Here is a 55,924-nt window from a genome sequence, read left to right as displayed (position 1 = left end):
GGACAGTTGCGTCGACATCGTTCCGGCCGACTGGGTCGCCGAGACGCTCGTTGGCCTCCTGACGAAGCCGGACCTCAAGCACGACCTCTATCACCTCTCGGCCGGAGCGGCCGGCCGTACGCGCTGGGCCGACGTGATCACCACCTTCGAGAAAGCGGACCCGAGCGACGGTGTCCGCTCGTTCCGGCAGTTCGATCTCGATCGCGATCACACCCTTCTGCGCAAGCGTTTCTCGGAGGTGTTCGGCCTGGACGATGCGTCGAAGCGCGCGATGCTGCGCGCCACGCGCGCCTATTACGCATTCTGTGCCCTCGATCTCACCTTCGCCAACGATCGGCTCGTCGAGGAGGGGTTCGAGCGCGCCCCGTCGCTCGCGTCCTACCTGCCGGTATGCCTCGCGAACTCCGCCGAGATCGTGGAGCAGTTCGTCGACGATATCGAGATGTTCGCGCCGGTACCCGCTGCACCCGTATCCTCTCCGGACCTGCCGCTGGCGGCGACCGCGTGAACCCGTTTGCGGCCCCGGCATCGCAAGGGCGGCCGAAATCTCCGCCCTTCCGGCCTTGAAGGCTGCGGACGAGCTAACTCCGGATGTCGCCCTATGGGCGGTGCCCGTGCGGCCGATGGACCGCCGGCAGCCGCTGAGGATCGGCTCCTTCCGCGAGCGCCCTATACCTTCGGCATGAACCGCTTCGCACTCATCGGCATCTTCGCAGCCCTGTTCGCCGGGATCTTGGTGATCGGAGGCACCTGGTCCTACATGACGAGCATCAGCCCGGCCGTCGGGCCGGATACGAGTTCGACGCCCAACCCCACCGCCCAGCGGAAACAACCGTAGCGGCTCCCTCGGGCGCCGTAGCAAAAGCCCGCTCCGGCGGACCGGGCGGGCGATGGCGCCGGCAGCCTCGCGGCCAACCTCCGCAAGCTTCGGTGACCAACGCCCGATTCGCGCGTTGTCGGCAGGATCCAGCCTCGACCGGAGCGACCGATGCTCATCCGATCCGTACTGCTGCTCGTCGTGTTCACGTCCGGCGCTCAAGCCGCGGCGTTCGACGATGTCAAAGGCTATCTGGCTTCCTGCCTGCGGTTCGAGATGAAGGGTGCCGGTCCGCAGCGAGGGGCGACGATGGCATCCCAAGTCCGATTCGCGTTGGAGCGGTGTGGTCCGGAGTTCGATCGCGTCGAACGGGCGGACGGGCGGCGCCTGCGCAGCGATGGCGGGATCAGCCCGTCCACCAAGGCGGTGATCCAGAGCGTCGTGGCCCGGGGCGGAAACGGCTTCTCCAACGTCCGGTACTGACGATCCGATCGGGTTTCACGGCGGCCGGCGCCCGCGATCCGGTCAGCGAACCGCGCGCCTCTCGGCCCGTCGCGTTCGCGGTCGGGTTTCCGCCCGGACCCTGTCGAAAGCCGCGTAACCCCCGTAGCGCATCGTCCTGGATATCGGGGCCAAGACGATGCGCCAAGTCTTTGAGTTTGATTTATCTTTTTCCCGGAACCTGGAAGCCGTCGTTCGGGATTGCCGCGCTCGGATGAGCTGCGCGAACGCGGCCCCCGCGATGTCCCGGGGACGGGCCGGTCTCGATAGCCGCACTCCCCAGGCGCGGGCGGGCCAAGGTCGGATCGAACCCCGCCGCCCTCTGTTGCTCCGGCGCCGTCACTTCAGGCGCGCGGCGGCCCAGGCGATGTGGTCGGCCATGAAGGTCGAGATGAAGAAGTAGGAGTGGTCGTAGCCCTCGCGCATGTTGAGGGTCAGCGCGATGCCGGCCTTCGTGCAGGCCTCCTCCAGCAGCCAGGGACGCAGGCCGTCCTGAAGGAAGCTGTCGGCGGTGCCCTGATCGACCAGGAATTCGGGGAAGCGCTTGCCGTCCTCGATCAGCGCGGTGGCGTCGTGGGCGCGCCAGGCGGCGGGGTCGGATCCGAGATACTTCTCGAAGGCGGGCTTCGACCAGCCGGCCGTCGAGGGCTGGGCGATCGGCGCGAAGGCGGAGCAGGACTTGAAGCGCTCCGGGTAGGTCAGCGCGATGGTGAGCGCCCCGTGGCCGCCCATGGAATGGCCGAAGATGCCCTGGCGGGTCATGTCGGCGGGGAATTCCTGCGCGATGAGCGCCGGCAGCTCCTCCGTGATGTAGCTCCACATCCGGTAATTCTTGTCATAGGGCGCCTGGGTGGCGTCCAGATAGAAACCGGCGCCGGAGCCGAACTGCCAGTTGCCGTCCTCGTCGGGGATGCCGGGGCCGCGCGGGCTGGTATCGGGGGCCACGATGATCACGCCGTGCGTGGCGGCGGCCGCGCGATACTCGCCCTTGTCCATGACGTTGGCGTGCGTGCAGGTCAGCCCGGACAGGTACCACAGCACCGGGACCGGGCCGTTCTCGGCCTGGGGCGGCACGAACACCGCGAACGTCATCGGGCATCCCGTGGTCTGCGCGTCGTGCTTGTAGACGCCCTGCGTGCCGCCATGGGCGCGGGCCTTCGAGATGGTTTCCATCGGCTGTGATCTCCTGCGAGGGGGCTGAGACGATCGTCTTCGGGACTGCGCGGCGCTCCGCCCCGGTGCGGCTACGGGCTACACAGGTTTGGGGCCGGGATATGCTCGCCCCGGCGGCCCGGAAGGCGCGGGTCCCCTCTCCCGTTCGGGAGAGGGACAGGGTGAGGGATGCGACCTCTCCGGAAAGATCGGGTCCCTCACCCCAACGCTCTCCCGAACGGGAGAGGGGGCTCGTTCCGCTCTGTCCTCGGCGTCGCGCCCCAAAACCTATGTAGACCGTAGCCGGTGCGGGGGGAGTTGGAGGCGGAGGCGGTCGCCTGCCCCTCCCCGCACGGGGAAGGGGTGTCGATGGTCAGTAGACGACGACGGAGCGGATCGACTTGCCCTCGTGCATGAGGTCGAAGCCGTGATTGATGTCCTCCAGCGGCATGGTGTGGGTGATCAGATCGTCGATGTTGATCTTGCCCTCCATGTACCAGTCGACGATCTTCGGCACGTCGGTGCGGCCGCGGGCGCCGCCGAAGGCCGAACCCTTCCAGACGCGGCCGGTGACGAGCTGGAACGGACGGGTGGAGATTTCCTTGCCGGCCTCGGCCACGCCGATGACGATCGACTCGCCCCAGCCGCGATGGCAGCACTCGAGGGCCTGGCGCATCACGTGGACGTTGCCGGTGCAGTCGAACGAGAAGTCGGCGCCGCCGCCAGTGAGATCGAGGATCGCCGAGACGACGTGATCGTTGCCGACTTCCTTCGGGTTGATGAAGTGGGTCATGCCGAACTTGCGGGCCATCTCCTGCTTGTCCGGGTTGATGTCGACGCCGATGATCTTGTCGGCCCCCACCATCCGGGCGGCCTGGAGCACGTTGAGGCCGATGCCGCCGAGACCGAACACCACCACATTGGCGCCGGGCCAAACCTTCGCCGTGTAGATCACCGCGCCGACGCCCGTGGTGACGCCGCAGCCGATGTAGCAGATCTTGTCGAAGGGGGCGTCTTCGCGGATCTTGGCCAGGGCAATTGCCGGCAGGACCGTGAAGTTCGAGAAGGTCGAGCAGCCCATGTAGTGGAAGACAGTGTTCGACCCACTCGGGCTGCCGCCGGTGGAGACGCAGGAGAAGCGGCTGGTGCCGTCCGGCATCACGCCCTGGCCCTGGGTCGCCCGGATCGCGGTGCACAGGTTGGTGCGCTGCGACAGGCAGGACTTACAGTTGCGGCATTCCGGCGTGTAGAGCGGGATCACGTGGTCGCCGGGCTTCAGCGTGGTGACGCCGGCGCCGACCTCGCGGACGATGCCCGCGCCCTCATGGCCGAGGATCGCCGGGAACTTGCCCTCGGAATCCAGGCCCGAGAGGGTGTAGGCGTCGGTGTGGCAGATGCCGGTGGCCATCAATTCGACGAGAACCTCGCCGGCCTTGGGCCCCTCGATGTCGATGGTCTCGATCGTGAGAGGCTTCTTGGCCTCCCACGCGACCGCGGCGCGCGTCTTCATCACCTGTTCCTATTGTCTGAACGATCACGGACGGCGTCGAACGGCCGACTCTTCGGCGCGCCTCGCTCAAGGGCTGCGCACCGAACGGTCCGAAAATCTGCCGCGTGTGTGATGCTTCTGGCGCCGGGATGCAACGTCTGCGTCCGGGTTTCGGGCAGGCCCGGGCTTTTCGCTTCCGAGGACCGGCCGCCAGTACTACCTTGAGCCGCGTATGTGCCGGCGGCCGGCCCGGATCGAACGGGCTGTCTGCCGGCAGGTCGACCCGCTCGGCTTCGCCGGGGCGACCGGGGAGCGCCGATTCGGGATCGACGCGCCCGTCCAGGAAAGGCGCATCACGCCGCCAATCCCATGCGCGCGAGCCGGTCTCGCCGCGCAGGGAGTGGATCGGCGTCCAACGCCCCGTGTCAGTCTCGTCCGATGTCTCAACGACGGCACGGCATCCGTGACGCTTCGCGTCATCATGATTGCAAACTATCGATCAGGACGAAATCGGTTGGCATGCATGCGACACGCACATGCCGGACGGGCTTGGCAAATGCCGGCTGCACGGGCTAATTGATAGAACACTATCTATTAGGCTGGCGCGGTCTCCGACGGTTCGGTGCCCGAATCCGCAAGAGGTCACAGCCGGTGTCCGAACCATTCGACCGTCAGCGCCAGACCTACACCCACACCCTGCTGTTGGCCGGGCGCCAGTGGCGGCGGGCGGCCAATGCCGTCGCCGAGGCGCACGGCCTCTCGGACGCGACCGCGCTGCCCCTGATCCTGATCGAACGCCTCGACGGGCATCCCCGCCAGAACGCGCTGGCCGAGGCCGTGGGCATCGAGGGGCCCTCTCTGGTGCGGCTCCTCGACCAGCTCGGCGCGGCGGGCCTGATCGTGCGCACGGAGGATCCCACGGACCGCCGCGCGAAGGTTCTCAGCCTCACGCCGGCCGGAAAGACGGTGGTCGCCCGGATGGAGGCCGAGCTCACCAGGCTGCGGGACGTGGTGTTCGCCGACGTCGACAGCGCCGATATCGAGGCCAGCCTGCGGGTGTTCCGGGCGATCCAGCGCTACAGCCGGGACGTGCCAGTGGGCGCGACCGCCGAGGAGGCCGCGGAATGAGGCTCCCCGGTTGGTCGGACTGGGCCTTCGCGATCAAGACCTGCGCGGCGGCGATACTGGCCCTGTACCTCGCGATGTGGATCGACCTGCCGCGGCCGTACTGGGCCCTGGGCACGGTCTACATCACCAGCCAGGTCCTGGCCGGCGCGACACGCTCGAAGGCGCTCTACCGGGTGCTCGGCACCGTGCTGGGCGCGGCGGTGACCGTGATCCTGGTCCCGAACCTCGCGAACGCGCCGGAGCTGCTGACGCTCGCCATCGCGTTCTGGGTCGCCCTCTGCCTGTACGTCTCCCTACTCGACCGGACCCCGAGCAGCTACCTGATGATGCTCGGCGGCTACACCGCCGCGCTGATCGGTTTCCCCGCCGTGGGCGAGCCCGGGGCGATGTTCGATACGGCGGTCGCCCGCGCCGAGGAAATCCTGCTGGGCATCCTGTGCGCCAGCCTCGTCTCCACCCTCGTCCTGCCCCGGTCCGTCGCTCCCCTGATCGCGGGGCGGCTCGACCTCTGGCTGCACGACGCGCGGGGCTGGGTCGCCGACGTGCTCGGCCGGACCGGCTCGGGCCGCGACACGCAGGCCCGACGTCTCAGGCTCGCTTCCGACGCCCTGGCGTTCGATGCCCTGGCGACGCCGCTGCGCTACGACATGACCGGCGGCGAGCGCTCGGCCGCCGCCATGGCGACCCTGCGCCAGCACATGCTGATGGTCCTGCCGATCGTCTCGGCCGTCGCGGACCGCATCGCGGCGCTCGACCGGGCCGGAGCGCTGACCGCGCGCGTCCGCGGCGTTCTCGACGACATGGCCGCCTGGATCGCGTCCGGGACGACGGATCCGGACGCCGCGGCGCGGATGCGCGCGGCCGTGGACGGCGTCGATCCGCGGCTGGGTCAGGGCTCGAACTGGTCCGACGTGGTCCTCGCAAGCCTCGTCGCGCGCCTGCGCGACGTCATCGACCTGCGCCAGGATGCGCGGCTGCTGCAGCGGCACGTCGTCGACGGTACCCCCGTCACCGCGGATCTCGCCTTCCCGTACACGGCCAAGGCCCGTTCGATCCGGCATCGCGATCACGGCATGGCGGTGCTGTCGGCGATCGGGGTGTTCCTCACCGTCCTGCTCGCCTGTGCGATCTGGATCGCGACCGGCTGGCCGGACGGGTCCGGCGCGCCGATGATGGCGGCCGTCGCCTGCTGCTTCTTCGCCACCCAGGACGACCCGGCCCCGTCCATCGTCGGCTTCGCCAACTCGGCCATCGTCGGCAGTGCCTGGGCCGGCCTCTACCTGTTCGCCGTGCTTCCGCGGGCGACCAGCTTCGAGATGCTGGCACTGGCCCTGGCGCCGGGCCTGATCCTCTGCGGCCTCTTCATGACCCAGCCGCGGACGGCGCCGATGGCGCTGGGCGCCGCCGTCAACGGCTCGGCCATGATCGCGCTCCAGGGCAGCTACACCGGCGACTTCGCGTCCTTCGCCAATGCCTCGGTCGCCGTGATCACCGGGATGTGGATCGCGGCGGTGGTGACCCGGCTGGTCCGGTCGGTCGGGGCCGATTGGACGGCGCGACGCCTGCGGTTCGTGAACCGCCGGAGCCTGGCGGACGCCGCCGAGCGCCGCGGCGCCGAGAACGGCCTCGAACTCGCGGCGATCATGCTCGATCGGATCGGCCTGATCGCGCCGCGGCTCGCCGCACTCCCGCCCGAAGATGCCGAATGGACCGCCGACCTCGTCGCGGAGGTCCGGGTCGGGATCAACGTCGTCGAGTTGCGCCGGGACCGCCGCCGGCTTTCGCGGGAGGCGCGGTCCGGCGTCGAGCGCCTCCTGGTTGCGCTGGCGGCGTATTTTCGCACGCGGGCATCGCAGCCGCCTGCCGCGCTCCTGGACACGATCGATGCCGCGATGGACGCCACCGCGACGCAGCTGCAGCAGGCCGCCCACCGGGCGGCGCTGCTCGCTCTGGTGGGGATCCGCCGGGGCCTGTTTCCCGACGCTTCGCCCTGGCGGCCGAGGCTGTCGATCATCACGCAACCGGGGCTCGCGGCATGACCGGTGAACTCGATCTCTACGGGGTCTTCGTCCTGTGCCTCGCGGCCTGGATGCTGCTCGCCTTCCTGATCAGCCTGGTGGTGCGCGCCATCCTGGACAGGACCGGGTTCTACCGCCTGGTTTGGCACCGCCCGCTGTTCGATCTCGCCCTCTACGTCGTGCTGCTCGGGTGCGTCGTCTCGGTGGCGCTGCCGCTGATGTCATGACCGCCCGCCTCCCGCCCCCCTGCCTCACTCCGCTCCTGTCCCCGACCGTTCGGCTTCTCCCATGACCCGGCTGCTCGCCCTCTCGCTCCGCCTGATCGTCACCCTCGCCATGGTGGCGGCCGCGATCGTCGTCGGGCTCGCCCTGTGGGACTACTACATGGAGGCCCCTTGGACCCGCGACGGGCGCGTGCGCGCCGACGTGGTGGCGGTGGCACCCGACGTCTCGGGCCTGGTCACCGAGGTCCTGGTCGAGGACAACCAGATGGTGACGCGCGGCGACGTGCTGTTCCGGATCGACCCCGAGCGCTTCACCCTGGCCCTGCGCCAGGCCGAGGCCATGGTCGAGGGCAAGAAGGCCAGCGCCGAGCAGGCCGCCGCCGATTACATCCGCTATACGAAGCTCAGCGACGCCGCCGTCTCGCAGCAGAAGGTCGAGCTCGCCCGGGCGACGGACCTGTCGGCGAAGGCCGCCTACGACCAGGCCGTGGCCGACCGGGACGTGGCCAGGCTCAACCTCGACCGCTCCGCGGTGAAGGCCTCGGTCAACGGCCGTATCACCAACATGGAGCTGCGTCCGGGCCACTACGTCAACACCGGCCAGGGCGTGATGGCGCTGGTCGACAGCGACACGCTCCGGGTCGAGGGCTATTTCGAGGAGACCAAGCTGCCGCGCATCCACGTCGGCGACCGGGCCAGCATCCACCTGATGGGCGATGACGGGGTCCTCACCGGCCGGGTCGAGAGCTTCGCGGGCGGCATCGAGGATCGGGAGCGCACCGCCGGCGCGAACCTCCTCGCCAACGTCAACCCAACTTTCGCCTGGGTGCGGCTGGCCCAGCGCATCCCGGTGCGGATCAAGCTCGACGGCATGCCCGACCAGGCCCGGCTGGTCTCCGGTCGCACCGCGACGGTCTCGGTCACCGCGGACGGTCAGGCTCCGCGGGTCGATGTCCTGGGCGTCTGGCACAAGGTCCTGGTCGTCGCCGACCGCACGCTGAAATGACGCCCGCCCATAAGGTGTGCGCTAAGCGGGCGGGCCGTCGCGCCGAACGGGCAGGCTCGGTCCGGGCCGCCCCGTCGAGCCGCGGCAATAGTCATACAAGCTTCATCGCCGCGCCGTAACCGACGCTGCCCTCAGCGGCGACGGAGGAGCAGATGGCGGGTTCCTCGATCACGCGCCGACAGGCGCTCGCGGCAGGCGTCGCTGCCCCGTTCGTCATCCGGCACGCCGCCCTCGCCCAGGTCGACCCGAGACCGTCGATCACGGTGGCCGTGCAGAAGGTGTCCAACACCAACGCGCTGGACGTGCTGCGCGAGCAGTCCAATGTCGGCGAGCGCGTCTTCTCGTCCCTCTGGGAAGGCCTGATCGGGCGCAACGGGCGCGGCCAGCTCGCGGCCGTGCCCGCCCTCGCCACCGGCTGGCGGCGGATCGATGATCGCGTCGTCGAACTCACGCTGCGGCGGGGCGTCAGGTTCCACAACGGCGACGCGATGACGGCGGAGGACGTCGCCTTCTCGTTCGGCCGGGAACGGATGTTCGGCGACACCCAGCCGAGCACGGGCAAGACCATCGCGGCCGATTTCTCGATCGGCGGCGGCCGGGGTTCGAAGGAGCTGCCCCTCGAAGTGCCGGCGGTGGCCCGGCGCAACTGGCCGGCCCTGCTCGGCGTCGAGATCGTCGACAGGGACACCGTCCGCTTCGTGAACGGCGCGCCGGACGTGACGCTGGAAGGCCGCATCTCGCGCTACGGCAGCGAGATCATGAACCGGCGTGCCTTCGAGGAGGCGAGAACCTATGCCGACTGGGCGGCCAAGCCCGTCACCACGGGGCCGTATCGCGTCGCCGCGTACGATCCCGACGTCGCGCTGCTGCTGGAGGCGCATGACGCCTACTGGGGCGGGCGCCCGCCGCTGAAAGCGATCCGCTTCGTCGAGGTGCCCGAGACCGCCGCGCGCGTCGCGGGCCTGCTCTCCGGCGAGTACCAGCTCGCCTGCGATATCCCGCCGGACCAGATCGCGCAGATCGAGACGAACCCGGCCTTCGAGGTCCAGGGCGGCCCGATCCCGAATCATCGGCTGACGGTGTTCGACCGGAACCACGCCCAACTCGCCGACCCGCGGGTCCGCCGCGCGATGACGCATGCGATCGATCGGCAGGCGATCGTCGACTCGCTCTGGGCCGGCCGCACCGTCGTCCCGAAGGGCCTGCAATGGCCCTTCTACGCCGACATGTTCATCGAGGACTGGTCGGTCCCGGCCTACGATCCCGGCCTGGCGCGGGATCTTGTCAGGCAGGCGGGCTACAGGGGCGATCCGATCCCCTATCGGCTTCTCAACAACTACTACACCAACCAGGTTCAGACCGCACAGGTGCTGGTCGAGATGTGGCGGGAGGCTGGGCTCAACGTCGAGATCCAGGTGAAGGAGAACTGGCAGCAGGTCTTCGAGCACACGCCGTCGCGTGCCGTGCGGGACTGGTCCAACTCCGCCCTGTTCAGCGATCCGGTCTCCTCGCTCGTGAACCAGCACGGCCCCAACGGCCAGCAACAGCAGGTCGGCGAGTGGACCCAGCCGGAATTCAACGCGCTGTCGGTCGAGCTCGAGACGTCGATGGACCGCGCCCGCCGCAAGCAGATCTTTCGCCGGTTGCTCGAGATCGCGGAGCGTGAGGACCCGGCCTACACCGTGCTCCACCAGACCGCGACCTTCACGGCCAAGCCCAGGGCGCTCGCCTGGAAGGCCTCGCCCGCTTTCGCGATGGATTTCCGCGCCGAGAACTGGGGCGGGCGCAGCTGAGGCCGGCGCGCCGGAGCCCCCCCCGGCGCGACGCCTCTCACAGCCGCCGGGCGCCGTGATGAGGGCTGACACGCTCGTGACGACAGGACGACCGACCATGGCTCGCACGATCACCCGCTGTGGCAACGTCCGAACCGTGGCCAAGACCTGGAAGAACGACGCGTTCAGCGCGCTCTGCCCCGTGCCGCAGCGTTCGCGCGATCCGCGGAAGCGCGGGCGAATCGCCCGGCCGATGCTGGCGATCGACGCCGTGATCGACCGGCCGGGCACGGTCCTGCACGGCCGCACAATGGTTTTCGGCACGGCCAAGGACGTTCCGTGGCGGCCCTATCCGGTCGACGGCATGGGTTTCCGCGCCGGCAACAGGGTCTAGGCGCGATGGCTGCTCCGCAATCCGACGACCTGATCACGATCCGCGGCCTGACCGTCAGCTTCGACGGAACCCGCGCGCTCCACGGCATCGACCTGAGCGTCGCGCGGGGCGAGGCTCTCGGCCTCGTCGGCGAATCCGGCTGCGGCAAGTCGGTCACGTGGCTGGCCGCCCTCGGCCTGCTCCCCGGGCGGGCGAAGGTCGGTGGCAGCGTCCGGCTCGCGGGACAGGAGCTCGTCGGCGCGCCGCCGGCGATCCTGGACCGGGTGCGGGGCGGACGCATCGCCATGATCTTCCAGGATCCGGCGAGCGCGCTCAATCCGGTCCTCCGGCTGGGCCGGCAGGTCGGCGAGGCGCTGGCGCTGCATCGCGGCCTGTCCGGGGCGGCGATCCGGGCCGAGGCGAAGCGCCTGTTCGATCTGGTGGGCATCCCCGATGCGGCCCGGCGCCTCGATGCCTTCCCGCACGAGCTCTCCGGCGGCCAGAACCAGCGCGTGATGATCGCGATGGCGCTCGCCGGCAATCCCGACCTGCTCGTCGCCGACGAGCCCACCACCGCGCTGGACGCCACCATCCAGGCCCAGATCCTCGACCTGCTCGCCCGCATCCGGCGGGAGACCGGCATGGCGCTGGTGCTGATCAGCCACGACCTCGGGGTGATCGCGCAGACCTGCGAGCGCGTCTGCGTGATGTATGCCGGGCGCATCATCGAGACCGCGCCGGCCGACCTCCTGTTCGCGCAGCCGCTCCATCCCTACGCGCAGGGGCTCGTGGCGGCACTGCCGCCCCTCGACGGCGCCCGGCGTCGTCTGTCCCCGATCGAAGGCACCGTCCCCGATCCCCGGGCCATGCCGCCGGGCTGCGCCTTCGCGCCGCGCTGCCCCGGCGCCGTTGCGGCCTGCGACCGGGCGGTGCCCCTCCTCGTCGAGGCGCGGCCGCAGCGTCGCGCCGCCTGCATCGCGATCCCCGCCGAGGAGCGGCCTGCCCGCCCGCAGCGCGCCCGGGCATGAGCGAAGTCCTGCTCGCGCTGCGCGACGTCAGTCGCCGCTACGTCATGCGCCGCGGCCTGCTCGGGCGCCCCACCGCGGTGCACGCCGTCGACGGCGTCTCGCTGACGGTGGCGCGCGGCCGCACCCTCGGGCTCGTCGGCGAATCCGGCTCCGGCAAGTCGACCACCGGCCGGCTCGCCCTCGGGCTGGAGCCGCCCGATTCCGGCACGGTCCTGTTCGCGGGCGCGCCGCTGCCGCGGGCGGGCACGCCGGACTGGCGGCGCCTGCGGGGGCGCATGCAGATGATCTACCAGGATCCCCTCGGCGCGCTCGATCGGCGCCTGCCGATTTTGGAGCAGGTGCGCGAGCCCCTCGACGTGCACCGGATCGGCGATCCGAGGGAACGCGGCGAGACGGCGCTCGCCTTGCTGCGCTCGGTGGGGCTGCGGCCCGATCAGGGCGGCCGCTATCCGCACGAACTCTCCGGCGGCCAGCGCCAGCGCGCCGTGATCGCCCGGGCGCTGGCCACCGGACCCGGCCTCCTGGTCTGCGACGAGCCGGTCTCGGCCCTCGATGTCTCGATCCAGGCGCAGGTCGTCAACCTGCTGGTCGATCTCCAGCAGGCACTGGGCCTGAGCCTGCTGTTCATCAGCCACGACCTCCGGGTGGTCCGTCAGGTCAGCCACCGGGTCGCGGTGATGTATCTCGGCCGCATCGTCGAGGAGGGCGAGGCGGATCTGCTCCTGCACGATCCGGCCCATCCCTATACCGAGGCGTTGGTCTCGGCCGCGCCGGTGCCGGGCCGGGGCCCCCGGCCGCGCATCGTGCTGCCGGGCGACCCGCCCGATCCCGCCGCGCGGCCGCCCGGCTGCGCCTTCCATCCCCGCTGCCATGTCGCGCAGGCGCGCTGCAAGGTCGAGCGGCCGGCGCTCCTGCCGATGCGCGACGGGCGGCTCGCGGCCTGCCACGTCGCGCAGGCCCGGGCCCCCTTCCTCAGGGCCGCGAGCTGATGCTGCGCTTCCTCCTCGTCCGCCTCGTCCGCGCCCTGCTCACCATCGCGCTCGTGGTGACCTTCGCGTTCGTGGTGCTGAGGCTCTCGGGCGACCCGGCGCTGATCATCATGAGCGTCGATGCCCCGCCGGAGGCGATCGCCGCCTTCCGCAAGGCCTGGGGCCTCGACGACCCGATCTGGCTGCAATACCTGCACTACTTCGCCGCCATCGGTCAGGGCGAGCTCGGCCTGTCGATGCGCAGCGGCCGGCCGGCCCTCGACCTCGTCGTGGAGCGCATTCCCGCGACGCTGGCGCTGACCCTTCCGGCCCTGGCGCTGAAGCTCGGCATCGGCATCCCGGCCGGCATCCAGGCCGCGCTCCACCGCGACAGCCCGATCGACCGCCTCGTCATGGTCGCGGCGGTGGCGGGCTTCACCGTGCCGAGCTTCGTCCTCGGCCTCGTTCTGGTGCTGATCTTCTCGGTGCAGCTCGGCTGGCTGCCCTCGGGCGGGCAGGGGAGCTGGCGCCACGCCGTCCTGCCCGTGCTGACCCTCGGCATCGGCGGCGCGGCGACCCTCGCCCGCTTCACCCGCTCGGCCATGCTGGAGGTGCTGGGCCAGCCCTATATCCGCACCGCCAGCGCCAAGGGCGTGCCCTGGGCGGCGGTCGTGCGCAGCCACGCCCTGCCCAACGCCGCCATCCCCACCGTCACCATCGTCGGCTTCATGGTCGGCAGCCTGATCGCGGGGGCGGTGGTGGTGGAGAGCGTGTTCTCCTGGCCCGGGGTCGGGCGGCTGCTCGTCGTCGCCGTCGCCAACCGCGACCTCGCCGTGGTGCAGTGCATCCTGCTGCTGGTGGCGATCACCATGGTGTCGTCGAACCTGCTGGTCGACCTGCTCTACGGGGTCGTGGACCCGCGCCTGCGCGGCGGCGCGGCGGGAAGGCCCTGAGATGGCCGGCACGTACGCGTCCGGCCGCCGCCGCGGGGCCCGCATGCCGGCCTCCGTCTGGATCGGGCTCGCCTGGCTCGCGCTGATGCTCGCGGTCGCCCTGGCCGCCGACTGGATCACGCCGTACCGCTTCACCACCTTCGACCTGCGCAACCGCCTCGCGGCTCCGTTCCATCCGGCGCACTGGCTCGGCACGGACGAGCTCGGCCGCGACGTGCTCGCGCGCCTGATCGTGTCGATCCGGATCTCGATCCTCGTCGCCTTCGGGGCGACGCTGATCTCGGCGCTGCTCGGCACCGCGTTGGGGTTCCTGGCGGCGCATGCGCGCGGCCTCGTCGAGCAGTGCGTGCTGATGCTGGCGGACTTCCAGGCGGCGATGCCGTTCCTGATCCTGGCCCTCGCCGTGCTGGCCTTCCTGGGCAACACGCTGCCGCTCTTCATCGCGCTGATGGGGCTCTACGGCTGGGAGCGCTACGCCCGCCTCGCCCGCGGGCTCGCCATCTCGGCCGGCGCGCAGGGCTATGCCGGGGCCGTCCGCCAGATCGGGGCCTCGCCGTCCCGGGTCTACCTGCGCCACATCCTGCCCAACATCGCCGCGACCCTGATCGTCTCCATGACGCTGACCTTCCCCGAGGTGATCCTGCTGGAAAGCGGCCTCTCCTTCCACGGCCTCGGCGTGCAGCCGCCGATGACGTCGCTGGGCACCATGGTCAGCTACGGCCGCGAATACCTGACGCGCGCCCCCTGGATCCTGCTCGCCCCGGCCGCCTGCATCGTCACGACCACCCTGGCGGTCAGCCTGGTCGGCGACTGGCTGCGCGACACGCTCGACCCCACCCTGCGCTGATCAAACGGGAGTGACATCATGCTGCCCAACGGCGTCCTCGGCACCGGCCTGTCCGCCCCCTATCCCGCGGGCGACCTCTCGGACCTGCCCGCCATCCTCGACCGCCTCGAGGCGCTGGGCGTCGAGACGATCGAACTGCCGACCTTCGCGATGGACCTGGTGGTCGGCGGCCGCATCCGGCGCCCGCATCTGGAGCGGTTGAAGCAGGCCTGCGCCGGGCGCCGCGTGCGCTTCACGGTGCACGGACCCCTGGCGATCAATTTCTTCGACGATCCCGCCCGGCTGGGGCGGCATTTCGAGGTGCTGGAGGCCTCGCTCGAGATCGCCGCCGAGATCGGCGCGGCCCACTACGTCCTGCATTCCGGCCTCGCGCCGGTCGCGGAGCCCGCGATCCTCGAGGACGCCTACGCCCGCCAGCGCGAGTGGCTGGCCTGCGCCGGCGAGGTCGCGCGCGGTCTCGGCCCGCTGATCTGCGTCGAGACGCTGTTCGGCGGCCACGAAGGCAAGGTCCATTGCGCGTCGCCCGCGCGCCTCGCGGCGGAACTGGCCGCCATCGACCATCCGCATGTGCGCGCCACGCTCGATGTAAGCCATTCCTTCCTGCGCCACGGCTTCCAGGGCGGCGACTTCGTCGCCGAAATCGCGGCGCTCGCCCCGTTCGCGAACCATCTCCACGTCCACGATTCTTTCGGCCGCGCCGACGCGATCTGGATGTACCACGAGAGCGAGCGGCTTGCCTTCGGCCACGGCGACCTGCATCTCCCGGTCGGCTGGGGCGCGATTCCCTGGGAGACGCTGATCGACGCCTGCGCCTTCCCCAAAGGCGTGGTCTTCAACATCGAGCTCAACCCGCGCTACTGGTACGCGGTCGAGGACTGCATCGCCGCCACGAAGGCCCTCGCCGCCCGCGCCCGGACACAGGCGGTCCGGCCCGCGGCATGAGCGGCTCCCGCGCGTCGATCGACCGAATCGTCCTCGGCGTCTTCGATCGCCTCCGGCCCGATTTCGGCACGCCCGCGCACAGGCCGAATCTCACCCTCTGCGCCGGGCCGAGACCCGGCTCCGGAAGGCCCGCAGAGTCTTCCCCGCCCTGACGCGGGTCGCCACCACCGGCGCGACCCGCCGCAATATCTTTGTCGCGCAGGCAACGCGCCGCCGCGCGCTCGACCTCGCCCGCCGGGACCATGTCTCCCGCGCGGTGAGCGCCCCCCGCGTACAGGCCGTGATTCGGCGCCAGCCCGTCGCGAGACCCGGGGCGATCCCGACACTGCCCGATCCGGCACCGCCTGCGACGGCGACCGTGATCCTGTTGGGCCACGCTCGTCCGACGCAGGGCGGCATTGCGCTACCGCACTGCATCAAGCCACGCTCGCCACGGTTTTGCCATCATAGCGACACGTGTCAGCCATAATAGAACGTTCTAACAGATGCGCGGCACAGCCCGCACCACTCGATCCATTCGAAATTGCATACCGGGGGTTGTAAGATGGACCCAGCTAGTCTCTCGCCGTCGGCGATGTTCTTTCAAGCCGGGCTGGTCGGTAAGGGGGTGATCATCACCCTCGCGATCGCCTCCGTGTGGTGCTGGGCCCTGATCGCCGAGGGCATCTACACGACCATGCGGCTCGGACGGTCACTGAAGGCCCTGGAGCGCGGCGACGTTCCGAAATTCCTGCGGCCGGTCGTCGACGCCGGGACGCAAGCGGCTTCCGTCACGCTCCCCAACGAGGGGGCCGGCGAGGTCCGCCAGCGCACCGTGGAGGCGATGAACCGCGCCGCCACGCACACGATGATCGCCACCGAAGGCGGCTTCTCGAACCTCGCCGTGATCGCCTCCGTCTCGCCGTTCGTCGGCCTGCTCGGCACGGTCTGGGGCATCATGACCAGCTTCATCAGCATCGCCGCCTCGAACGACACCAGCCTCGCGGTCGTGGCGCCCGGCATCGCCGAGGCGCTGGCGACCACGGCGATCGGGCTGATCGCCGCGATCCCGGCCGCGGTCGCCTACAGCCGCCTCGGCTCGATCCTGGGCAAGCTGTCCCAGAACCTGTCCCATCTGGTCGAAGCGCTCTCGGTCGACCTGATCGCCAAGAACCGCCTCGCGCACAAGGAGATCTGATCGTGGCCTTCGCCTCCAATTCCAGCGGGCCCTACCGCCCCTCCGCCGATATCAACGTCACGCCGCTGATCGACGTGATGCTGGTCCTGCTGATCGTGTTCATGGTGACCGAGCCGCTGCTCACCACGGGCATGAAGGTGAACCTGCCGCAGGCGCAGGTCGCCAAGCCGGTCGACCCGAAGGAGCCGGCGGTGGTCGCCGTCAGCAAGGACGGGAAGCTGTTCATCGGCAAGGACGAGATCGAGGCCGAGCGCCTCGTGCCGGCGGTGGTGGCCGCGATCGAGAACGATCTGTCCCGGGTCATCCATCTTCGGGGCGACAAGGACGCCGCCTACGGCGACGTGATCAAGGTGATGGACCTCCTGGCCAAGAACGGCATGACCCACATCGCGATCATCACCAGCAAGAACGGCGCCCAGGGCGGCGCCAACGCCGGCCGCACCTCCGCGTCCGCCGCGGCGGGGAGCGGTGAGCCATGAGCACGATGGCGCTGGCCGGAGCCAATCCGCTCGTCCTGTCCCTGCCCAGACAGGACAATGCCAAGGGCTTGGTCCGCGGCTCAGCCCTGGTCGTGGCGCTCGCGATCCACGCGTTGCTGTTCGTCTCGTCGGGACCCGAACCGCAGCCCATCGCGCCGCCCGCGGTCGAGACGCTCGAGGTCAGCGTCGTGGCCCAGGGCGACGCGACCACCGAGAACGCCGCGGAGACGCAGAGCGCGGCCGAGATGGCGCCTCCGCCGGAGCCCGAACCGGTCCCGCAGCAGCCCGAGCCCGAGCCGCCTCCGGCGGTGGAGGAGGCGCCGGTCAAGGAGGATCCCACGGCCATCGCGATCCCGGTCCGGAAGCCGGAACCGCCCAAGGTGGAAAAGCCGCCGGAACCCCGCAAACCGCCGGAGCCCCGTCCGGTGCCGAAGCCGAAGCCCCAGCCCAAGGCTCCCCCGAAGACCGAGCCGCCGAGCGCCGCCAGCGCGGCGCAGCACAGGGGCCATGCCGGTGCCGAGCGCGGCGCGCAGGCCGATGCGAGCAAGGCGCTGGCCGATTACGGGGCGCGGCTGAAAGCCGAGATCAACCGGCACAAGGCCTATCCGGCGGCCGCCCGCAACCGGCACGCCTCCGGCATCGTCCTGGTGACCTTCCTGGTGGGGCCGTCCGGACACGTCGCCTCGGCGTCGATCGCCCGCACGTCCGGGGATTCCGAGCTGGATCAGGCGGCCCTGCAGGCGGTGCGGGGCTCCAGCCTGCCGCCGCCCCCGGGCGGCCATTTCGGCGGACGCATCGCGGTCGATTTCGCGTTGAAGCGTTGACGGACCGAGATCTGCAAGGGCGCCCCGCCGAATGTCCGGCGGGGCGCCTTTCGTTTTTGGCGCTGCCATAGGCTGGGCTTCGATCCTGGGCAGGATGTGACGCGGCGTGAATCGGTGATCCGGCGAAAAGCGCAGCCGACGTCGGGTTTGCCTGCCGGATCAGGTGTGCTTCGAGCGCGCGCCGCCAAAGCGGACCCGTGTCTATCCGCCGCCGGCCCTGGGCGCTCGTCGTAACGCGCATTCTTTCGACGAGCCGGCATTCACGCCGTCGGAATGCGCTCTAGCCTTGCGACTCTGTCTCCGGGGCCGAGCCCGTGGAGTCGCGGAACACCAGGCGCGTGGGAAACAGCTTCTGCGCCAGGTCGTCCGAGGGGCGCGTGCCCTCGACGAGATCCACCAGCGTCGAGAAGGCGAACCGGACCATCTCCAGCGTCGGAACCTCGATCGAGGTCAGGCTGGGGATCGTGTAGGCGCACTGGACGAAGTTGTCGAAGCCGACGACCCGGATGTCCTCGGGCACCCGGACCCCGTGATCGTGCAGCGCCTTCAGCACGCCGAACGCCACGCGGTCGTTGGCGGCCACGATCGCGTCCGGCCGGGACTGGCGCTCCAGGATGCCGAGCGTCACGCGGCGTCCGCTCTCCGAATTCCAATCGCACGGGACCACGAGGTCGTCGCGCAGCGGCAGCCCCGCCTCGGCGAGGGCCTCCTGATAGCCCCTGAGCCGCTCGGTGACGGCGCGCAGCCGCCGTCCGTCCCGCTCGCCCTTGAAGAAGCAGATCGACGTGCTTCCGGTCCGGGCCAGGTAGCGGACCATCTGGTACATCGCGTCGCGCTCGGCCCGCATCGCGTAATGCGTGTCGGCGACGTCGAGACCGAACACGAAGAATGGGAACCGCTTGGCCTGCAGCAGCGCGATGAGCGGATCGTCCCGGCGGTCGGCGAAGACGACGATCCCGTCGACGCGGGCCTCGCTCACCAGGCTGCTGATCTTGCCCAGGCCGTCCGGGTCGTCGCTGCGCCAGCGGCGATGGATGAGCGTGTAGCCGAACTGATCCGCCACATGCGCGAAGGTCTGCAGGACGATGCCTTGATAGGTCTCCTGCATCATCCCGGAGAGGTCGTCGTAGGGCTGGGCGCCCACGGAGAACACGCAGGCGATGCTGCGGCTCGGCTTCTTCCGCAGCGAGCGCGCCGCGAGGCTGGGGACGAAATCCAGCTCCCGCATCGCGGCTTCGATGGTCTCCCGCGTCGTCCGGGCAACCTTCTCGGGATGGTTCAGGACCAGGGAGACCGTCTGGAAGCTCACGCCGGCACGTCGTGCGACGTCCTTGATCGTCATCTGACCCATCGTCACCTCAGCCCCGGTCCATCCGGCAAGGCGGCCCGCCCGCGGCAGGAGCCGGGGCTCGGCCGCGTTCGGGGCCGCGAAACGCCGCCTTGTCGGTGGATCAATCTAAAGCTGGCGTGGCCGAAGATAAAGACGCGGATTGAAGGCGAACATATCATCGAATAGGCATAGTTCCGGTGCACCCAGCTCAAGGATAGGCATTGCCGCGGCAAGGGCATTGATCGAATCGCGGCGAACGGACCGGTAGCGATTCGTCTCGACCTCGCTCAGCGGCTTGATTGCATAGGTCTGGGTGGTGTGGAACTTGTACGTGTCGTGTCCGGGCTGGCGCAGCTTCAGCAGGTCGGACAGCCGGTCCCGCACGCCGCGCAGCTTCGTGGCCTCGGCCTCATCGGCCGGCACCAGATAGATTCCGGCCCCCGGCCGCACGTCGACGTTGCCGTCGCCCTCCAGCACCTTCATCCGGAACCGCGGCTCGCAGCCGAGGTCGAAGGCTTCGAGCTTCTCGATGAAGAGCCGGTTGCACGCCTCCACAGACGCATCGAGAGGGAGATCGGCCGGCCAGAGATTCGGCTTCCGGTTGAAGTCGATCACGCCCTCGAACACCGTCATGTGGTAGCTCGACGGCGGCGTGAAAGTGAACTTGTGCACGTAGGGCTCCGCCTCCAGGGCGGCGCGGAACGCCGCCAGGGGGGCGGTCGCCGGGTTCGACGGCTCGATATGGCAAATGATGGTGTTGCCGGGGCAGCGCAGGACGTGACCGTCGGGCGTGAACTTGGTGCCGATCCAGGGGAACGGCTTCGGTCCGGCGGCTTCGGAGGCGGCCAGGGCGGCGGGATTCCGGAGTCCCATGAGGCCACCGACGCCCGCGACACCCGAGAGGTGAAGGAGATGCCGGCGCGTCATGGTCAGGCTCCGGCCGGTTTGAGAGAGATCGCGTTGGCGCATGGCTAGAAATCCAGGCTGAGGCTGGCGACGACCGAGAATGGCGCGCCGAGATAGAAATTCGGCGTGCCGGCGGAAGAAATCTGGATGCCGGTGCTGTTGCCGGGGTTGATGTACAGGTACTGGCTGTTGAGGATGTTGGTCAGGTTGAGCTTGAACTCGCCGTCCTGCGCCCCCGGGATCGCGTCGAGGAAGGCCGTGCCCTTGAGCTTGTAGCCGAGGCCGAGATCGACCGTGGTGTAGCCCGGCAGGCGGATGTCGTTGGTCAGCGTGGCGAACACGGAACTCGTCCATTTCGCCCGGGCGAAGCCGTAGAGCAGCCCATCCTCGTACATGAGCGTCGCGTTGGTGATGTATTTCGGCGCGTTGAAGTACTGCTTTCCCTTGGTCGGAAGGATTTTGTTGGTGTCTTCGACCTTGAGATTCATGTCGAGGGTGTCGTCATTGACCGCTTGCGAGACCAAGACACTCCAGCCTTCGTAGGGCTTGGTGCCGACCTCGATTTCAGTGCCAATCGCTGTGGTGCTACCAATATTCGTGTACTTGCTGCTCAACAGGTCACCATTCTTGATCGTGACCGCGATCCGGTCGCTGTACTTGATCAGGAACGCGGTCGCATTGAGGTTCAGGAGATCGCCCTTGTAGCGATAGCCCGTGTCGAAGCTGAGCGAGCGCTCGGGCTTGAGTTCGTCGATCGTGACCAAGTTGGTGGTGTTGTTCACACGACCGCCGTCGGCGAGATTCGGTGGCACGCGCGCGCCCATGGACGCGTTGAAGAAGACTTGGTTCGTCTCGTCGAGATCGTAGCGCACGCCGAACGACGGCAGGAAGAAGGCGTAGTTCCGCTTCACCTTGTAATCGAGATAGGAGTCGGGCGTGGCACTGCTCCCGGCCGGGAGGTTGTGAAACAAGCGGGAATAGATCCGCTCCCGACCGGACAGATCGATATGCAATCTGTCGTCGAACAGCGCGATGCTGTCGGATAGCGACAGAGCGGTGTTGTAATAATCCGTCGTCCAATCGCGGTTGGTCACGATGCGACCGTCGTAGTCCTTCAGCAGATGGGACTGGAAGAAGATGTCGGGGATTGTGTTCGTCGCGGGATCGATCTGTTCGAACGGACGCAACTGGTGCTGATGGGTGTATTCCGCCCAGAGGCCGCCGCTGATGGTATGATCGCCGAACCGACCTGTCAGCGTCGCGGTGTTTCCAACCCGGTCGAAATTGCTCTGGCTCATCTGAACCAGCAAAGCATTGGTGTTCCGCGTGCCGTAGGCCGTGAAGGCGCCGATTGGGTTGGTAAGGAACTTGTTTTTATAACCCTCTTCCTTCAGAATCGCCTCGCTCGTGCTTCCAGATTCCTGGTGAAGATAGTAAGGTGTTACCTTCAGGTCGATCGTATCGGTCAACGGGAAGTTGCCGTCGATGGCGGCGTAGGCGTGGCGGCCTGGCTCCCACTGGTAGGGACCATAGCCCATATTGGCCGGCGTGTAGGGCACGGCGGCATTGGCTTGGGCGAACACGGCTTTTGAACCGGCAAGGGTCGCCGGCGGCACCGTCAGCCAGCCGTTCCGATAGCCGAAGGCGGAATATTGCGCCCTCGTCACAGTGCGAATGTTGGTATTCTCGAAATAATTGAAGAATGAATTGAAGCTCAGGCTAGCGCCGCCCTCGAGCTTCAGATCGAACCGGCTGTCGACATGGTGCCGATCGGCTGCGCCGGGACCGGTGAAATAATCGGACTGCGCGTGAGAATACGAGACGTAGCCCTTCAGAACGTCATCGTACATAAGTCCCGTATTTGCCCGTATGAAGCTCTTATAGTTATTGTATGACCCGAACGACTGCGAGACCGTGGTCTTCGGCGTGTCGGTCGGGACGCATTGCGACATCGAGACCTGACCGCCGACGGCCCCGTGCTGCGCGACGGCACCGGCGCTGGTCCCCTGGCTGACGTCGATCGAGCACAGGTTTTCCGAATCCGTGTAGACCTGCGGCGTGACCGCGAAGGTGCCGGGATCGTTGAGCGGCACGCCGTTGAGGGAGAGGCCGATCTGCGTGCTGTCGAAGCCGCGAATCGAGTAGCCGCCGCCGAACAGGCCGGAGGCGTCGCGCGAGTAGGAATTGACGCCGACGACCTTGCCGATCTGCTGCGCGACGTTCTGGGTGCCCGGCTGGCGGGCGATGTCCTCCTGCCGCAGGGTGGTGGCCGCGGACGTGCCGTTCTGCTCGGCCAGCAGCGGCGTGCCGCGATCGGCCCCGCCAGCCTGATTCGCTGCCGCCTCCACGGAGACCGTGCCGAGGTCGTTCATCGGCTGTGCAAGCGCGGGAATTTGGAGGGCTGCTAGGGCAACACTGCTCATGAGCAGGCGATTATGGAACGTTCTAATTTTCGCCATGGGAGATCCGTTGCTTGTCAATTCAGAGGCTCAGTAAATCAGCATCGGTCCACCGCGTTCGCGCGGGGCAAGTCGGCGATGATATCCAAGCGCCTATTAGAACGTTCTAAGATAAGCATGTCAAACGTGTCGGTTTTGCGACATGCTCTGCGAGAAGTACGACACATATACATATACGATGTTTATTATTATGACGGTTTGTCTGCGAGTTCCATCGATTGCATTACCCTACTGATCAAAATTCATTCTCGTTCAACATAATATCGACGACCGGTGCCGTCATGATTTCCGCCATGCACCGGGTGACCGCAGCGTGCTTTACGAAAGCCTGTGGTCACCCGGTCCGTATGCCGGTCGATACATTCTGCCGGCGCCACGGCTGTCGGCGGGAGCGCCCGTCCGGCCGACCGAGCCCGATGCGGCGACCGGCAAACGCGCCGCGTCCATGAGCTGCGCTCATAGCCCCAGGCCGATTTGACCCACTCATCCCCGGGCGTCGGCGCGATACCTTGGAGCGTATCCAAGGTGCTCGTGTCGCCCTGGGCATTCCGCTATCGATGGAGGGGCCCCGGCCCGCCATCTCCCGCAACAGGTTCGGAGACCATGATGGGACGACTTGGATGGGACGACCTGGAGACCGCGATATGAGTCGACGTGACAGGGTCGCCGACGCGCCGGTGATGGCGAAGGTCGGCCTGACCGTGAACGGGCAGCGGCGCGAGCTCGACCTCGACATCCGCACCAGCCTGCTCGATGCCGCGCGCGAGCACCTGCACCTGACCGGCTCCAAGAAGGGCTGCGACCACGGCCAGTGCGGCGCCTGCACGATGATCGTCGATGGCCGGCGCATCAATGCCTGCCTGACCCTCGCCGTGATGCACCAGGGGTCAGAGATCACCACCATCGAGGGACTGGGGCAGCCGGACAACCTGCATCCGATGCAGGCGGCCTTCGTCAAGCATGACGGCTACCAGTGCGGCTACTGCACGCCGGGCCAGATCTGCTCCGGCGTCGCCGTCCTGGCCGAGATCGAGGCCGGCATCCCCAGCCACGTCACAGCCGACCTCAACGCGCCGATTGAGGTGAGCGCGGCCGAGATCCGCGAGCGCATGAGCGGCAACATCTGCCGCTGCGGCGCCTATTCCAACATCGTCGAGGCGATGACCGCGGTCGCCGGGAGGCAGGCATGAGGTCCTTCACCTACGAGCGCCCGGGCACGCCCGCCGAGGCCGCCGCCGCGGTCGCCCGCACGCCGGAGGCGAAGTTCATCGCCGGCGGGACCAATCTCCTCGACCTGATGAAGCTGCAGATCGAGACCCCCGCCCACCTCGTCGACGTGAACGGGCTCGGTCTCGACCGAATCGAGGCGACGCCGGAGGGCGGCCTGCGCATCGGTGCGCTGGTGCGCAACACCGACTTGGCCGCCGATGCCCGCGTCCGGAAGGATTACGGGGTGCTGTCGCGCGCCCTGCTCGCGGGCGCCTCGGGCCAGCTGCGCAACAAGGCGACGACGGCCGGCAACCTGCTTCAGCGGACCCGCTGCCCGTATTTCTACGACACCGCCCAGGCCTGCAACAAGCGCCGTCCCGGCAGCGGCTGCTCGGCCCTCGACGGGGTCAGCCGGCAACTCGCGGTCATCGGCGGCAGCGACGCCTGCATCGCCACGCATCCGGGCGACATGGCCGTGGCGATGCGCGTCCTCGACGCCACCGTCGAGACCGTCGACGCCGAGGGCACCGCGCGCAGGATCCCGATCGCGGAATTCCACCGCCTGCCCGGCGACGAGCCCGAGATCGACACGACGCTCAAGATCGGCGAGCTCATCACCGCGGTGACGCTGCCCAGGCCGGTGGCCGGCACGCATATCTACCGCAAGGTCCGGGACCGGGCCTCCTACGCCTACGCCCTGGTCTCGGTGGCGGCCATCCTCGGCAAGGACGGAACCGGGCACGTGGCCTTCGGCGGGGTGGCGCACAAACCCTGGCGGGTGGAGGCGGCGGAGGCCGATCTGCCGCGCGGCGCCAAGGCGGTGACCGAGACGGTCTTCGCCGGGGCCAAGCCCACCCACGAGAATGCCTACAAGCTGAAGCTCGCCGAGCGGACCCTCGGTGCGGCGCTGAACCAAGCGAGGGCCTGAGCCATGAAGTTCGACACCCCCGCCGGCCAGAACCCCATCGACCAGCTCAAGGTCGTGGGCAAGCCGACCGACCGGATCGACGGCAAGTACAAGACCACCGGCACCGCGCCCTACGCCTACGAGCGCCACGACGTCGTGCCGAACCAGGCCTACGGCTACGTGCTCGGCTCCGGCATCAGCAAGGGCCGCGTCCGTGCGATCCACGTCGAGGACGCGAAGCGCGCCCCCGGCGTGCTGGCCGTCGTGACCACCCTGGAGACCCCGCGGCTCGAGCGCGGCACGATGAACACCGCCTACCTGTTCGGCGGCGACGCGATCCAGCACTACCATCAGGCCATCGCGGTGGTGGTGGCCGAGACCTTCGAGCAGGCCCGGGCGGCCGCCTTCCTGGTCGAGGTCGACTACGCCGCCGAGGCCGGCAAGTTCGACCTCGCGGCCGAGGCGAAGGGCGCGCCGCCGGTCCCGAGCGACAGCGGCGAGGGCAGCGGCGGCGACGGCGAGGAGCGGGTCGGCGACTTCGAGGGCGCCTTCGCGCAGGCGCCGGTCACCCTCGACGAGACCTACACCACCGCCGACGAGAGCCACGCGATGATGGAGCCCCACGCCACGGTGGCGGCCTGGGACGGCGACAAGCTCACGCTCTGGACCTCGAACCAGATGATCGCCTGGGGCCACGGCAGCATCGCCAAGATCCTGGGGATCCCCAAGGCGAACGTCCGGATCGATTCGCCCTACGTGGGTGGCGGTTTCGGCGGCAAGCTGTTCGTGCGCGCCGATGCGGTTCTCGCCGCGCTCGGCGCCAAGGCGGCCGGGCGTCCGGTGAAGGTGGCGCTGACCCGCCCGCTGATCGCCAACAACACCACGCACCGGCCCGCCACCATCCAGCGCGTGCGCATCGGTGCGACCCAGGACGGCACGATCACGGCCATCGCGCACGAGAGCACCTCCGGGAACCTCCCCGACGGCGATCCGGAGACGGCGGTGAGCCAGACCAAGCTCCTGTATGCCGGCGCCAACCGCCTGACCGCGATGAAGCTCGCCCATCTCGACCTGCCCGAGGGCAATGCGATGCGCGCGCCCGGAGAAGCGCCCGGCCTGATGGTACTCGAAGTCGCCATGGACGAGATGGCCGAGAAGCTGGGGCTCGACCCGGTCGCGTTCCGGATCCGCAACGACACCCAGGTCGATCCGCAGGCGCCGGAGCGCCCGTTCTCCCACCGCGACCTCGTCGGATGCCTCCGGCTCGGCGCGGACACGTTCGGCTGGGCCAAGCGCAACCCGCGGCCCGGCCAGGTCCGGGACGGCCAGTGGCTCGTCGGCCTCGGGATGGCCGCCGCCTTCCGCAACAACATGGTCCTGAAATCCGGCGCGCGGGTACGCCTGGACGGGTCCGGCACCGTGACGGTCGAGACCGACATGACCGATGTCGGCACGGGCAGCTACACCATCATCGCCCAGACCGCCGCCGAGATGATGGGCCTGCCCCTCGACAAGATCGTGGTGCGGCTCGGCGACTCGGACTTCCCGGTCTCCTCGGGATCGGGCGGGCAGTTCGGCGCCAACTCGTCGACGGCCGGCGTCTACGCCGCCTGCGTGAAGCTCCGGGAGGCGGTGGCGCAGCGGCTCGGCATCAACTCCGCCGACGCCGTGTTCGCCGACGGGGCGGTGCGTGCCGGGAACCGTGCGGTGCCCCTCGGCGAGGCCGCCGCCCAGGGCGCCCTGTCCGCCGAGGACACGATCGAGTTCGGCGACCTTGCCAAGAAGCAGCAGCAATCGACCTTCGGCGCCCACTTCGTCGAGGTCGGGGTCGATGCGGATACGGCCGAGATCCGGGTGCGGCGCATGCTGGCGGTCTGCGCGGCCGGGCGGATCCTCAACCCGAAATCGGCCCGCAGCCAGGTCATCGGCGGCATGACCATGGGCACCGGCGCGGCCCTGATGGAGGAACTCGCCGTCGACACGAAGCGCGGCTTCTTCGCCAACCACGACCTCGCCGGCTACGAGGTGCCGGTCCATGCCGACATCCCGCACCAGGAGGTGATCTTCCTCGACGAGGTCGATCCGATGTCCTCGCCGATGAAGGCCAAGGGCGTGGGCGAGCTCGGCATCTGCGGCGTCGGCGCGGCGGTGGCGAACGCGGTCTACAACGCCACCGGCATCCGCGTGCGGGACTATCCGCTCACCCTGGACAAGTTCCTCGAACGCATGCCGGACGCGGCTTGAGCGGGACCGGATGACCGGTCGGCTCCGTAGCCGACGCGTCGCCGCTCGGAGGGGAGGGGTCGCCGCCTTGCGGGGCGACCCCTTTTCCTTTCATGGCCTTCCCAGCCCGATCTTCGGCCGCGATCGAGCGAACTATCGCCTGCGCGCCAAAACGCAGGCCTGCCCGGCATTTCGTGTTGCGCTGCAACATAAGCCGGATCGGGCGGTTGAACACGCGCTACCTTCGCATCGCCGCGTGAGGGACTGCATCGGGTCGAACGCTCGCCGAGCGGAACCGCGATGCTGCCACCGCGCCGAAAGTCCTTGCGATGCGCCTCGAAATCACCCTTGCGACCCTGGCCCTCGCGCTGGTGCCGCTTCCGGCGCTGGCCTCCTCCTGCGCCGAGCAGATCGCGACCATCGAGCGCCGTCTCGACAGCCCCGGCGCCGTCCAGGTCGGCGGCCTTCAGGCGGGCCACACGCTCAGCACCGGCTCGCCGCGGGGCGTGACCGCCGCCCGCCTCGACGCCCCGAGCGATCCCGCCACGATCTCGACGGCCGATCACATGGCTGTCGCCAAGACCCTCATCCTGCGTGCGGCCGACGAGGACCGGCACGGCGACAAGCGCGCCTGCGAGAACACCATGAGCCAGGCCAAGGGCATGATCGGCGCCCTGCCGTAGGCGCCGGGCGACGGGCCGGAGCGGGCTTTTGAGCCCGCTTCTCGCGCCTTGACGCGGGGGACGCGGCCGGGCGGCACCGGCCCTCCGCCTCTTCGGATCAGGCCGCCTGCCTGAGCTTCTCACGCAACGCGCTGGGCAGCGCGGCGAGCCACTGCTCCTCCTCGCCCGGCTCGGGCAGGACGTGGCCGAATTCCAGGACGCTTAGCGCCGGGATGTCCGAGATGTAGACCCACACGTCCTGCTCGGAGATGCCGAGGATCCCGCTCGTCTCCGCCATGATGCGCCGGAGCATCCTGGCCTTCTGCTCCCGGGTCCGGCCCGCCCGGATGTCGGCGCGCACCCAGACGTGATCGGGGGAAGCCGGCTCGCCGCCGATGAAGATCGACCCGGGCTCGACCCGGTTGAAGATGATCTGCACGAAGTAGCGCGGCGCGGTCGCCTCCACCGCATGGATGGCGGTGATGCTCGCCACGATCCCGGCGCGCTGTTCGGCCGTGAGGTCCTTCGCGGTCGAGATGGCATAGGTCGGCATCGGCGTTCTCCCTGTCCTCGGGCGCTCGGCGTGACGGCCGCTGCGCCTCATACGTCCAAGCCGGCGATCAGCCTCCGCGAGGCCCACCGACCTGCGGAACCAAGATTGGAGCGGCCCGCACCGTTCCATGCCGGGCTGACACCGGCTCCGGCATCCCCGCATCGACTCGACGCGCTCGCTCGCCGCCGAACTGGTACCCACCTCGGCAGCGAGTGCTCTAAAGGCTCGGATGCAGGTCGCGGACGGGGCTCAGCGTCTCGAGCAGCGCGGCGACCTGCAGGATCGTCGACTCGGCCTGCCAGCCGGCCACGACCTGGACGTTGATCGGCAGTCCGTCGCCGCTCGTCCCGAACCGCATCGACAGGCCGGGCAGGCCGGTGACGTTGAGCGGCACGGTCGCGCCCTGGAGGTAGGTGGCGTCGACGGTTTGGCCGTTGATGACGAAGCTGGTGACGCCGTGCTTGTGCGCCGGGATCGGCAGGACCGGCGTGATCAGCGCGTCGTAGCGCCGGAAATAGTCGGCGTAGCCGTCCCGCAGCCGCTCCGCCGCCTGCTCGGCCGCGATGTAGTCCTCCATCGACGTGTCGGGGAGCGCCAGCATGGTCCTGGCCATCGTGTAGAGCTCGTCCCGGCTCCGCCCGGCGGTCGCCTCCCGGAAGGCCGGCTTCATCTCCATGACGTGGAGCTTGTTGAACACGTCGAGGGCGAAGTCGCGCTCCAGCGCCGGGATGCGCACCGCCTCCACGGTGCAGCCCGCGCCCTTGAGGGCCTCGGCCGCCGCCTGGACGGTCGCGGCGACCTCGGGATCGATCGGGCCGAAGCCGGGCTCGACCAGCCAGCCCACCCGCAGCGGCCGGGCGGCCGCAGAGCCCAGACCGGCATCGCCCATGACGGTGCGGGACGCGTAGCCGTCCTCGCCATCGGGGCCTGACAGGAGCGAGAAGGCCAAGGCCAAGTCCCGGATCGAGCGCGCCATCGGGCCGACATGCCAGAACCGCCGCGGTGCCCGGGGCCAGATCCCCGTCATCGGCACCCGGCCGTGGGTCGCCTTCAGCGCGACGATGCCGGTCTGCGCGGCCGGCCCCCGGACCGAGATGGCGAGATCGGTGCCGAGGCCGAGCGGCGACATCCCCGCCGCGATGGCCGCCGACTCGCCCCCGCTCGACCCGCCGGGCGTGCGTTCCAGGTCCCACGGGTTGTTCGACCGGCCGCTGAGCAGGTTGTCGCTCTCGATCCAGTAGGAGAATTCCGGCAGGTTGGTCTTGGCCAGCAGGATCGCCCCGGCCGCCTTCAGGCGGGCGACGCTCGTGGCGTCCGCCTCGGGGATGCGGCCCTTGAAGATCGGCGATCCGCGCTGGGTCAACACACCTGCCGTGTCGATGGAATCCTTCACGGTGAACGGCACCCCGTGCAGGGGGCCGAGCTCACCGCCGGCCAGGACCGTGGCTTCGGCCGCGCGGGCGGCGTCGAGTGCCCCCTCCGCCACGGTGACGATGGCGTTGACCTTGGGGTCGACCGCCGCGATGCGGTCGAGATGCGCCTGCACGACCTCCACCGGCGAGACCTGGCGGGTGCGGATCAGTTCGGCGAGTCGGGTCGCGTCCGAGAAGATCATGTCGGTGGCCATGGGTCGGTGTCCTTCACGATGAATGCCGGAGGGCAGGAAGCCGCCGGGTCGAACCGGGCGTCCGTCGGGCCGGCGGCCCGGGGGCGGCCCCCGACCGCGCGGCTGCCCGGTCGGAGGTGTTCAGGGACGGATGACGGTGCGGTCAGCCGTTCGCGAGATGCGCGAGGAGACGCTCGGCGGCGGGCCCGGACGAGGCCGGGTTCTGGCCGGTGATCAGCAGGCCGTCGGCCACCACGTGCGGCGCCCAGTCGGCCGCCTTGGAGAACCGGCCGCCGTTCCGCCGAAGCGCGTCCTCGACCAGGAAGGGCACCACCTGGGTGAGGCCCACGGCCTCCTCCTCGGTGTTCGCGAAGCCGGTGACGGACTTGTCCTGGACGAGCGGCGTCCCGTCGGGGGACTTCGCGTGGCGCAGGACGCCGGGGGCATGGCAGACCAGGGCGACCGGCTTGCCGGCCCCGAGCGTCGTCTCGATCAGCGTGATCGAGACAGGGTCCTCGGCGAGGTCCCAGAGCGGACCATGCCCGCCCGGATAGAACACGGCGTCGAACGTCTCGTGGGTGACGGCATCGAGCCTGGTCGTGTTCGCCAGCGCCGATACGGCTTCCCCGTCCGCCTCGAACCGGCGCGTCGCGTCGGTCTGGGAATCCGGCTCGCTGCTCTTCGGGTCCAGCGGCGGCCGGCCGCCCAGGGGCGAGGCGAGCACGATCTCCGCGCCGGCATCCTTGAACACGTAATAGGGCGCGGCGAGCTCCTCCAGCCAGAAGCCGGTCTTCCGGCCCGTGTCGCCGAGCCGGTCGTGGGAGGTCAGCACCATCAGGATCTTCATCGTCGCTCTCCGTGGTTCTTCGGAATGATCGGGTTGGGCGTACCGGCGTCGGATCGGTCGACCGGTCCGCGCGGATATCAGGTGGTGTGCGGAAGGCGTGGCGGCGTCACCGCGCCTTCGCCGGGCGCTCCGCGCTCTGCGCGCGTGCCGGCCTCGTCGTCGCCGGCTGAACCTCCGGGTCCGCGCGTCTGACCGCGTCGAGCCTGGCCATGCGGACGGCGCCGATGGACTCGAGGGTGATCCTCTCCTGCGCCGAGGCGGCGGGGATCCCGAGCGGGGCCGACCCCAACCCGGTGAGAAGGATGCAGGGGAGGGCAAACATTATCCTGCTGTACGGCATGAGCTTTCTCCTTCTGGGTTTCCGGTCGCTTGCCCGTCCGGGCAAGGTGCCGTCGATCGGTCTTGAGTAGACCAGTCGTCTCAGGTTCGGGCACAGGCCCGCATGGTCCGGCTGCCTCGGTCTTCCCTCGGGTCAGCGTGAGGAAAGGCCGAGGATCTGCCGGGTCGTCGCGATCGCGGCTTCGAACGGTGCGTCGGTCCGCACGATCTTCGCCATCAGGCTCGCGCCGAGCCAGACGTGATAGAGCGTCTCGGCGGTCTCATGCGGCTCGCCCGCGACCGTGAGCGAGCCCTCCGCGGCACCCGCTTCGATCGCCCGCGCCAGCCGCTCGATGATCCCGGCGGTCCCGCCCTTGAGGGCGAGGCGCATGGTTTCGGAGAGGTCCGAGACCTCAGCGGCGAGCTTCACCGCCAGGCACTTGCGCTGGTAGTCGACGCTGCCTTGCGTCGCCTGCCATTTCCGCCAATAGTTCATCAGCCGTTCGGCATGGCTCAGGCCCGGTTCGGCCAGGGTCGTATCGAGATCGGCGAGATAGCTCTCGAAGTAATCGTCGAGCAGCGCCTCGCCAAAAGCCTCCTTCGAGCCGAAATAGTGGTAGAACGACCCTTTCGGTACCTTGGCCGAAGCCAGGATCTCGTTGAGCCCCACCCCGGAAAACCCCTTCGCGCCCACCAGGCCGTAGGCGGTGTCGAGGATCTCCTGCCGGGTGTCGGTATGTGCGTTGGGGCGTGGCATGACGCTGAGATAGGCCAGATTAGACCGGTCGTCTAGTGGATGGCCGCATATTTTTGCCCGGTGATCCGAAACGGACCGCCGGCACCCCTGATAACCGGCGCGGTCCGCGTCAGCCGGATCGATCCGCGTCGGCGTGGACGTCCGGCCGCCCGGGCCCATGCCTCTCAGGTCGTCGGGACCCCGGACGCATCGGCTCCCAGCGTGTCCCGCACCCAGCGGAACGCACCGTTGGCGGCCGGTACGCCGGCGTAGATCGCGATCTGCAGGAGCAGCGCCTGCAATTCCTCCGGATCGACGCCGTTGGCGAGCGCGGGGCGGAGATGGAGCTTGAACTCCTCCTCGTGCCCCAGGGCCACCATCAGCGCCAGGGTCACGAGCGAGCGCGTCTTCCACGGCAGACGCGGGTCGCCCCAGACCTCGCCCCACGCGGTCCGGGTGATGAAATCCTGCCACGGCCCGGCGAAGGCGCCCGCGCTGGCGCGCGCGCGCTCGACATGCGCCTCGCCGAGGACGGCCTTGCGGTTGGCGAGGCCGGTCTCGAATGGCATCGCGCCGGTCGGAGCGGCCGCTCCGCGATGGCGGTCGAGGAAGCCCAGGAGATGGGCCGCGGCCGCCTCCGGGTGCTCGACCGCGAGCAGGTGCGCGGCCCGCGGAATCAGCACCAGTTCCGCTTGCGGGATGCCTGCACAGATCTCTTCGGCCATCGCGGGCGGCGTCGCCGGGTCGTCCCGCCCGGCGATCACCAGCGTCGGCGCCGTGATCCGGCCGAGCATCGGCCGCAGGTCCATCCGGCCGATCGCCCCGCAGGCGACCGCGTAGCCGGCCCGGCCGCAGGCCGCGAACGCCTCCCGGATCGGCCCCACCACCGTCGGCGCCCGCTCGGCGAAGCCCGGCGTGAACCAGCGCCCGAGCGTCGCGTCGACGATCGCCGCCGTGCCCTGCGCCCGCACCGTGGCGGCCCGTTCGTTCCAGCTCGCCTCGCTCGGCATGTAGGCCGCGGTCGCCATCAGGGTCAGGCTCGCGACCCGGTCCGGCGCTGCGGCGGCCAGAGCCTGCACCGTCATGCCGCCGAGCGAGAGACCGACGAGGTGGGCCCGGCCGATGCCGAGCCCGTCGAGCAGGCCCAGAAGGTCGCCGGCGAGGTCGGCGATCTCGGCCGGCGCATCGCGGGTGGCCGAGGCGCCGTGGCCGCGTGTGTCGTAGCGCAGCACCCGGTAGCGCCCGCGCAAGCGAGCGGCCACGCCGTCCCACATCGCCCGGGTCGTGCCGAGCGAGTTCGAGAACGCGACCACCGGCGCGCCGCTCGGGCCGGTGAGGTCGTAGGCGATGTCGAGGCCGTTGACGGGGATCAGGGGCATGTCGGCTCCGGGGTCGAAGGGGTGAGGCGGGCGGCGAGCCGGTCGAGCTGCGCCACCGCCCGGTCGGTCGCCGCGGCGGCGGCGGCGACCGGGCGCGCGATGTCGAAGGCGCGGTCGAGGGCGACGCCGTTGGTCTCCGGCATCCCGGCCAGGACGCTGCGCAGGTCCCGGCCGGTGTCGCGGACCTCGCCGGCCGCGCGCTCGACCAGGGCGTGGGCCGCCCCGGCGCCGAGCGTCCGGGCGCAGGCCGCCGCCGCCGCGTCGGCGAAGAGCAGGCCGCGGGTGAGGTCGAGGTTGGCGGCCATGCGGTCCGGCGCGATCACCAGGCCCTCGGCGAGACCGCGCGCTTCGCGCAGCGCGCCCGAGGCGAGGCCGAAGAGCTGCGGCAGGGCGTGCCATTCGGCGTGCCAGGGGCCGGCGGCGCGCTCGTGGGCGCTCGCCATCGCGTCGAGCAGCGTGGCCGCATGGCCCTTTCCGGCGCCGAAGGCGGCGAGGATCACCGTGGCCGAGACCGGGTTGCGCTTGTGCGGCATCGCCGAGGAGCCGCCCCGGCCCGGCACGTAGGGCTCGGCCACCTCTCCGACCTCGGTCGAGGCGAGGTGGACGACGTCGCCTGCGACTTTCGCCAGGCTGCCGAGCAGCCGCGCCAGCCAGGCGCCGGCCTCGGCGATGCGGGCGCGGCGGCTGTGCCAGGCCACGGTTTCCGGCGTGAGGCCGAGATGCCCGGCGTAGGACAGAGCCACGGCCTCCGCCTGCGCGCCGAGGCCCGCCAGCGTGCCGACCGGGCCGCCGAGCGAGGCGGTCAGCAGGCGTCCGCGCAGCTCCGGCAAGAGTGCGGAAACCTCGGCGAGGCCGAGCGCCCAGGTCGCCGCCTTGTAGCCGAAGCTGATCGGCGCCGCGTGCTGGCCGTAGGTGCGGCCGGCACAGGGCGTCGCGCGATGCGCAGCCGCCATCCGCCGCAGGCCGGCGAGCACCGCGGCGCTCTCGGCCGCGATCAGGTCGAGGCCGTCGCGCATCTGCAGGACCAGGGCGGTGTCGGCGATGTCCTGGGTCGTGGCGCCCTTGTGGAAGCCCGATTCCAGATCCGCCGGCAGAAGCTTGCGCACCGCCGACACGAAGGGGATCACCGGCACGCCCGCGAGCGCGGTGCCGGCGCCGAGCGCGTCCAGGTCGAGGGCCGCGGGCGTGATCGCGTCGAGGGCGTCGGCGAGCGCGGCCGGAACGAGGCCCGCCTCCGCTTCGGCGCGCGCCAGGGCCGCCTCGGCCCGCAGCATGGCGGCGAGGCGCGCGGCGTCCGAGAACGCGGCGCGCATCGCCGCGGTGGCGAAGAGGGGTCCGAGCAGGCTGGAATCGAGGGCGGAGAAGGTCATAGCGCGAAGAACACGGTCTCGCCCTCGCCGCTCAGGACGATATCGAACCGGTAGGTCGGCGGATCCGCGCCGATGCGGGGCGCGATCAGGGTGTGCCGGCGCGCCTCGGGGACGCGGGCGAGGATCGGATCCTCTTCATTCCCGTCGGCATCGGCGAAGTAGACGCGCGTGACGAGCCGCTTGATCAGGCCGCGCCCGAACACGCCGACGGCGATGTGCGGCGCCTGCCAGCGGTTGCCGCCGACCTGGATCGGCACCGGGCCGGGCTTGACCGTGAGGAACCGGAAGCTGCCCTCGGCGCTGACCGCCGCCCGGCCGAACCCGATGAATCCGGGGTCGAGCGCGACGTCTTCGCGGTCGTCGGCCGCCCCGTGATAGCGCCCGGCGGCGTTGGCGCCCCAGATCTCGATCATCGCGTCGGGGACCGGCCGGCCTTCGCCGTCGCGCACCGTACCGACGAGCGCGATGGTCTTGCCCCGCACCGGCCCGCGCGGCGGCGCAAGATGGAGGACGTCGTGCTCCTCCGGGAACAGGTCGGTGCGCGCGCCGATGTCGCTGCCGCCGACGAGATCGGCACCGCCCTTCCAGGGCAGGCCGTAATGGAAGAACGGGCCGACCGTCTGCCAGGGCGTCTGGCCGAACAGGGCCGGATCCTGGTTGTCGGGCCGCGGGTCCGGGTTGCGGGGCAGGCCGATGGCATCGTCGGTCATCTCAGGGCTCCCAGGGCGTCGCGTCGCGCCCGCGCAGGACGATGTCGAAGACGTAGCCGAGGGCGTGGTTCGGCGCGGTCGTGTCGATGTCGAACCGCGCCACCAGCCGGTTCCGGTAGGGCCGCGGCACGGCGTTGGCGATCGGATCGATCTCGATGAGCGGGTCGTCGGGGAAGTAGAGCTGGGTCACCAGACGGGTCGCGAAGGCGGGGCCGAGCAGCGACAGGTGGATATGGGCCGGCCGCCAGGCGTTGCGATGATTGCCCCACGGATAGGCGCCGGGCCGGATCGTGGTGAAGCGGTAGCGGCCCTGCGCGTCCGTGACCACGCGGCCCGTGCCGGTGAAGTTCGGATCGAGGGGGGCGTTCCACTGGTCGTTGCGGTGGATGTAGCGCCCGGCGGCGTTGGCCTGCCAGATCTCCACGACGGTGTCGGGCACCGGCCGGGCATCCTCGTCGAGCACCCGGCCGGAGACGATGATCCGCTGCCCGATCGCCTCGCCGGAACCGCGCGCGTGGCGGGTGAGGTCGGCGAGCGCCGGCCCCATCAGCGCCTCCCAGGTGCCGGCCGGCCCGGTGATCTCCGTCAGCGTCTGCGGCACGCGCACCAGCGGCTGGCGCGGGCTGCGCAGGGCCGTCGAGCGATAGGGCGGGAACAGCGAGGGCGGCTGGCCCGGATCCTCGGCTCTGTAGGGTCTGGCATCCGGCATGAGAATCCTCCTGTCCGGCGGGTGGCGACGAGGGGCGGGTCTGTCAGTGGCCGAGCGCTTCGGCCGGCGCGGTGGGCACTTGGCTTGGGCGACCGCCGGCGAGGCGCTTGACGACGATGGCCAGGGTGGCGAGCACGGCCGGGATCGCCACGACCGCGAAGGTCGCGCTCAGGCTCCAGTCGGATAAGCCCCCGACGAGGAAGGAGCCGGCGATGCCGCCGAAGCGGCCGAGCCCCAGCATCCAGGCCACGCCGGTGGCCCGTCCCCGGGTCGGGTAGAACGCCGCCGCGAGGGCGGGGAGCGAGGATTGCGCCATGTTCATCAGGGTGCCGGCGACCAGCACCGCCGGGATCAGCAGGGCGAGATGCCCGACCGCCTGCCCGATCAGCGCCACCGCGATCGCGGTCAGCGCGAAGGTCGTCGCGACCACGAGGTCGGCGTCGAGCCGATCCATCAGCGCCCCCAGCAGGACGGCGCCGACGCCGCCGAGCGGGAACAGGGCCGCGATCAGCGCCGCCGAGCGCGGATCGAGGCCGGTCTCGCGGAACAGGATCGGCATCCAGTTGACCAGGGCGTAGAAGATCGTGAGGCCGCAGAAATAGGTGATCCACAGCATCACCGAGCCGAGGCCGTAGGCCGGCGACAGGACGAGGCGCAGGCCGCCCGGCCCGTCCGGGGCGGCTCCGCCGGGTGTCGCCTCGCCCAGGGTGTAGCGGCCGGCGGGGGCGACGCCGGGCACGACCCGCCGCAGGATCGCCGCGACGCGCTCCGCCGGCGCCCCGCGGGCCACGAGGTGGCGGATCGATTCCGGCAGGAGCGTGCCGAGCAGCAGGGCCAGCACCAGGGGCGCGACGCCGCCCAGGACCAGGACGCTGCGCCAGCCGAAGGCTGGGATCATCCAGGCGGCCAGGAAGCCGCCGAACGCCGCCCCGAGCGGGAAGCCGGAGAACATCAGGTTGATCAGCAGCGCCCGGCGGCGGCCCGGGACGTACTCGCTGGTCAGGGTCACGGCGTTCGGCATCGCCGCCCCGAGGCCGAGGCCGGTCAGGAACCGCAGGATGCACAGCCACGTGATGTCCGCCGCGGCAGCGGAGGCGAGGCAGGCGGCCCCGAGTTCCGCGACGGCGGCGACCAGGACGGCCTTGCGGCCGTAGCGGTCGGCGACGGGGCCGGCCGAGAGTGCCCCCAGCGCGAGGCCGAACAGGGCGGCGCTGAGCACCGGCGCCAGCGCGCCCCGCGGCACGCCCCACTCGGCCATGAGCGAGGGCGCCACGTAGCCGATCGCGGCGGTGTCGAACCCGTCGAGCAGCACGATCAGGAAGCACAGGCCGAAGGTCAGGCGTTGCAGGCCCGAGATCGGGCTCGCATCGATCAGGGCCGGCACGTCGGTGGCCGGTGACGTGTCGCGGATCATGCGCGCGCCTCCGTCGAGGGCCGTCCGGCGGCCGGATCGAGCGGCAGGCCGATATAGTTCTCGGCCAGCGCCGTCTGGGCCGCGCGCGAGGTCCGCAGATAGGCGAATTCGGCCACCTGCATGCGGCGGTCGAAGCCGGTCGCCTCGGGGAAGCGATGGGTCAGCCCGGTGAACCACCAGGAGAAGCGCTCGGCCTTCCAGACTCGGGCCAGCGCCCGCGCCGAGTAGCCGTCGAGGCCGGACTGGTCATTCCGGACGAAGAAATCCTCCAGGGCCTCGGCGAGCATGAGCACGTCCGACACGGCGAGGTTCATGCCCTTCGCGCCGGTGGGCGGCACGCTATGGGCGGCGTCGCCCGCCAGGAACAGGCGGCCGTGCCGCATCGGCTCGCCGACGAAACTGCGCAGCGGCGCGATGCTCTTCTCGAAGGCCGGCCCGCGCACGACGCCCGCGGCGATCTCGGGCCCGAGGCGCAGGCACAGCTCGTCCCAGAAGCGATCGTCCGGCCAGTCCTCGATCCGTTCGTCGATCCCGCACTGGATGTAGTAGCGGCTGCGCGTGGGCGAGCGCATGCTGGACAACGCGAAGCCGTTGGCATGGCTGGCATAGATCAGCTCGGGGGCCGCCGGCGGCACCTCGGCCAGGATGCCGAGCCAGCCGAACGGATAGACCCGCTCGAAGGTTTTTCGGACGGCCTCGGGGACGAAGTGCCGGCAGATCCCATGCGAGCCGTCGCAGCCGGCCACGACATCGCAGGCGAGATGTTGGACGCCGGCGGCGGTCCGGTAGCTGACGGACGGGGACGCGCCGTCGATGTCGTGCAGGCGCACGTCCTCCGCCCCGAAGACGATCGGCATCCCGTGCGTCTCGGCCGCGTCGAACAGATCGCGCATCACCTCCTGCTGGCCGTAGATCGTGACGGCACCGCCGCCGGTGAGGTCGGCCATGTCGATGCGAACGATCCCCCCGTCCATGGCGAGGTTCGTGCCGGTATGCACCAGGCCCTCGGCGCGCAGACGCCGGTCGAGACCGAGCCGGGCGAGCGCCGCGACGGTGCCCTGTTCCAGCACCCCGGCCCGGACGCGGCCCTCGACGTAGTCGCGCGTCCGGCGCTCGATCACCACGCTCTCGATGCCCGCCGCGCGCAAGAGATGCGCGAGCACGAGGCCCGCCGGCCCGGCGCCGACGATCGCCACCTGCGTTCGCATGGTTCCTCCCGATTCGTGCCGATCTCTTGCGGATCGGTCTCCGGCGCCATCTTGCCGGGGCGGGCGGGCCGTGTGGATGGAGACGCGCGCGATTCCCTTGTACTTTCCTGCCGATTCCCGCGTCCGCCGCACCGATGCCGAGACCCCTCGTCCCGCACTATGTCCTCTACGGCGAGCCGCCCCGGGCGATCGACGATCGCTTCCTGCACGTCGAAGACCTGGACGATCGCAGCCGGCCGGCGGCCTGGCGGATCACGCCGCACGCCCATGCCGACCTGCACCAGGTGTTCCTGATCCGGCACGGGCATGGAACCGTGACCGCCGAGGGGGAGGCGACCGCCTTCGCGGCGCCCTGCGCGCTGATCATCCCGGCCCGCGTCGTGCACGGCCTCGTCTACGAGACGGTCAGCGCCGGCCGGGTCGTCTCCGTCTCGGACACGTTCCTGCACGCGCTGACGCGCGAGGAGCCCGCCCTGTCGGACCTGTTCGATTCGGTGCGAAGCCTCGCGCTGCCGCTGCCGAGCCGTCTCGACGCGGCGATCGAGGCGCTCTGGGCCGAGCAATCCAGGGCGGCACCGGCCCGGAGCGCGGCCGTGGCGGCCCGCCTGACGCTGCTCCTGATCGAGATGGCGCTGCTGATGCACGACGCCGGCGCGGGCGCGCCGACGCAGCTCGCCGCCCAGACGCGGATCGTCGCCCGCTTCCGCAGGGAGGTCGAGAACAGCTTCCGGACCGGCATCGACCTCGGGACCTATTGCGATCGGCTCGGCACGACGCCGGGCCGCCTGCGCGCGGCCTGCCGGGCGGTCGCCGAGACCACGCCGGGCCAGCTCATCGCCGACCGGATCGTCCTCGAAGCCAAGCGCGGCCTGCGTTACTCGACCCTGCCGGTCTCGGAGATCGCCTACGCGCTGGGGTTCCGGGACCCGGCCTATTTCTCACGGTTCTTCGCCCGCGCGGTCGGCATGACACCCTCGGCCTTCCGCAGCGCCGCATGAGCTCGCGGCCGGGGAGGCCGCCCCTATCGGAGCCGCGTCCCGGCTTGATCGAACAGCCGCATGTCGGCCGGGTCGGCGGTCACGGCCAGCCGGGTGCCGGCGACCGGGGTCGAGCCGCGCAGGCCCTCGATCACCAGGGGGATGTCGCCCGCGACCTTGCCGTAGAGCCAGGTCGTGCCCCCGAGGAACTCGGTGACCTCGATGGTGAACGGCAAGGACGGCTCGCCGCTGCGCGCCGGGCGGAGATGTTCCGGGCGGATGCCGAGCTGGATCGCGGGCCCGTCCGGCGGCGCGCTCGCCAAAGGCGGGGCGGCCAGGACATGGCCGCCGATCTCGACCCCGCCCGCGACCCGGCGCGCCGGCAGGACGTTCATCTTCGGGCTGCCGATGAAGCCGGCGACGAAGAGGTTGTCCGGGTCGTCGTAGAGCCTGGCCGGCGCGCCGACCTGCTCGATGCGGCCGGCGCGCAGCACCACGATCGTGTCGGCCAGCGTCATCGCCTCCGTCTGGTCGTGGGTGACGTAGATCATGGTGTTGCCGAGCTTCCTGTGAAGCCGGGCGATCTCGATGCGCATCTCGACGCGCAACTCCGCGTCGAGGTTGGACAGCGGCTCGTCGAACAGGAACACGTCCGGGTCGCGCACGATGGCGCGGCCGATGGCGACGCGCTGGCGCTGGCCGCCGGAGAGCTGCCCGGGCCGCCGGTCGAGGAGCGGGGTCAGGTGCAGGATGTCGGCCGCCGCGTGGATCGTGGCCGCGATCTCGGCCGCCGGCCGGCCCGCCATCTTCAGGCCGAAGCCCATGTTCCCGGCGACGCTCATATGCGGGTAGAGCGCGTAGCTCTGGAACACCATGGCGATGCCGCGCCGCGACGGGTCGAGATCGGTGACGTCGCGGCCGCCGATGGTGATCGCCCCCGCGCTCACCTCCTCGAGGCCGGCGATGAGCCGCAGAAGCGTGGACTTGCCGCAGCCGGACGGGCCGACGAACACCACGAATTCCCCGCCGGCGATCGACAGGTCGATGCCGTGCAGCACGTCCACCGAGCCGAAGGATTTTGTCACGCCCCGGAGGTCGAGGCCGGCGGCCCGGGAGGCCGCTTTGACGATCGGCGAGACGGCGTTCATCGCGCATCCTCCTGCCGCACCCAGACCAGCATCTCGCCTTCGGCCCGGTTGTCCCAGGCGTAGTAGGGAACCGCGCGCACCGGCGCGTCCCGCCGGGCGGGTGCTTCCGGGGCGTAGAGGGGCGCGGCGTCCGATGCCGCCTCGCGCGCGGCGTCCGCGACCAGCACGGTGGCGCCGCCGAGATCCTCGGCCGCCTCGCAGCGGAACCGGCTGCCGGCCTTCAGCACCACGGCGTTCAGGAAGGCGCCGTTATCGGCCTCCTCCAGGCAGTAGACCAGCGGCCCGCGCTGCAGGGCGACGCGGCCCTGGTTGGCCCCCACCCGCGGATGGGCGTGGAGCCGCTCCACCGGCATAGCGATGTCGAGCTCCACCCGGTCGCCGGCACGCCACCGGCGGCGCAGGCGCAGATAGCCGTCGCGGTCATGGGCGGCGACATCCACGGGCTCGCCGTTCACCGAGGCGGCGACCTGCGGCGACCAGCCCGGGAGGCGCAGCGACAGCGTCCAGTCCGCCTCCCGGTCCGGCTCGACCGTCAGGACCACGCGGCCCTCGAACGGATAGCGGGTCTCCTGCCGGATGCGGATCTTCGCGCCGGCGGCGTCCAGGTCGGCGACGCTCTCGCAATAGAGATGGACCGCGATCTCGTCCTCGGCCTCGCCGTAGGCGTAGGTGCCGACCGAGGCGACGAGCCGGGCGATGTTGGGCGGGCAGCACGGGCAGCGGTGCCAGGTCCAGCGATGGTGGCCGCCCCGGCTCTCCAGCGGGTTGTCGTAGAAGAAGCGCGTTCCGTCGAGGGACAGGCCGACGAGGGCGCCGTTGTAGAGCGCCCGCTCCATGACGTCGCCGTAGCGGCGGTCCGGGCCGAGCCCGAGCATGCGATTCGCCCAGAACACCAGCGCCACCGCCGCGCAGGTCTCCGCATAGGCGGTCTCGTTCGGCAGGTCGTAGTCGAAGGTCAGGCCCTCGTTATGGGCGGAGGGGCCGAATCCGCCGGTGACGTAGAGGTTCTTCTCGGTCAGGTGGGCCCACAGCGCTTCGAGCGCGGGCCTCAGGCTGTCGTCGCCGAACTCGGTCGAGACGTCCGCCATGCCGGAATAGAGATAGGCGGCGCGCACCGCGTGGCCGACGACTTGGCGCTGCCGGCGCACCGTCTCGTGGCTCTGCGAGTATTCGTGGCTGCCGAAATGGTAGTCCTTCGGGTCGCTGCCGCGTGCCTGCGCCTCCAGGTCGAAGAAATGGGGCGTGGCGCCCCGCTCGTCCACGAAGAAGCGGGCGAGGTCGAGATAGCGCTGCACGCCGGTCGCCCGGCCGAGCTTGATCAGGGCGAGCTCGATCTCGGGATGGCCGCAATAGCCGCGCTTCTGGCCCTCCTTCGGGCCGAACACCGCGGCGATGTGGTCGGCGTAGCGCGCCAGGATGTCGAGGAAGCGCCGCTTGCCGGTGGCCTGGTAATACGCGACCGCGCCCTCGATCAGATGGCCGGCATCGTACAATTCGTGGCAGTCGCGCAGGTTGGTCCAGCGCTTGCCCGGCTCGATCCGCTGATACCAGGAATTGAGGTAGCCGTCCGCGTCCTGAAGCCGCCCGTAGGCCTCGATCACCGCGTCGATCCGGGCTTCGAGGGCGGGATCGGGCTTGCGGAACAGGGCATAGGCCGCCGTCTCGATGCTCTTGCCGAAGTCGGAATCCCAGAACATCTGGGTCGTGACGGTGTCGTTGCCGGCCTGATACGGGATCTTCAGCCCCGGGTTCGGGCGCTCGGGATCGACCTGGTCGAGCATGCCGGCATCGATGCAGCGGTCGAGCAGGGTGTGGGCGGTGGTCGCCGCGATCGTGTCGATGCGCGGGCCGAAGAAGCCCGCGACGCGGACCTTCTGGATGGCCGGGGGCCGGAATTTCGCCTTCGGGCGGGCGGCGACGGGCGGGACGTGCTGGTTCATGGAGTGGCCCTCGGATTCGGCGTCGTTCGTCACTTCACCGCGCCGGCCGTGAGGCCGCGGATGTAGAAGCGCTGCAGGGTGAGGAAGAGGAGCAGGCAGGGGATCATCATCACGGTGACGCCGGCCTGCACGGCGCCCCAGTCGACCGCGCCGTAGCGCCCGGAGCGGACCGCGTTCATCAGCACCGGCAGCGTGTACCGGCTCTGGTCGGTGAGGAGCACGAGGGCGGCCAGGAACTCGTTCCAGGCGTTGAGGAAGGCGAACAGGCCGACCGAGACGATCCCGGGCAGGATCAGCGGCCCCATCACGAAGACCAGCATCCGCAGGCCGGTGACGCCGTCGACGCGGGCCGCCTCCTCGATCTCCTTCGGCACCGCGTCGAAGGCGTTGCGCATCATGAAGACCGAGAACGGAAGCTGCAGCGTCGCGTAGAGGAGAATCAAGCCGGTCAGCGTGTTCTGGAGTCCGAGCTTCGCGAGGATCAGGAACAGCGGCGTCAGGATCGACTGGAACGGGATCATGATCGTCGACAGGATCAGGACGAAGGCGAGCTTCTTCATCGGAAAGCGGAACCGGGAGAAGCCGTAGCCGGCCAGCACGGAGACCAGGATGGTCAGGATCGTCGTGCCCAGCGCGACGAACAGGCTGTTGCCGGCGTAGTGCAGCAGGCCGTCGCCGAAGGCTTCGAGCCGCCCGTAGCTCTCGGTGCTGAGGCCGGTGGTCGGCCAGGGCGGCAGAGGCGGCGCCCCGGCCTCGGATGCCGGCCGCAGCGAGGCCAGGACCACCAGGACGATCGGCGCCAGGAACAGGGCGGCCACGACGGCGGCCGTCAGGTGGAACAGCGCCGCGTGGAGCGGGATCCCGGATCGCCGCGGGCGTGCGCGGTCCGGCAGGGATGGTTCGGCCGCGCGGGTCATCGTGCGTCCTCCCGGTCGCGCAGCAGGCGCAGCTGGATCACGCTGAGGACGACGAGGATCGCCAGGAGCACCATCGACAGGGCCGCGCCGTAGCCGAGGCGGAACGACACGAAGGACTGGTTGAAGATCCAGTAGACCGCGGTGATCGTCCGGTTCTGGGGGCCGCCCGCCAGGATGATGTAGAAGTGGTCGAAGGCCAGCATCGAGCCCGACACGCACAGGATCAGCGCCAGCGCGAACGGCCGCCGGATCAGCGGCAGCGTGATGTGCCGGAAGCGCTGGAGGAAGCCCGCGCCGTCGATCCGCGCCGCCTCCAGGTAGTCCGGCGGGATCGCCTGCAGGCCGCTCATCAGGATGACCATGTAGAAGCCGGCCATCTTCCAGATCACCATGATCGTCACCGACCAGAAGGCCGGCTCGAAGGTGGCCAGGAGGTTGACCCGGCCCTCGGTGAGGCCGAACGCCTGCGCCAGCGCCGAGAACAGGCCGCTGTCGACGTTCGACAGCCACGCCCAGAGCAGGCTCGCCGAGGCGAAGCCGATCACCACGGGCATGAAGAAGGCGGTGCGGTAGAAGCCGGCCATGCGCCGCGGCTTCTCCACGAGAAGCGCCAGGGCGAGGCCGACGAGCATCAGTCCGGCCGTCGCGGCCACAGTATAGCGCAGGGTGAACAGCAGCGCGTTCCAGAAATTGTAGTCGCTCCAGAGCGCCTTGTAGTTGGCCGTGCCGATCCAGCGCGGATTGCCCATCAGCGGCCAGTTGTGCAGCGACATCCAGGCGGTCATGCAGAGCGGCACCAGAAAGAACCCGACCACGAGGACGAGGGCCGGCGCCACGTAGACGAGGCCGGTCCAGTCGTGTCGGCGCCGGCGGCTCTTGCGGACCGGCGCCGGCACCGCGGGGGCGACGGCGGATGTGGCGGTGCTGGGTAGGGTGATCCCCGACATGGCGGAACGGCTTCCGGTGAGGGCTGATCGGGAGGCGCGGGCCGCGCGACGGCCGCCCGCGCTGTGCGCGGAGCAGGCCGTCAGGGGGCGGTGTCGATGATCGACTGCATGGTCTCCTGCGCGGTCCGGATCGCCGGCTCGACCGCGCCCGCGTCGCCGAACACGGCGGCGTTCAGCATGGTGTTCCAGGGGCCGTTGGCCGAATTGATCAGGTCGTTGCAGACGGGGGTGTAGGGCGTCCTGCCCCTGGCCATCGCGTCGGCGGCGATCAGGTACCGGCGGTCGAGACCGTCCAGCGCCTGCTTGGCGAGGTCAGCGCGGACCGGCAGCGAGCCGTTGCGGGCGAGCAGGGTCTGTCCCTCCAGCGAATAGGCGAATTCGAGGAAGGCCCTGATGCCGGCGATCTTCCTGGTGTCGCGCGACACCACCAGATTGTCGCCGCCCGCGAAGGACGACCAGCCGCCGTCCTTGCCCGGCAGGTAGGTCACGCCGTATTCGAGGTTCGGGTGCTGCGTGTTGAGGGCGCCGATGGCGAACGAGCCGGCCGGGGCGATCCCGACCTTGCCGGTGGCGAAGGCGGCGAAGAAGTTGGCGCCGGTATCGGTCTGCGCCCCGGCCGGGACCAGCCCGTCCTTGACCATCCCCCGATAGAGCGCGATCGCATCGCGCAGCTGCGGCGTGTCGAGCGTCGCCCGCTTGCCCCCATCGGCGAAGATGTCGCCGCCGGACGCCCAGATCAGCGGCGTGAACGTGAAGATGGAGCAGCCGCCGCAATTGCCGGAGAAGTAGAAGCCCTTGTTGCCCTGCCCGAGCGCGGTGATCTTCTCGGCGTCGGCCCGGATCTCGGCCCAGTTGGTCGGCCCCCTGTCGGGATCGAGGCCGGCCTGCCGGAACAGCGCCTTGTTCCAGACGAGGACCGACGCGTCGCCCGAGAACGGCAGGCCGTAGATGCGGTTCTCGTAGGTGCCCGTGGCGACGTGGGCCTTCGAGAGCTGGTCGAAATAGGGCAGCGCCTTCGCCAGGTCGGTGATGTCCTTCAACTGCCCGGCCGCCGCGAAGGCGGGCGTGTAGATCAGGTCCAGCGACAGGGCGTCCGGCGCCGTGCCGCCGGCGGCGGCCACCGCGTATTTCTGGACGAGCTCGTTCACCGGCACGATCTGCAACTCGGCCTTGTGCGCGCTCTGGCTCGCGTTGAACGCCTCGACGACCTTCGGCATGAAGGTCGAGCCGTCCGAGCGCACCCAGAGGCTGAAGGTTTCCGCATCGGCCGCGCCCGGCCCGGCGAGAAGGCCGGCCGCGAGGGCACCGAGCCCGAAGAACCACGTCTTCATATCCGTTCCTCCCTGTATCGTTGCCGCTTGTGCGGCGTCTTTTCTTGTCGTTGCCGAAGCCGCCCTTCGTTCGGGCGGGTCCGAGACCGGCTGCCCTACGGGCCGCCGCAGGAGCGGCGCGTCACCAGCCGGCAGGGCTGGCGCCGCACGCCGCGCTCCACCGGCTTGCCGTCGATCATGTCGAGCAGCGTCAGCCCGGCCTCGCGGCCGAGCCCTTTCAGCTCCATGTCGACCGTGGTGAGCGGCGGGCGCGCGGCCTGCGCGAACAGCTCCCAATTGTCGAAGCCGACCACGGCGACATCCTCCGGGACCCGCAGGCCCAGCAGCGTCAGCGCGTCGATCAGGCCGCGGGCGATCTGGTCGTTGCCGCAGAACACCGCGTCGGGCCGCTCGGCTCCGGCCGAGAACAGGCGCTGGCCGGTCTCGTAGCCGAACCGTTCCGACCATTCGCCGAACAGGGCGCCGCCGGGGCACGGGAGGCCGGCCGCGTCGAGCGCCCGCCGCCAGCCGGCCGCGCGCAGATGCACGGCCGCGAAACTCTCCGGGCCGGTGATGTGGACGATGCGCCGGCGGCCGAGCCCCGCGAGATGGGCGGTGGCGAGATGGGCGCCGCCCGCGTCGTCGGGCACGAATCCGACGCCGCCCTCGGGGCATTCGGCATTGACGTGGACCACAGGCATGCTGAGCGGAGGCAGCGTGATCGGAAGCCCGCGGTCGACCCGCTTGCCGGCGATCACCAGGCCGTCGACGCGCTTGTCCTCCATGGCCTCGAGATTGAGCCGCGCCCGCTCCGGATCGTCCTCGATGGCGCACAGGAAGACGGACACGCCGCGATCGGCCATGGCGGCCGACAATCCGGCGGCAACCGGCAGGGTGAAGCGGCCATAGGTGTCGTTCGTCAGCAGGCCGAGGGTGAAGGAGCGCTGGTGGACCAGCGCCCGCGCCATGGCGTTCGGCCGGAAGCTGAGACTCCGCGCCACCTCCTGCACCCGCTGACGCGTTTCCGGCGTCATCCGCCCGCGCGCGTTGAGCGCCTTCGACGCGGTGGCGACCGACACGCCGGCCGCCACCGCGACCTCGCGGATGGTCACGCGCGACGCGGTGTCCGGCACGCTCGCAACAGGGGCGGCATTGTCGGTCAGCGCTTCATCCTCCCTCGCCGGTTTCAGGCGCGCCCGCTTCACGAACGTGATGAGTGGCTGCGCGAGAAAAAACGTTTTCTCAGTGATGAAAAAACGGTTTCTCACGGGATCGGGAGGTTGTCAACGCGCTCGATGGGGCGCGGGGAGCGTCGACATCGAGGCGTGGGGGCCGGGACGATGGCGATTCGCGCGAACGGCCCGGGGCTGCACCGTCACGGGGACCGGATGTGTCGGGAGCGCCCTGGACGGATCGAGCACAGGCCGGAGGTGGAGCCCGCGGCGATGCTCTCGTCGGTGCGGCTCACCAACCGCGCGCCGGAGCGCCCTGCAGGATGTAGCGCCCGCTTACCGGGAGGACGGGCCGCCGGTCCGGGATCCGAGCGGGGCCATCGCCTCGAAGACGCCGTCCCGGCGAATCAGCGCGTGGAACAGGGCCGCCGCGACATGGGCCAGGACCAGGGCGAAGAACGCGAAGGCGAGGTAATAATGCGCGTTCCACAGCAGCGTGTGGAGCGCGGGGTTCTGCGGCAGGATCGCGGGCAGCCGTAGGCCGCCGTACAGCACCACCGGGTAGGCGCCGGCCGAGAGCATCGCCCATCCGAGCAGCGGCAGGGCGAACATGAGCCCGTAGAGCCCGTAATGGGACAGGTGCGCGGCGAGCCGCATCGGGGCCGGCAGGTCGGCCGGCAGGGGCGGCGCCCCGCTCCGCGCCCGCACCCCCAGCCGGACCAGGGCGAGGACGAAGATCGCGACGCCCAGGGTCTTATGGGTTGCGAGCAGCGGCACGTATGTCGGCATGACCGTCGAGACCATGCCGACGCCGATGAAGAACATCGCGATGATGCACGCCGCCATCGACCAGTGCAGCAGCCGCTGGCCGCCCGTGAAGCGCTTGCCGCCGGGTGTCATCGCGCCGCCTCCGAGGTGCGCTTGGGATAGTCCTTCGCCTCCGCGGTGCGCAGATCGTAGGAGCGCGCGTAGGCCGCCGAGCGCGCCGCCGGGAACGGGTCGTCGGAGACCCGGATGCCGTCCGGCAGGATCGTCGGATCGAAGTTGATGTCGCGGCACGGGCCGTCCGCCTCGGGCTCGATGCGCTGGACCACCAGGGTGCCGGCCTCGACGCTGCGCCGCCCCTCCGGCCAGGCCCGGCTCGGATCGGCGGTGGGGTCGCCGGGATCGGCCACGGTGAGGACCAGGGTCCAGCGCTGCGGCGCGGCCGCGACCCGGTCCGTGATCTCCTGCTCCAGAGAGGCGGGGCCGCGCTTGCCGAATGCCTCGGGCGTGATCCGCTCCGGTGGCGCCTCCGGACGGAACGACCAGCGCACGGCCTGCTCGGCCCCGGCCGCGTCGGTGAACAGGAAGGCGTCGAGGCTGTTGTAGGGCTCCTGCGCGTAGCTCGCGGTCCAGTCGGGGCTCTTGGCCCAGGCCCCGAAGGCGGAAAACTCCGGGTGTGCGGCGACGAAGGCCGCCATCGCGTTCGGCGCCTTGCTCGCGGGGACCCGCAGGAGCTCGTAGAAGGCTTCCGGGGTGGAGACCGGGAAGACCGGCGCGTTGATCATGGCGGCGCGCCACACCGCGCCATCGTCCGCCGTGATCTGCAGACCGAGGCCCCGCACCCGGACGGTGGTATCCGGCGCGCCCGGATCGGGGGTGCCGAGATTGAACCGCCCCAGGGCAGGATGGGCGCCGGTCTCGAAGACGCGGGCCCGTGAGAGCGCGGTGCCGTTGCCGTTGGCCGCGAACGATCCGGTGAAGCAGATCCCCTTGGCGTGGTTGCGCCGATACCCGGGAACCGGGCCGGTCGGCGGCGCCAGCGCGTCGACGAGCTTCGTCGGCGTCAGGCGATCGGGCGAGAGCCAGCCCGCCGTATAGGCGAGCGCCCCGGTCGCGCCGATGCAGATAGCCGCGATGACGGCGAGCGAGGCCAGGGTCGAGCGCGGGCCCGACGGCGGAAGCGGCATGCGCAGGTCTCCCTTGGACGTCGCCCGGCACCCGCCCCGGCGCGGCGGACGAGGCCGGCTGCGATTCGCGGCCGCGTTCGAGCGCCATCAGGCTGCCAGACATTTTGTATTCGGGAAAGTGAAGCTTCGCGCCTGGGCCGGATACGGGCCCTGATCGCCGAGCCGCGGGTTTCGCGCGGACGATTACCGGACTGCGCCGGGTCGGATCAGGGGCGGGCCGGCGTCGGGGGCCCGGACAGCCTGGCGCGCTGCTCGAGCACTTCCGTCCGCTGCTGAAGGTCCGAGAGCTCGAAGACCTGCGAATCGAGGAACGCCATCGAGCCGCCGTCCGCGGCACCGGCCAGCCTTCGCGTCTCGGCACGGTGATGTTCGAGCCAGGCCCGCTGCGCGGCGCGCAGGCTGGTCCGGCCGGCGGGCGTGGCGTGGGCCAGCACGGTTCGATAGGCCGCGTTCAGCCGCGCGTCCCACCGGGCGATCTCCTGCGCCCCGCATTCCAGCATGCGGGTGGATACGCCGCCGGATTGCTTGATGCAGGCCTCGAAGTCCTGGGCCCGCGCCGCCGCGGTCGAGAGCGCCAGGATCGCGAGAACGCGGGTTAGTCCGCGACCGGCGCTCACGCGGCCCGCGGAACGAGGTGCCGGGCGCGCACGGTGCCGTCGATGCCGCGGAGGGCCTGGAGAACCGCCTCCGCCTCCGGCCTCTGCACCGAGGCATCCACGACCACGTAGCCGAAATCGCCGTCGGTCTGCAGATATTGCGCGTCGATGTTGAGCGAGCGGCTCGAGAAGATCGTGTTGATCTTGCCCAGGACGCCGGGCACGTTCCGGTGGACGTGGAGGAAGCGCGCGCCGGACAGGCGCGGCGGCAATTGCACCTGCGGAAAGTTGACGGCGCCGAGGGTCGAGCCGGTCTGCGCATACTCGACCAGCTTGCGGGCGACCTCGGCGCCGATGCGGTCCTGCGCCTCCTCGGTCGAACCGCCGACATGCGGGGTGAGGATGACGTTCGGCAGGCCCTGCAGGGGCGACACGAAGCGCTCCGCATTGGATGTCGGCTCGACCGGGAAGACGTCGATCGCCGCGCCGCCGAGATGCCCCTCCCGCAGGGCGCGGGCCAGCGCCTCCAGGTCCACCACCGTGCCGCGGCTGTTGTTGATCAGGTAGGCGCCGGGCTTCATGGACCGGATCCGCTCCGCGTTCATGAGCCCGTGCGTCGCCGGGGTCTCGGGGACGTGCAGGCTGACCACGTCGCTCACGGCGAGCAGGGTCTCCAGGCTGTCCACGGGCTCGGTGTTGCCGTGCCGCAGCTTGTCGGTCAGGTCGTGGAAGACGACCCGCATGCCCATCGCTTCGGCGAGATTGGACAGCTGCGAGCCGATATTGCCGTAGCCCACGATTCCCAGCGTCTTGCCGCGGACCTCGAAGGATCCCGTCGCTGACTTGTCCCACCCGCCGGCGTGGGCGGAGGCCGAGCGCGGCAGGATGCGCCGGAGCAGCATGACGATCTCGCCGATCGTGAGTTCGGCGACGCTGCGGGTGTTCGAGAACGGCGCGTTGAAGACCGGGACGCCGCGCGCCCGGGCGCCCGCGAGATCGACCTGGTTGGTCCCGACGCTGAAGCAGCCGATGACGGTCAGATCCGGCAGCGCGTCGAGCAACTCGGCCGTGACCTTGGTCCGGGAGCGGATCCCCAGCACGTTGGTGTCGGCGAAGCGCGGCGCGTCGGTGACGCCGATGGCGTGGGACAGCTGCCGGACCTCGCCGAATCCCGCCTGCGCGAAGATCGCGTGGGCCGTGGCGGCGATGTTCTCGCTCAGGACGATACGTTCGGTGGGCAAAACCGGCACCTCGGTGGAAGGGATGCCGCAGATATCACGTTCCCCGCGAACGGGGGATGATGGCGAACCGCTTCCTTGAGGCGGCAAACCGCCTGGGTTAGCTTAGAGCCGTTCCCGATCGCGTTGCGATCGGGAACGGCTCTAAGTCTTTGATGTAACGCGCTCGCTTACGCCGAACCGGTATCCACGTCGGCGGCGAGCGCTCTAGCGTCTCGGTCAACCGGCTTGCGTGAGTTGGGTGATGGCGACCTCGAAGAAGCTGCCCTCCTGGATCGAAGGCTACAGCCTGACGACGGCGGAAATCCTTTATCATCTCCCCGATTATCCGCATCTTCTGCAGACCTTCGTCTGGCAGCAGCTGGATCTGTTTCCTCAATTGCCAGAATTGAAGAAATTCCTGGCGTTCTGGCAGCACCAGCTGGATGGCCCGGTGCATTCCGTGACGGTCATGCATTGCCAGCTCGTGAAGCCGGCCGAACTCCGCGCGGTCTCCGGGGAGTTCTTGCTGCACTGACGGCCGGCCGGTCCGTCACGGAACCGCGTGTGCTGCGCGGCCCGGACGCCGCCGCGCCGGGAAGAATTCCGGCGCGCCGCGGACCGAGCGCATGGGCGAAGGTGTCGCCGGGAAAATCGTTCCGTCTCCGCGTTCTCTGGACGCCGGCCCCTTTCGAGAGGCCGCGCTACGCCACCACGAAGCCGTGCGCGAACGGATCGCGGTCGTCGATGAAGATCGTGTTGATGCCGGTCTGGCGCGCCCAGCCGGCCACCGAGGGCACGATCGCCGGCATGTCGCCCACCGTCGTGGCGGCCTCGACCCGGCCGCGGAACAGCGAGCCGATGATCGACTCGTGCACGAAGTCGTCGCCGACCGTCAGCCGCCCCTTGGCGGCGAGCTGAGCCATGCGGGCCGAGGTACCGGTACCGCAGGGGGAGCGGTCGATCGCCTTGTCGCCGTAGAACACGGCGTTGCGGGCCTGGGCCTCGGGGTGGCGCGGGGCGCCGGTCCAGAGGATGTGGGACAGGCCGCGGATCTCCGGGTGCTCGGGATGGACGAAATCGTATTGGGCGTTGAGGGCCGCACGCAGCCGCGGCGACAGGGCGATGAGGTCCCCGGCGGAATGGTCCGCCATGTCCCGGAACCGCGTCTGCGGCTCGACGATCGCGTAGAAATTGCCGCCATAGGCGACGTCCACCACGATCTCGCCGAACCCCTCGACCTCCACGGTCAGTCCCTCGGCGTGGAGAAAGCCCGGCACGTTGCGCAGCCGCACCTCCTCCACGAAGCGGCCCTCCTGCCGGTAGGTGACGTCCACCTTGCCGGCCGGCGCGTCGATGGCGAGCTTGCCCTGCGCGCGCGGGGTGACGAGGCCGTTCTCGATCGCCATGGTGACCGTGCCGATCGTGCCGTGGCCGCACATCGGCAGGCAGCCGCTGGTCTCGATGAACAGGATCGCGACCTCGCAATCGGGTCGCGTCGGCGGATACAGGATCGCGCCCGACATCATGTCGTGGCCGCGCGGCTCGAACATCAGCCCGGTGCGGATCCAGTCGTAGGCGCGCAGGAAATGGGCGCGCTTCTCCAGCATGGTCTGGCCTTCGAGGATCGGGCCGCCGCCCGAGACGAGGCGGACCGGGTTGCCGCAGGTATGGCCGTCGAGGCAGGAGAAGGTGTGGTTGGCCATCGGGGGAGCCCTATCGGAAGCGCTGGGGCGAGAACGGCGTGAGATCGATCGCCGGCGGCGCGCCGGTGACGAGGTCGGCGACGAGGCGGGCCGTGCCCGCCGACTGGGTGAGGCCGAGATGGCCGTGCCCGAAGGCGTAGACGACGCGGTCCGTGGCCGCGGCATGGCCGATCGCCGGCAGGGAATCGGGCAGCGACGGGCGGAAGCCCATCCAGGGCCGGCCGCCCCCGGCGTTCAGCCCCGGCAGGAAGGTTTTGGCCTTGCGCAGCATCGCGTCCGAGCGCCGGAAATCCGGCGGCCGGTCGAGGCCGCCGAGCTCCACCGCGCCGCCGACCCGGATGCCGCACGACAGGCGCGTCACCACGAAGCCGTGGCCGCCGAAGGTGACCTGCGTGCGCAGGTCGAAGGCGCCTTCGGGCAGGGTGGTGTTGTAGCCGCGCTCGGTCTCCAGCGGGATCCGCTCGCCGAGGGTGCGGGCGATCCGGTGCGAGAACGCCCCGGCCGCGACGACGACCTGCGCGGCCATGCGGGTGCCGGCTTGCGTCACGACGGCGACGCCGTCTCCTGAGGGCCGGAGCGCCGTCACCTCGGCGCGCGCGATCGCGCCGCCTTCGTCCCGCAGGCGCTCGGCCAGGGCGAGCACGTAGGCTTTCGGGTCGGCGATCGAGAACCAGCCGGGCGTGAACGTGCCGTGGGTGAACCGGGGCGACAGTCCCGGCTGGATCGCCGCCATGGCGGCGGCGTCGAGGTGCTCGAACGCGATGCCGTGCTCGGCGCGCACCTGCCAGCCCGGCAGCGCCGCCTCGAACTCGGCCCGCCCCTCGTAGGCCTGGAGGTTGCCGTCCTTGCGCAGCATCGCCGATGTGCCCGTCGCCGCGAGGAACGGCTCCAGCGCATCCCGCGAACAATTCATGAGCGCGGTCTGGGCTTCCGTCGCCCGGCGGACGCGCTCCGGCGCGCAGGCCCGCCAGAAGCGCAGCATCCAGGGCAGGATCCGGGGCGCGTAGGCCGGCGGCACCGAGAGCGGCCCGAGCGGATCGAGCAGCCAGCGCGGCGCCTTCCTGAGGATCCCGGGCGAGGCCAGCGGCAGGATGTCGGTGAACGCGAAGGCCCCGGCATTGCCGGCGCTCGCCCCGGCCGCCGGGCCTTCCCGATCGAGCACCGTGACCGACAGGCCCCGGGCGCGCAGGGCCCGCGCGGCGGACAGCCCGATCACGCCCGCGCCGACGACGATGACGTCCCGCGGCTCCGGGGCCTCCATCCTAACGCGCTGCCCCTGGAAGCGGGCGCGTCGCGCGGGAGCGCCCGGCCATCGGAGGTTCACCCGACACCGCGACCCGGGCCCTGAAGCGGCGGTTGAATAAAGGCGTGGCGTCGGACATGCAGATCATCGGCGCTCCGAAGACGAGCCAGCCTATTTCAGGCCCCGCGCAGGCATCCGGATCCGGCACCGGTTCGGCGAAGCGTCCTGTCGATGTGCCCATCCAAGCATGTTCCGGGCCTGTCGGCAAAACCGGCGCGGAAGGATTGTCGCGCATGCGCCCGACAATCCGGGCGTTCGGCGATCATCGTCGTCGCGGCAGACTCGTCTTGCGCTCTGGTTCGGGCGTCGATCGGCGCCGGGATCGAAGGTCCCGGGCTCGGCCCTTCTCAAGCGCGGCGTCGAACCCGGCCCGAGCCGGGGGCTGGCGGAGGCTGTGCTGGACGGCACACGGAGCCGGACGCCAGCCAGCGTGGCCGGGAACGGGTGGTGATGTCCGGGGGGCGGGAGACGCGGCGGCGCTTCGGGGTCGGGTGACGGGCGGCCTGTCGTCAGCCGGACCGGGCCATGCCCAAGGTGCGGATGTTCGACATCACCGGCCGCCAGTTCCTCGTCAGGCGCGCTTCCAGAATCGATCTGATCGTGCTGAGCGGCAGAACCGTGCAGGCCAGCAGGAACAGCACGACGGACAGGCGCTTGATCGGGCTGTACCAGCGGGGGAAAGACGTGACCGCGATCACGATGCTCTTCCAGCCTATGCGTCTCAAGTCTAGAATATCGCAGTAATTGTTGTATCGGGCGTGCATATACATCGCGGACGGATCGCCGATCCGGCAGGATCCTTCCTTGTCGATCACGATTTTTCTCAGATGCACCAGTCGATCGACGAACCGTTTCTGGTGCCGTCTGAGGAGGGACGGGGTCGGCATCCGGTTGCTGCCGGATTTGTTCTTGCTGTGCAATCTGTAGCGACCGAGCGGCTCGGACAGGCTCAGGACGTCGCCGTAGAACGGTGCGGCCAGCAGCATGACGCCGTCGACGGCCGAATCGTAATGCGCGTCATCCAGGAGCGCGCACAGATCCCTGCGGAACACGTTGCCCGATGTCGGGGGTGATATGTAGGTCCCCGTCGTCTCGATGTCGTGGACGAACGATGTGCGACCCCGGGCATTCGCCAGCTTCGGAAAAGCGGTGCCGAGCGGCGTGCCGGCACTGTCGATGCGTAGCAGAGGAAATTGGATCTTCGCGACATTCGCGTCGAGATGACGAATTATCTTCTGTATCGAGCCAGAAACGAGTTCATCGTCCGCGTCCAGGAACAGGATGAACGGGGCGTCCGTTTTCGCTACGCCGTATCGGCATGCGCTGACCTGGCCGCCGTTCTCTTTCCGGAACGCACGAATACCGAATGTCTCGATCTCATCCCACGATCGGTCTGTCGATCCGTCGTCGACGACGAGGACATCGCAATGCGTCGTATCCTGGGAGAGCACGCTCGCGATCGAATTTCGAACGTAATCCTCGTAATTATGACAATTTATTATAATCGCAAGTTTTATTTCCTTCACTTCCATTTCAGTGACCTGTATAGATATCGCGCGGAATGTCTGTATTGAATCACGATGTATGTTTGATATTGCTATTATCCACACATCGAGGCTTTCGGTAAATACCCTCACGCCCAAATTAAGCCGGGATTAAAATGGTCCTCGATCAGCGTCTGCGCAGACGCGGGGTCTGGATTGCCGGAATCGGCTGACCGGTCCCGGAACACCGCACGACAGATGGAAGACGCCGGCCCGGCAGCGCTCCCCGTCGAGGCGGCGGCCGTCCCGGGTAGCTCGGCGGCCAGCGGAGGGCCGAACGAACACGTCGACGAAACGGCCGGCGGCCGGCGCATTTCTTCGCGTGATCGACCCGCCTCCGGCCCGCGAGCCGGACGCCGCGCGGGGAACGCGCGGGATCGCGCCTCCGCGGGCCCGGATTTCGGCGCGTTCTCCGCCGCGATCCGGCTCGCCTGGGCAGACCGGCCGTCGATCGGGCCGGCATCCGTCGCTTCGCCGAGGTGGACTGGGGTTCGCGATCAGCGAACAGGGTTTCTCAGGCGCCGAGAGGCGAGCCCGCCGGCACCGCAGTCGGGGCCAGCTCCGGCGCTGGGGATACGCAGGCTACGGCAAGCCTCCCAGCAGAGCCAGGATCCGACCCAGCAACGCCCGTGTCTGGACCGCCACGCCGTTCCCGGCGCGTGTGTCGGACTCGTTGGCACAGGCCTCGTAGACCGCCCGCAGGGCGGCAAGCTGGCGCGCGCGCAGCTCGGGATCGTCGGAGCCCATGGGCTACCTCTCCGACAGGCTGCTGTCTGCGGTGCGTCCCCGCGGACATGCCTCCTCAACCACCCCAGTCGGGGAGTTGGAAAACCGTGTCTGAACGGTCCCTACGACCTTTAGTGCCGGAACACCTGGACATGCGCCGCAGGCTCCCCGACCACGCGGTCAAGGATTTCGGTGCCCTCGCGGTCGGCACCAAACCGTCAGACA

At 70.0% G+C, this 55,924-nt stretch carries 53 protein-coding genes (1 of these 53 cut by a window edge); 24 read left to right on the top strand and 29 right to left on the bottom strand.

Annotated elements, in window-relative coordinates:
* The 3 genes from MKL11_RS32515 to MKL11_RS32505 all read left to right on the top strand — a co-directional run.
* Window positions 1-508 carry the 3' end of an SDR family oxidoreductase gene (locus MKL11_RS32515; protein WP_243951437.1) on the top strand. The gene continues 662 nt to the left of window position 1, outside the view, so 508 of the gene's 1,170 nt are visible here — the last part of the coding sequence; its start codon lies off the left edge, out of view; it ends in the stop codon at window positions 506-508.
* Window positions 509-601: 93 nt separating this feature from the next.
* Window positions 602-838, top strand: a complete 237-nt coding sequence (locus MKL11_RS32510; RefSeq protein ID WP_243951435.1) for a hypothetical protein — start codon at window positions 602-604, stop codon at window positions 836-838.
* Window positions 839-988: 150 nt separating this feature from the next.
* A complete protein-coding gene (locus MKL11_RS32505) occupies window positions 989-1,300 on the top strand; it encodes a hypothetical protein (protein WP_243951433.1) in 312 nt (103 codons plus the stop codon).
* Window positions 1,301-1,657: 357 nt separating this feature from the next.
* On the opposite strand, the gene fghA is transcribed toward MKL11_RS32505, so the two are convergent.
* Complete coding sequence (gene fghA / locus MKL11_RS32500; protein WP_243951431.1) at window positions 1,658-2,491, bottom strand: S-formylglutathione hydrolase; 834 nt, start codon at window positions 2,489-2,491, stop codon at window positions 1,658-1,660.
* A gap of 352 nt (window positions 2,492-2,843) precedes the next feature.
* On the bottom strand, window positions 2,844-3,980 hold the full coding sequence (locus tag MKL11_RS32495) for an S-(hydroxymethyl)glutathione dehydrogenase/class III alcohol dehydrogenase (RefSeq protein ID WP_243951429.1): 1,137 nt from the start codon (window positions 3,978-3,980) through the stop codon (window positions 2,844-2,846).
* 630 nt (window positions 3,981-4,610) lie between these two features.
* On the opposite strand from MKL11_RS32495, the gene MKL11_RS32490 reads away from it, so the two are divergent.
* The 14 genes from MKL11_RS32490 to MKL11_RS32425 all read left to right on the top strand — a co-directional run bounded on the left by MKL11_RS32490 (window position 4,611) and on the right by MKL11_RS32425 (window position 17,698).
* Entirely contained in the window at window positions 4,611-5,087 is a 477-nt protein-coding gene (locus MKL11_RS32490; protein WP_243951426.1) for a MarR family winged helix-turn-helix transcriptional regulator, read from the top strand.
* The gene (locus MKL11_RS32485) at window positions 5,084-7,126 is read left to right on the top strand and encodes an FUSC family protein (RefSeq protein ID WP_243951424.1); all 2,043 of its coding nucleotides are present in this window, start codon (window positions 5,084-5,086) and stop codon (window positions 7,124-7,126) included. The genes MKL11_RS32490 and MKL11_RS32485 overlap by 4 nt, the downstream gene beginning before the upstream one ends.
* Window positions 7,123-7,332 carry a DUF1656 domain-containing protein gene (locus MKL11_RS32480; RefSeq protein ID WP_243951422.1) on the top strand — a complete coding sequence of 70 codons (210 nt, stop codon included), beginning with the start codon at window positions 7,123-7,125 and terminating at the stop codon, window positions 7,330-7,332. Before MKL11_RS32485 ends, MKL11_RS32480 begins: the two co-directional genes overlap by 4 nt.
* 61 nt (window positions 7,333-7,393) lie before the next feature.
* Window positions 7,394-8,335 (top strand): HlyD family secretion protein, encoded by a 942-nt coding sequence (locus tag MKL11_RS32475; protein ID WP_243951420.1) that lies wholly within the window; start codon window positions 7,394-7,396, stop codon window positions 8,333-8,335.
* A 152-nt stretch (window positions 8,336-8,487) separates the two neighbouring features.
* On the top strand, window positions 8,488-10,128 hold the full coding sequence (locus MKL11_RS32470) for an ABC transporter substrate-binding protein (RefSeq protein ID WP_243951418.1): 1,641 nt from the start codon (window positions 8,488-8,490) through the stop codon (window positions 10,126-10,128).
* Window positions 10,129-10,225: 97 nt separating this feature from the next.
* Window positions 10,226-10,501 (top strand): hypothetical protein, encoded by a 276-nt coding sequence (locus MKL11_RS32465; protein ID WP_243951416.1) that lies wholly within the window; start codon window positions 10,226-10,228, stop codon window positions 10,499-10,501.
* A gap of 5 nt (window positions 10,502-10,506) precedes the next feature.
* The gene (locus tag MKL11_RS32460) at window positions 10,507-11,508 is read left to right on the top strand and encodes an ABC transporter ATP-binding protein (RefSeq protein WP_243951414.1); all 1,002 of its coding nucleotides are present in this window, start codon (window positions 10,507-10,509) and stop codon (window positions 11,506-11,508) included.
* The gene (locus MKL11_RS32455; protein WP_243951412.1) at window positions 11,505-12,497 is read left to right on the top strand and encodes an ABC transporter ATP-binding protein; all 993 of its coding nucleotides are present in this window, start codon (window positions 11,505-11,507) and stop codon (window positions 12,495-12,497) included. Before MKL11_RS32460 ends, MKL11_RS32455 begins: the two co-directional genes overlap by 4 nt.
* Window positions 12,497-13,429, top strand: a complete 933-nt coding sequence (locus MKL11_RS32450) for an ABC transporter permease (protein WP_243951410.1) — start codon at window positions 12,497-12,499, stop codon at window positions 13,427-13,429. The genes MKL11_RS32455 and MKL11_RS32450 overlap by 1 nt, the downstream gene beginning before the upstream one ends.
* A gap of 1 nt (window position 13,430) precedes the next feature.
* The gene (locus MKL11_RS32445) at window positions 13,431-14,276 is read left to right on the top strand and encodes an ABC transporter permease (protein WP_243951408.1); all 846 of its coding nucleotides are present in this window, start codon (window positions 13,431-13,433) and stop codon (window positions 14,274-14,276) included.
* 18 nt (window positions 14,277-14,294) lie between these two features.
* Window positions 14,295-15,218, top strand: coding sequence for a sugar phosphate isomerase/epimerase family protein (locus MKL11_RS32440; protein WP_243951406.1), 924 nt, complete (start codon window positions 14,295-14,297; stop codon window positions 15,216-15,218).
* 574 nt (window positions 15,219-15,792) lie between these two features.
* On the top strand, window positions 15,793-16,395 hold the full coding sequence (locus tag MKL11_RS32435) for a MotA/TolQ/ExbB proton channel family protein (RefSeq protein ID WP_243951404.1): 603 nt from the start codon (window positions 15,793-15,795) through the stop codon (window positions 16,393-16,395).
* Window positions 16,396-16,397: 2 nt separating this feature from the next.
* The gene (locus MKL11_RS32430) at window positions 16,398-16,874 is read left to right on the top strand and encodes an ExbD/TolR family protein (protein WP_243951402.1); all 477 of its coding nucleotides are present in this window, start codon (window positions 16,398-16,400) and stop codon (window positions 16,872-16,874) included.
* A complete protein-coding gene (locus MKL11_RS32425) occupies window positions 16,871-17,698 on the top strand; it encodes an energy transducer TonB (RefSeq protein WP_243951400.1) in 828 nt (275 codons plus the stop codon). Before MKL11_RS32430 ends, MKL11_RS32425 begins: the two co-directional genes overlap by 4 nt.
* 280 nt (window positions 17,699-17,978) lie before the next feature.
* Here the strand turns inward: MKL11_RS32425 and MKL11_RS32420 are convergent, their stop codons facing one another.
* The 3 genes from MKL11_RS32420 to MKL11_RS32410 all read right to left on the bottom strand — a co-directional run bounded on the left by MKL11_RS32420 (window position 17,979) and on the right by MKL11_RS32410 (window position 22,357).
* Window positions 17,979-19,040, bottom strand: a complete 1,062-nt coding sequence (locus tag MKL11_RS32420; RefSeq protein ID WP_243951398.1) for a LacI family DNA-binding transcriptional regulator — start codon at window positions 19,038-19,040, stop codon at window positions 17,979-17,981.
* A 114-nt stretch (window positions 19,041-19,154) separates the two neighbouring features.
* The gene (locus tag MKL11_RS32415) at window positions 19,155-19,955 is read right to left on the bottom strand and encodes a DUF1868 domain-containing protein (RefSeq protein ID WP_243951396.1); all 801 of its coding nucleotides are present in this window, start codon (window positions 19,953-19,955) and stop codon (window positions 19,155-19,157) included.
* A gap of 44 nt (window positions 19,956-19,999) precedes the next feature.
* Window positions 20,000-22,357, bottom strand: coding sequence for a TonB-dependent receptor (locus MKL11_RS32410; RefSeq protein WP_243951394.1), 2,358 nt, complete (start codon window positions 22,355-22,357; stop codon window positions 20,000-20,002).
* Window positions 22,358-23,037: 680 nt separating this feature from the next.
* On the opposite strand from MKL11_RS32410, the gene paoA reads away from it, so the two are divergent.
* The 4 genes from paoA (at window position 23,038) to MKL11_RS32390 (ending at window position 27,415) form a co-directional block, all read left to right on the top strand.
* Window positions 23,038-23,583: an aldehyde dehydrogenase iron-sulfur subunit PaoA gene (gene paoA, locus MKL11_RS32405; RefSeq protein WP_243951391.1), complete on the top strand. Its 546-nt coding sequence runs from the start codon at window positions 23,038-23,040 to the stop codon at window positions 23,581-23,583.
* Window positions 23,580-24,530, top strand: coding sequence for an FAD binding domain-containing protein (locus MKL11_RS32400; RefSeq protein WP_243951389.1), 951 nt, complete (start codon window positions 23,580-23,582; stop codon window positions 24,528-24,530). The genes paoA and MKL11_RS32400 overlap by 4 nt, the downstream gene beginning before the upstream one ends.
* Window positions 24,531-24,533: 3 nt before the next feature.
* Entirely contained in the window at window positions 24,534-26,753 is a 2,220-nt protein-coding gene (gene paoC / locus MKL11_RS32395) for an aldehyde oxidoreductase molybdenum-binding subunit PaoC (RefSeq protein ID WP_243951387.1), read from the top strand.
* Between the two features lie 308 nt (window positions 26,754-27,061).
* Entirely contained in the window at window positions 27,062-27,415 is a 354-nt protein-coding gene (locus tag MKL11_RS32390; RefSeq protein WP_243951385.1) for a hypothetical protein, read from the top strand.
* 97 nt (window positions 27,416-27,512) lie between these two features.
* On the opposite strand, the gene MKL11_RS32385 is transcribed toward MKL11_RS32390, so the two are convergent.
* From MKL11_RS32385 to MKL11_RS32375, 3 genes are all read right to left on the bottom strand, one after another.
* Window positions 27,513-27,947 carry a tautomerase family protein gene (locus MKL11_RS32385; protein ID WP_243951383.1) on the bottom strand — a complete coding sequence of 145 codons (435 nt, stop codon included), beginning with the start codon at window positions 27,945-27,947 and terminating at the stop codon, window positions 27,513-27,515.
* A 217-nt stretch (window positions 27,948-28,164) separates the two neighbouring features.
* On the bottom strand, window positions 28,165-29,574 hold the full coding sequence (locus MKL11_RS32380) for an amidase (RefSeq protein ID WP_243951381.1): 1,410 nt from the start codon (window positions 29,572-29,574) through the stop codon (window positions 28,165-28,167).
* A 142-nt stretch (window positions 29,575-29,716) separates the two neighbouring features.
* A complete protein-coding gene (locus tag MKL11_RS32375) occupies window positions 29,717-30,400 on the bottom strand; it encodes a type 1 glutamine amidotransferase domain-containing protein (protein WP_243951379.1) in 684 nt (227 codons plus the stop codon).
* Between the two features lie 209 nt (window positions 30,401-30,609).
* Here MKL11_RS32375 and MKL11_RS32370 point away from each other — a divergent pair, with 209 nt between their 5' ends.
* Window positions 30,610-30,810, top strand: coding sequence for a hypothetical protein (locus MKL11_RS32370; protein ID WP_243951377.1), 201 nt, complete (start codon window positions 30,610-30,612; stop codon window positions 30,808-30,810).
* 62 nt (window positions 30,811-30,872) lie between these two features.
* On the opposite strand, the gene MKL11_RS32365 is transcribed toward MKL11_RS32370, so the two are convergent.
* From MKL11_RS32365 to pobA, 7 genes are all read right to left on the bottom strand, one after another.
* Window positions 30,873-31,475: a TetR/AcrR family transcriptional regulator gene (locus MKL11_RS32365; RefSeq protein ID WP_243951376.1), complete on the bottom strand. Its 603-nt coding sequence runs from the start codon at window positions 31,473-31,475 to the stop codon at window positions 30,873-30,875.
* A gap of 164 nt (window positions 31,476-31,639) precedes the next feature.
* Window positions 31,640-32,833: a 3-oxoadipate enol-lactonase gene (gene pcaD / locus MKL11_RS32360; RefSeq protein WP_243951373.1), complete on the bottom strand. Its 1,194-nt coding sequence runs from the start codon at window positions 32,831-32,833 to the stop codon at window positions 31,640-31,642.
* The gene (locus tag MKL11_RS32355) at window positions 32,824-34,203 is read right to left on the bottom strand and encodes a lyase family protein (RefSeq protein ID WP_243951371.1); all 1,380 of its coding nucleotides are present in this window, start codon (window positions 34,201-34,203) and stop codon (window positions 32,824-32,826) included. The genes pcaD and MKL11_RS32355 overlap by 10 nt, the downstream gene beginning before the upstream one ends.
* Window positions 34,200-34,913: a protocatechuate 3,4-dioxygenase subunit alpha gene (pcaG, locus tag MKL11_RS32350; protein ID WP_243951369.1), complete on the bottom strand. Its 714-nt coding sequence runs from the start codon at window positions 34,911-34,913 to the stop codon at window positions 34,200-34,202. Before pcaG ends, MKL11_RS32355 begins: the two co-directional genes overlap by 4 nt.
* A 1-nt stretch (window position 34,914) precedes the next feature.
* Entirely contained in the window at window positions 34,915-35,622 is a 708-nt protein-coding gene (pcaH, locus tag MKL11_RS32345) for a protocatechuate 3,4-dioxygenase subunit beta (protein WP_243951367.1), read from the bottom strand.
* Window positions 35,623-35,665: 43 nt separating this feature from the next.
* Window positions 35,666-37,036, bottom strand: a complete 1,371-nt coding sequence (locus MKL11_RS32340) for an MFS transporter (protein WP_243951364.1) — start codon at window positions 37,034-37,036, stop codon at window positions 35,666-35,668.
* Window positions 37,033-38,244: a 4-hydroxybenzoate 3-monooxygenase gene (gene pobA / locus MKL11_RS32335; RefSeq protein WP_243951362.1), complete on the bottom strand. Its 1,212-nt coding sequence runs from the start codon at window positions 38,242-38,244 to the stop codon at window positions 37,033-37,035. The genes MKL11_RS32340 and pobA overlap by 4 nt, the downstream gene beginning before the upstream one ends.
* 134 nt (window positions 38,245-38,378) lie before the next feature.
* Between pobA and MKL11_RS32330 the strand changes: the two genes are divergently transcribed.
* Complete coding sequence (locus MKL11_RS32330; RefSeq protein ID WP_243951359.1) at window positions 38,379-39,242, top strand: helix-turn-helix domain-containing protein; 864 nt, start codon at window positions 38,379-38,381, stop codon at window positions 39,240-39,242.
* A 23-nt stretch (window positions 39,243-39,265) separates the two neighbouring features.
* Here the strand turns inward: MKL11_RS32330 and MKL11_RS32325 are convergent, their stop codons facing one another.
* From MKL11_RS32325 to serA, 10 genes are all read right to left on the bottom strand, one after another.
* Window positions 39,266-40,369, bottom strand: coding sequence for an ABC transporter ATP-binding protein (locus MKL11_RS32325; protein ID WP_243951357.1), 1,104 nt, complete (start codon window positions 40,367-40,369; stop codon window positions 39,266-39,268).
* Window positions 40,366-42,309 (bottom strand): glycoside hydrolase family 127 protein, encoded by a 1,944-nt coding sequence (locus MKL11_RS32320; RefSeq protein ID WP_243951355.1) that lies wholly within the window; start codon window positions 42,307-42,309, stop codon window positions 40,366-40,368. The genes MKL11_RS32325 and MKL11_RS32320 overlap by 4 nt, the downstream gene beginning before the upstream one ends.
* A gap of 29 nt (window positions 42,310-42,338) precedes the next feature.
* Entirely contained in the window at window positions 42,339-43,226 is an 888-nt protein-coding gene (locus tag MKL11_RS32315) for a carbohydrate ABC transporter permease (RefSeq protein ID WP_243951353.1), read from the bottom strand.
* Window positions 43,223-44,173 (bottom strand): carbohydrate ABC transporter permease, encoded by a 951-nt coding sequence (locus MKL11_RS32310; protein WP_243951351.1) that lies wholly within the window; start codon window positions 44,171-44,173, stop codon window positions 43,223-43,225. The genes MKL11_RS32315 and MKL11_RS32310 overlap by 4 nt, the downstream gene beginning before the upstream one ends.
* An 80-nt stretch (window positions 44,174-44,253) precedes the next feature.
* The gene (locus MKL11_RS32305) at window positions 44,254-45,504 is read right to left on the bottom strand and encodes an ABC transporter substrate-binding protein (RefSeq protein WP_243951348.1); all 1,251 of its coding nucleotides are present in this window, start codon (window positions 45,502-45,504) and stop codon (window positions 44,254-44,256) included.
* Window positions 45,505-45,599: 95 nt separating this feature from the next.
* Window positions 45,600-46,589 (bottom strand): LacI family DNA-binding transcriptional regulator, encoded by a 990-nt coding sequence (locus MKL11_RS32300; protein WP_409565949.1) that lies wholly within the window; start codon window positions 46,587-46,589, stop codon window positions 45,600-45,602.
* Window positions 46,590-46,991: 402 nt separating this feature from the next.
* The gene (locus tag MKL11_RS32295) at window positions 46,992-47,555 is read right to left on the bottom strand and encodes a cytochrome b (RefSeq protein WP_243951344.1); all 564 of its coding nucleotides are present in this window, start codon (window positions 47,553-47,555) and stop codon (window positions 46,992-46,994) included.
* Window positions 47,552-48,607, bottom strand: a complete 1,056-nt coding sequence (locus MKL11_RS32290; RefSeq protein WP_243951342.1) for a catalase family peroxidase — start codon at window positions 48,605-48,607, stop codon at window positions 47,552-47,554. Before MKL11_RS32290 ends, MKL11_RS32295 begins: the two co-directional genes overlap by 4 nt.
* A 206-nt stretch (window positions 48,608-48,813) precedes the next feature.
* Window positions 48,814-49,224, bottom strand: a complete 411-nt coding sequence (locus MKL11_RS32285) for a lysozyme inhibitor LprI family protein (RefSeq protein ID WP_243951340.1) — start codon at window positions 49,222-49,224, stop codon at window positions 48,814-48,816.
* Entirely contained in the window at window positions 49,221-50,444 is a 1,224-nt protein-coding gene (gene serA / locus MKL11_RS32280) for a phosphoglycerate dehydrogenase (protein WP_279600861.1), read from the bottom strand. The genes MKL11_RS32285 and serA overlap by 4 nt, the downstream gene beginning before the upstream one ends.
* Window positions 50,445-50,685: 241 nt before the next feature.
* On the opposite strand from serA, the gene MKL11_RS32275 reads away from it, so the two are divergent.
* Window positions 50,686-50,958: an usg protein gene (locus MKL11_RS32275; RefSeq protein ID WP_243951336.1), complete on the top strand. Its 273-nt coding sequence runs from the start codon at window positions 50,686-50,688 to the stop codon at window positions 50,956-50,958.
* A 166-nt stretch (window positions 50,959-51,124) separates the two neighbouring features.
* On the opposite strand, the gene MKL11_RS32270 is transcribed toward MKL11_RS32275, so the two are convergent.
* The 4 genes from MKL11_RS32270 to MKL11_RS32255 all read right to left on the bottom strand — a co-directional run bounded on the left by MKL11_RS32270 (window position 51,125) and on the right by MKL11_RS32255 (window position 55,720).
* Entirely contained in the window at window positions 51,125-52,126 is a 1,002-nt protein-coding gene (locus MKL11_RS32270; protein ID WP_243951334.1) for a 4-hydroxyproline epimerase, read from the bottom strand.
* Between the two features lie 10 nt (window positions 52,127-52,136).
* Window positions 52,137-53,387 (bottom strand): NAD(P)/FAD-dependent oxidoreductase, encoded by a 1,251-nt coding sequence (locus tag MKL11_RS32265; protein ID WP_243951332.1) that lies wholly within the window; start codon window positions 53,385-53,387, stop codon window positions 52,137-52,139.
* A 551-nt stretch (window positions 53,388-53,938) separates the two neighbouring features.
* On the bottom strand, window positions 53,939-54,961 hold the full coding sequence (locus MKL11_RS32260; protein WP_279600860.1) for a glycosyltransferase family 2 protein: 1,023 nt from the start codon (window positions 54,959-54,961) through the stop codon (window positions 53,939-53,941).
* 594 nt (window positions 54,962-55,555) lie between these two features.
* On the bottom strand, window positions 55,556-55,720 hold the full coding sequence (locus MKL11_RS32255) for a hypothetical protein (RefSeq protein WP_243951328.1): 165 nt from the start codon (window positions 55,718-55,720) through the stop codon (window positions 55,556-55,558).
* Window positions 55,721-55,924 lie beyond the last annotated feature (204 nt).

Origin of the sequence: Methylobacterium sp. J-077, assembly GCF_022829365.1 — a bacterium.
Classification (GTDB): Bacteria; Pseudomonadota; Alphaproteobacteria; order Rhizobiales; family Beijerinckiaceae; genus Methylobacterium.
The sequence above is the reverse complement of the archived record's forward strand: the minus strand, read 5'-3'. Positions and strand labels throughout refer to the sequence as shown.

Bases quoted from the DNA above. Each gene is read 5' to 3' on its own strand.
- MKL11_RS32510 (WP_243951435.1), top strand. From the start codon at position 602: ATGGGCGGTGCCCGTGCGGCCGATGGACCGCCGGCAGCCGCTGAGGAT.
- MKL11_RS32505 (WP_243951433.1), top strand. From the start codon at position 989: ATGCTCATCCGATCCGTACTGCTGCTCGTCGTGTTCACGTCCGGCGCT.
- fghA (WP_243951431.1), bottom strand. From the start codon at position 2,491: ATGGAAACCATCTCGAAGGCCCGCGCCCATGGCGGCACGCAGGGCGTC.
- MKL11_RS32495 (WP_243951429.1), bottom strand. From the start codon at position 3,980: ATGAAGACGCGCGCCGCGGTCGCGTGGGAGGCCAAGAAGCCTCTCACG.
- MKL11_RS32485 (WP_243951424.1), top strand. From the start codon at position 5,084: ATGAGGCTCCCCGGTTGGTCGGACTGGGCCTTCGCGATCAAGACCTGC.
- MKL11_RS32480 (WP_243951422.1), top strand. From the start codon at position 7,123: ATGACCGGTGAACTCGATCTCTACGGGGTCTTCGTCCTGTGCCTCGCG.
- MKL11_RS32475 (WP_243951420.1), top strand. From the start codon at position 7,394: ATGACCCGGCTGCTCGCCCTCTCGCTCCGCCTGATCGTCACCCTCGCC.
- MKL11_RS32470 (WP_243951418.1), top strand. From the start codon at position 8,488: ATGGCGGGTTCCTCGATCACGCGCCGACAGGCGCTCGCGGCAGGCGTC.
- MKL11_RS32465 (WP_243951416.1), top strand. From the start codon at position 10,226: ATGGCTCGCACGATCACCCGCTGTGGCAACGTCCGAACCGTGGCCAAG.
- MKL11_RS32460 (WP_243951414.1), top strand. From the start codon at position 10,507: ATGGCTGCTCCGCAATCCGACGACCTGATCACGATCCGCGGCCTGACC.
- MKL11_RS32455 (WP_243951412.1), top strand. From the start codon at position 11,505: ATGAGCGAAGTCCTGCTCGCGCTGCGCGACGTCAGTCGCCGCTACGTC.
- MKL11_RS32450 (WP_243951410.1), top strand. From the start codon at position 12,497: ATGCTGCGCTTCCTCCTCGTCCGCCTCGTCCGCGCCCTGCTCACCATC.
- MKL11_RS32445 (WP_243951408.1), top strand. From the start codon at position 13,431: ATGGCCGGCACGTACGCGTCCGGCCGCCGCCGCGGGGCCCGCATGCCG.
- MKL11_RS32440 (WP_243951406.1), top strand. From the start codon at position 14,295: ATGCTGCCCAACGGCGTCCTCGGCACCGGCCTGTCCGCCCCCTATCCC.
- MKL11_RS32435 (WP_243951404.1), top strand. From the start codon at position 15,793: ATGTTCTTTCAAGCCGGGCTGGTCGGTAAGGGGGTGATCATCACCCTC.
- MKL11_RS32425 (WP_243951400.1), top strand. From the start codon at position 16,871: ATGAGCACGATGGCGCTGGCCGGAGCCAATCCGCTCGTCCTGTCCCTG.
- MKL11_RS32420 (WP_243951398.1), bottom strand. From the start codon at position 19,040: ATGACGATCAAGGACGTCGCACGACGTGCCGGCGTGAGCTTCCAGACG.
- MKL11_RS32415 (WP_243951396.1), bottom strand. From the start codon at position 19,955: ATGACGCGCCGGCATCTCCTTCACCTCTCGGGTGTCGCGGGCGTCGGT.
- MKL11_RS32410 (WP_243951394.1), bottom strand. From the start codon at position 22,357: ATGAGCAGTGTTGCCCTAGCAGCCCTCCAAATTCCCGCGCTTGCACAG.
- paoA (WP_243951391.1), top strand. From the start codon at position 23,038: ATGAGTCGACGTGACAGGGTCGCCGACGCGCCGGTGATGGCGAAGGTC.
- MKL11_RS32400 (WP_243951389.1), top strand. From the start codon at position 23,580: ATGAGGTCCTTCACCTACGAGCGCCCGGGCACGCCCGCCGAGGCCGCC.
- paoC (WP_243951387.1), top strand. From the start codon at position 24,534: ATGAAGTTCGACACCCCCGCCGGCCAGAACCCCATCGACCAGCTCAAG.
- MKL11_RS32390 (WP_243951385.1), top strand. From the start codon at position 27,062: ATGCGCCTCGAAATCACCCTTGCGACCCTGGCCCTCGCGCTGGTGCCG.
- MKL11_RS32385 (WP_243951383.1), bottom strand. From the start codon at position 27,947: ATGCCGACCTATGCCATCTCGACCGCGAAGGACCTCACGGCCGAACAG.
- MKL11_RS32380 (WP_243951381.1), bottom strand. From the start codon at position 29,574: ATGGCCACCGACATGATCTTCTCGGACGCGACCCGACTCGCCGAACTG.
- MKL11_RS32375 (WP_243951379.1), bottom strand. From the start codon at position 30,400: ATGAAGATCCTGATGGTGCTGACCTCCCACGACCGGCTCGGCGACACG.
- MKL11_RS32370 (WP_243951377.1), top strand. From the start codon at position 30,610: ATGCGGACGGCGCCGATGGACTCGAGGGTGATCCTCTCCTGCGCCGAG.
- MKL11_RS32365 (WP_243951376.1), bottom strand. From the start codon at position 31,475: ATGCCACGCCCCAACGCACATACCGACACCCGGCAGGAGATCCTCGAC.
- pcaD (WP_243951373.1), bottom strand. From the start codon at position 32,833: ATGCCCCTGATCCCCGTCAACGGCCTCGACATCGCCTACGACCTCACC.
- MKL11_RS32355 (WP_243951371.1), bottom strand. From the start codon at position 34,203: ATGACCTTCTCCGCCCTCGATTCCAGCCTGCTCGGACCCCTCTTCGCC.
- pcaG (WP_243951369.1), bottom strand. From the start codon at position 34,913: ATGACCGACGATGCCATCGGCCTGCCCCGCAACCCGGACCCGCGGCCC.
- pcaH (WP_243951367.1), bottom strand. From the start codon at position 35,622: ATGCCGGATGCCAGACCCTACAGAGCCGAGGATCCGGGCCAGCCGCCC.
- MKL11_RS32340 (WP_243951364.1), bottom strand. From the start codon at position 37,036: ATGATCCGCGACACGTCACCGGCCACCGACGTGCCGGCCCTGATCGAT.
- pobA (WP_243951362.1), bottom strand. From the start codon at position 38,244: ATGCGAACGCAGGTGGCGATCGTCGGCGCCGGGCCGGCGGGCCTCGTG.
- MKL11_RS32330 (WP_243951359.1), top strand. From the start codon at position 38,379: ATGCCGAGACCCCTCGTCCCGCACTATGTCCTCTACGGCGAGCCGCCC.
- MKL11_RS32325 (WP_243951357.1), bottom strand. From the start codon at position 40,369: ATGAACGCCGTCTCGCCGATCGTCAAAGCGGCCTCCCGGGCCGCCGGC.
- MKL11_RS32320 (WP_243951355.1), bottom strand. From the start codon at position 42,309: ATGAACCAGCACGTCCCGCCCGTCGCCGCCCGCCCGAAGGCGAAATTC.
- MKL11_RS32315 (WP_243951353.1), bottom strand. From the start codon at position 43,226: ATGACCCGCGCGGCCGAACCATCCCTGCCGGACCGCGCACGCCCGCGG.
- MKL11_RS32310 (WP_243951351.1), bottom strand. From the start codon at position 44,173: ATGTCGGGGATCACCCTACCCAGCACCGCCACATCCGCCGTCGCCCCC.
- MKL11_RS32305 (WP_243951348.1), bottom strand. From the start codon at position 45,504: ATGAAGACGTGGTTCTTCGGGCTCGGTGCCCTCGCGGCCGGCCTTCTC.
- MKL11_RS32295 (WP_243951344.1), bottom strand. From the start codon at position 47,555: ATGACACCCGGCGGCAAGCGCTTCACGGGCGGCCAGCGGCTGCTGCAC.
- MKL11_RS32290 (WP_243951342.1), bottom strand. From the start codon at position 48,607: ATGCCGCTTCCGCCGTCGGGCCCGCGCTCGACCCTGGCCTCGCTCGCC.
- MKL11_RS32275 (WP_243951336.1), top strand. From the start codon at position 50,686: ATGGCGACCTCGAAGAAGCTGCCCTCCTGGATCGAAGGCTACAGCCTG.
- MKL11_RS32270 (WP_243951334.1), bottom strand. From the start codon at position 52,126: ATGGCCAACCACACCTTCTCCTGCCTCGACGGCCATACCTGCGGCAAC.
- MKL11_RS32265 (WP_243951332.1), bottom strand. From the start codon at position 53,387: ATGGAGGCCCCGGAGCCGCGGGACGTCATCGTCGTCGGCGCGGGCGTG.
- MKL11_RS32260 (WP_279600860.1), bottom strand. From the start codon at position 54,961: ATGGAAGTGAAGGAAATAAAACTTGCGATTATAATAAATTGTCATAAT.
- MKL11_RS32255 (WP_243951328.1), bottom strand. From the start codon at position 55,720: ATGGGCTCCGACGATCCCGAGCTGCGCGCGCGCCAGCTTGCCGCCCTG.